Source organism: Streptomyces sp. NPDC056600 (assembly GCF_042792855.1).
Lineage (GTDB): Bacteria > Actinomycetota > Actinomycetes > Streptomycetales > Streptomycetaceae > Streptomyces.
Window position 1 is genome coordinate 96,530 of record NZ_JBHTVQ010000006.1, and the last position, 55,976, is coordinate 152,505.

The 55,976-nt window shown below is 72.1% G+C and carries 52 protein-coding genes (2 of these 52 running past the window's edge); 28 read left to right on the top strand and 24 right to left on the bottom strand.

The window, feature by feature from the left end; genetic code table 11:
• From ACFRAV_RS05250 to def, 7 genes are all read left to right on the top strand, one after another.
• Nucleotides 1-51 carry the final stretch of a multidrug efflux SMR transporter gene (locus ACFRAV_RS05250; RefSeq protein ID WP_351117642.1) on the top strand. Its footprint begins 273 nt before the window's first position, so 51 of the gene's 324 nt are visible here — the last part of the coding sequence; its start codon lies beyond the left edge, outside the window; its stop codon occupies nt 49-51.
• 235 nt (nt 52-286) lie between these two features.
• On the top strand, nt 287-964 hold the full coding sequence (locus tag ACFRAV_RS05255; RefSeq protein WP_170145091.1) for a sigma-70 family RNA polymerase sigma factor: 678 nt from the start codon (nt 287-289) through the stop codon (nt 962-964).
• Nucleotides 961-1,296 (top strand): mycothiol system anti-sigma-R factor, encoded by a 336-nt coding sequence (rsrA, locus tag ACFRAV_RS05260; protein WP_382551777.1) that lies wholly within the window; start codon nt 961-963, stop codon nt 1,294-1,296. The genes ACFRAV_RS05255 and rsrA overlap by 4 nt, the downstream gene beginning before the upstream one ends.
• A 144-nt stretch (nt 1,297-1,440) precedes the next feature.
• Complete coding sequence (locus ACFRAV_RS05265) at nt 1,441-2,964, top strand: HD-GYP domain-containing protein (RefSeq protein ID WP_382551778.1); 1,524 nt, start codon at nt 1,441-1,443, stop codon at nt 2,962-2,964.
• Nucleotides 2,961-4,289 carry an HD-GYP domain-containing protein gene (locus ACFRAV_RS05270; RefSeq protein ID WP_382551780.1) on the top strand — a complete coding sequence of 443 codons (1,329 nt, stop codon included), beginning with the start codon at nt 2,961-2,963 and terminating at the stop codon, nt 4,287-4,289. Before ACFRAV_RS05265 ends, ACFRAV_RS05270 begins: the two co-directional genes overlap by 4 nt.
• A gap of 94 nt (nt 4,290-4,383) precedes the next feature.
• A complete protein-coding gene (locus ACFRAV_RS05275) occupies nt 4,384-5,364 on the top strand; it encodes a hypothetical protein (protein WP_351117638.1) in 981 nt (326 codons plus the stop codon).
• Nucleotides 5,365-5,448: 84 nt separating this feature from the next.
• Complete coding sequence (gene def / locus ACFRAV_RS05280) at nt 5,449-6,099, top strand: peptide deformylase (protein ID WP_382551782.1); 651 nt, start codon at nt 5,449-5,451, stop codon at nt 6,097-6,099.
• An 85-nt stretch (nt 6,100-6,184) separates the two neighbouring features.
• Here the strand turns inward: def and ACFRAV_RS05285 are convergent, their stop codons facing one another.
• The 5 genes from ACFRAV_RS05285 to ACFRAV_RS05305 form a co-directional block, all read right to left on the bottom strand.
• On the bottom strand, nt 6,185-6,880 hold the full coding sequence (locus ACFRAV_RS05285) for a D-Ala-D-Ala carboxypeptidase family metallohydrolase (RefSeq protein WP_382551863.1): 696 nt from the start codon (nt 6,878-6,880) through the stop codon (nt 6,185-6,187).
• A gap of 185 nt (nt 6,881-7,065) precedes the next feature.
• Nucleotides 7,066-7,575 carry a GNAT family N-acetyltransferase gene (locus ACFRAV_RS05290; protein WP_382551784.1) on the bottom strand — a complete coding sequence of 170 codons (510 nt, stop codon included), beginning with the start codon at nt 7,573-7,575 and terminating at the stop codon, nt 7,066-7,068.
• 109 nt (nt 7,576-7,684) lie between these two features.
• Entirely contained in the window at nt 7,685-9,310 is a 1,626-nt protein-coding gene (gene mctP, locus ACFRAV_RS05295; protein WP_382551785.1) for a monocarboxylate uptake permease MctP, read from the bottom strand.
• Entirely contained in the window at nt 9,307-9,588 is a 282-nt protein-coding gene (locus ACFRAV_RS05300) for a DUF3311 domain-containing protein (RefSeq protein WP_382551786.1), read from the bottom strand. The genes mctP and ACFRAV_RS05300 overlap by 4 nt, the downstream gene beginning before the upstream one ends.
• 121 nt (nt 9,589-9,709) lie before the next feature.
• On the bottom strand, nt 9,710-10,474 hold the full coding sequence (locus tag ACFRAV_RS05305; protein ID WP_382551787.1) for a GntR family transcriptional regulator: 765 nt from the start codon (nt 10,472-10,474) through the stop codon (nt 9,710-9,712).
• A gap of 388 nt (nt 10,475-10,862) precedes the next feature.
• Here ACFRAV_RS05305 and ACFRAV_RS05310 point away from each other — a divergent pair, with 388 nt between their 5' ends.
• The 4 genes from ACFRAV_RS05310 (at nt 10,863) to ACFRAV_RS05325 (ending at nt 15,531) form a co-directional block, all read left to right on the top strand.
• Entirely contained in the window at nt 10,863-12,143 is a 1,281-nt protein-coding gene (locus ACFRAV_RS05310) for an extracellular solute-binding protein (RefSeq protein ID WP_382551789.1), read from the top strand.
• A gap of 67 nt (nt 12,144-12,210) precedes the next feature.
• The gene (locus ACFRAV_RS05315) at nt 12,211-13,200 is read left to right on the top strand and encodes a carbohydrate ABC transporter permease (protein WP_382551791.1); all 990 of its coding nucleotides are present in this window, start codon (nt 12,211-12,213) and stop codon (nt 13,198-13,200) included.
• A complete protein-coding gene (locus tag ACFRAV_RS05320) occupies nt 13,197-14,027 on the top strand; it encodes a carbohydrate ABC transporter permease (RefSeq protein ID WP_382551793.1) in 831 nt (276 codons plus the stop codon). Before ACFRAV_RS05315 ends, ACFRAV_RS05320 begins: the two co-directional genes overlap by 4 nt.
• Before the next feature lie 7 nt (nt 14,028-14,034).
• On the top strand, nt 14,035-15,531 hold the full coding sequence (locus ACFRAV_RS05325; protein ID WP_382551795.1) for a glycoside hydrolase family 3 protein: 1,497 nt from the start codon (nt 14,035-14,037) through the stop codon (nt 15,529-15,531).
• 428 nt (nt 15,532-15,959) lie between these two features.
• On the opposite strand, the gene ACFRAV_RS05330 is transcribed toward ACFRAV_RS05325, so the two are convergent.
• Complete coding sequence (locus ACFRAV_RS05330; protein ID WP_382551798.1) at nt 15,960-16,220, bottom strand: UBP-type zinc finger domain-containing protein; 261 nt, start codon at nt 16,218-16,220, stop codon at nt 15,960-15,962.
• Between the two features lie 59 nt (nt 16,221-16,279).
• Between ACFRAV_RS05330 and ACFRAV_RS05335 the strand changes: the two genes are divergently transcribed.
• Nucleotides 16,280-17,884, top strand: a complete 1,605-nt coding sequence (locus ACFRAV_RS05335) for a Na+/H+ antiporter (protein ID WP_382551800.1) — start codon at nt 16,280-16,282, stop codon at nt 17,882-17,884.
• Nucleotides 17,885-17,942: 58 nt separating this feature from the next.
• Here the strand turns inward: ACFRAV_RS05335 and ACFRAV_RS05340 are convergent, their stop codons facing one another.
• Both ACFRAV_RS05340 and ACFRAV_RS05345 read right to left on the bottom strand, forming a co-directional pair.
• Complete coding sequence (locus ACFRAV_RS05340) at nt 17,943-18,842, bottom strand: 1-aminocyclopropane-1-carboxylate deaminase/D-cysteine desulfhydrase (protein WP_382551802.1); 900 nt, start codon at nt 18,840-18,842, stop codon at nt 17,943-17,945.
• Nucleotides 18,843-18,931: 89 nt separating this feature from the next.
• Nucleotides 18,932-19,522, bottom strand: coding sequence for an N-acetylmuramoyl-L-alanine amidase (locus ACFRAV_RS05345; protein ID WP_382551804.1), 591 nt, complete (start codon nt 19,520-19,522; stop codon nt 18,932-18,934).
• A 275-nt stretch (nt 19,523-19,797) separates the two neighbouring features.
• Here ACFRAV_RS05345 and ACFRAV_RS05350 point away from each other — a divergent pair, with 275 nt between their 5' ends.
• From ACFRAV_RS05350 to ACFRAV_RS05370, 5 genes are all read left to right on the top strand, one after another.
• A complete protein-coding gene (locus ACFRAV_RS05350) occupies nt 19,798-21,204 on the top strand; it encodes a family 2B encapsulin nanocompartment shell protein (protein ID WP_382551805.1) in 1,407 nt (468 codons plus the stop codon).
• A 98-nt stretch (nt 21,205-21,302) separates the two neighbouring features.
• A complete protein-coding gene (locus ACFRAV_RS05355) occupies nt 21,303-22,508 on the top strand; it encodes a family 2 encapsulin nanocompartment cargo protein polyprenyl transferase (RefSeq protein WP_382551807.1) in 1,206 nt (401 codons plus the stop codon).
• 117 nt (nt 22,509-22,625) lie between these two features.
• Nucleotides 22,626-22,853: a hypothetical protein gene (locus tag ACFRAV_RS05360; RefSeq protein WP_382551808.1), complete on the top strand. Its 228-nt coding sequence runs from the start codon at nt 22,626-22,628 to the stop codon at nt 22,851-22,853.
• A 358-nt stretch (nt 22,854-23,211) separates the two neighbouring features.
• Nucleotides 23,212-23,625, top strand: coding sequence for an anti-sigma regulatory factor (locus ACFRAV_RS05365; RefSeq protein WP_108954438.1), 414 nt, complete (start codon nt 23,212-23,214; stop codon nt 23,623-23,625).
• Nucleotides 23,622-24,818, top strand: a complete 1,197-nt coding sequence (locus ACFRAV_RS05370) for an RNA polymerase sigma factor SigF (protein ID WP_382551810.1) — start codon at nt 23,622-23,624, stop codon at nt 24,816-24,818. The genes ACFRAV_RS05365 and ACFRAV_RS05370 overlap by 4 nt, the downstream gene beginning before the upstream one ends.
• Before the next feature lie 57 nt (nt 24,819-24,875).
• Here ACFRAV_RS05370 and ACFRAV_RS05375 read toward each other — a convergent pair whose 3' ends face one another.
• On the bottom strand, nt 24,876-25,340 hold the full coding sequence (locus tag ACFRAV_RS05375; protein WP_382551812.1) for a hypothetical protein: 465 nt from the start codon (nt 25,338-25,340) through the stop codon (nt 24,876-24,878).
• A gap of 73 nt (nt 25,341-25,413) precedes the next feature.
• Here ACFRAV_RS05375 and ACFRAV_RS05380 point away from each other — a divergent pair, with 73 nt between their 5' ends.
• Together ACFRAV_RS05380 and ACFRAV_RS05385 are read left to right on the top strand one after the other, a co-directional pair.
• Nucleotides 25,414-26,382: a diacylglycerol/lipid kinase family protein gene (locus tag ACFRAV_RS05380; RefSeq protein WP_382551814.1), complete on the top strand. Its 969-nt coding sequence runs from the start codon at nt 25,414-25,416 to the stop codon at nt 26,380-26,382.
• Between the two features lie 318 nt (nt 26,383-26,700).
• Nucleotides 26,701-26,958: a WhiB family transcriptional regulator gene (locus ACFRAV_RS05385; RefSeq protein WP_351117618.1), complete on the top strand. Its 258-nt coding sequence runs from the start codon at nt 26,701-26,703 to the stop codon at nt 26,956-26,958.
• 204 nt (nt 26,959-27,162) lie between these two features.
• Here the strand turns inward: ACFRAV_RS05385 and ACFRAV_RS05390 are convergent, their stop codons facing one another.
• A complete protein-coding gene (locus tag ACFRAV_RS05390) occupies nt 27,163-28,641 on the bottom strand; it encodes a PAS domain-containing sensor histidine kinase (protein WP_351117617.1) in 1,479 nt (492 codons plus the stop codon).
• 403 nt (nt 28,642-29,044) lie between these two features.
• On the opposite strand from ACFRAV_RS05390, the gene nagB reads away from it, so the two are divergent.
• Nucleotides 29,045-29,830, top strand: coding sequence for a glucosamine-6-phosphate deaminase (gene nagB, locus ACFRAV_RS05395; RefSeq protein WP_382551815.1), 786 nt, complete (start codon nt 29,045-29,047; stop codon nt 29,828-29,830).
• Nucleotides 29,831-29,927: 97 nt separating this feature from the next.
• Here the strand turns inward: nagB and sodN are convergent, their stop codons facing one another.
• On the bottom strand, nt 29,928-30,323 hold the full coding sequence (gene sodN, locus ACFRAV_RS05400) for a superoxide dismutase, Ni (protein WP_108954432.1): 396 nt from the start codon (nt 30,321-30,323) through the stop codon (nt 29,928-29,930).
• Between the two features lie 144 nt (nt 30,324-30,467).
• Here sodN and sodX point away from each other — a divergent pair, with 144 nt between their 5' ends.
• Entirely contained in the window at nt 30,468-30,914 is a 447-nt protein-coding gene (sodX, locus tag ACFRAV_RS05405; RefSeq protein ID WP_382551816.1) for a nickel-type superoxide dismutase maturation protease, read from the top strand.
• Here the strand turns inward: sodX and ACFRAV_RS05410 are convergent.
• The 4 genes from ACFRAV_RS05410 to ACFRAV_RS05425 form a co-directional block, all read right to left on the bottom strand.
• Nucleotides 30,809-31,447 (bottom strand): CGNR zinc finger domain-containing protein, encoded by a 639-nt coding sequence (locus tag ACFRAV_RS05410; RefSeq protein WP_351117614.1) that lies wholly within the window; start codon nt 31,445-31,447, stop codon nt 30,809-30,811. The genes sodX and ACFRAV_RS05410 overlap by 106 nt on opposite strands.
• 168 nt (nt 31,448-31,615) lie before the next feature.
• The gene (locus ACFRAV_RS05415) at nt 31,616-32,377 is read right to left on the bottom strand and encodes an amino acid ABC transporter ATP-binding protein (protein WP_382551817.1); all 762 of its coding nucleotides are present in this window, start codon (nt 32,375-32,377) and stop codon (nt 31,616-31,618) included.
• A complete protein-coding gene (locus ACFRAV_RS05420) occupies nt 32,374-33,330 on the bottom strand; it encodes an amino acid ABC transporter permease (RefSeq protein WP_382551819.1) in 957 nt (318 codons plus the stop codon). The genes ACFRAV_RS05415 and ACFRAV_RS05420 overlap by 4 nt, the downstream gene beginning before the upstream one ends.
• A 53-nt stretch (nt 33,331-33,383) precedes the next feature.
• On the bottom strand, nt 33,384-34,346 hold the full coding sequence (locus tag ACFRAV_RS05425) for an ABC transporter substrate-binding protein (RefSeq protein WP_382551821.1): 963 nt from the start codon (nt 34,344-34,346) through the stop codon (nt 33,384-33,386).
• A gap of 529 nt (nt 34,347-34,875) precedes the next feature.
• Here ACFRAV_RS05425 and ACFRAV_RS05430 point away from each other — a divergent pair.
• From ACFRAV_RS05430 to ACFRAV_RS05445, 4 genes are all read left to right on the top strand, one after another.
• On the top strand, nt 34,876-36,090 hold the full coding sequence (locus ACFRAV_RS05430) for an NADP-dependent malic enzyme (protein WP_382551823.1): 1,215 nt from the start codon (nt 34,876-34,878) through the stop codon (nt 36,088-36,090).
• A gap of 167 nt (nt 36,091-36,257) precedes the next feature.
• Nucleotides 36,258-37,223, top strand: a complete 966-nt coding sequence (locus ACFRAV_RS05435) for a zinc-binding dehydrogenase (RefSeq protein WP_351117610.1) — start codon at nt 36,258-36,260, stop codon at nt 37,221-37,223.
• A gap of 154 nt (nt 37,224-37,377) precedes the next feature.
• Nucleotides 37,378-37,587, top strand: a complete 210-nt coding sequence (locus ACFRAV_RS05440) for a helix-turn-helix domain-containing protein (RefSeq protein WP_108954990.1) — start codon at nt 37,378-37,380, stop codon at nt 37,585-37,587.
• Complete coding sequence (locus tag ACFRAV_RS05445; RefSeq protein ID WP_382551825.1) at nt 37,587-38,156, top strand: Clp protease N-terminal domain-containing protein; 570 nt, start codon at nt 37,587-37,589, stop codon at nt 38,154-38,156. Before ACFRAV_RS05440 ends, ACFRAV_RS05445 begins: the two co-directional genes overlap by 1 nt.
• A gap of 107 nt (nt 38,157-38,263) precedes the next feature.
• Here ACFRAV_RS05445 and ACFRAV_RS05450 read toward each other — a convergent pair whose 3' ends face one another.
• Nucleotides 38,264-39,361 carry a helix-turn-helix transcriptional regulator gene (locus tag ACFRAV_RS05450; protein ID WP_382551826.1) on the bottom strand — a complete coding sequence of 366 codons (1,098 nt, stop codon included), beginning with the start codon at nt 39,359-39,361 and terminating at the stop codon, nt 38,264-38,266.
• A 1-nt stretch (nt 39,362) separates the two neighbouring features.
• On the bottom strand, nt 39,363-40,226 hold the full coding sequence (locus ACFRAV_RS05455; protein ID WP_382551827.1) for a DUF4097 domain-containing protein: 864 nt from the start codon (nt 40,224-40,226) through the stop codon (nt 39,363-39,365).
• 149 nt (nt 40,227-40,375) lie between these two features.
• Here ACFRAV_RS05455 and ACFRAV_RS05460 point away from each other — a divergent pair, with 149 nt between their 5' ends.
• Nucleotides 40,376-41,410: a hypothetical protein gene (locus tag ACFRAV_RS05460; protein WP_382551829.1), complete on the top strand. Its 1,035-nt coding sequence runs from the start codon at nt 40,376-40,378 to the stop codon at nt 41,408-41,410.
• 586 nt (nt 41,411-41,996) lie between these two features.
• On the opposite strand, the gene ACFRAV_RS05465 is transcribed toward ACFRAV_RS05460, so the two are convergent.
• From ACFRAV_RS05465 to ACFRAV_RS05485, 5 genes are all read right to left on the bottom strand, one after another.
• Entirely contained in the window at nt 41,997-42,176 is a 180-nt protein-coding gene (locus ACFRAV_RS05465) for a DUF6104 family protein (RefSeq protein WP_003992906.1), read from the bottom strand.
• A gap of 97 nt (nt 42,177-42,273) precedes the next feature.
• Nucleotides 42,274-46,068, bottom strand: a complete 3,795-nt coding sequence (locus tag ACFRAV_RS05470) for a multifunctional oxoglutarate decarboxylase/oxoglutarate dehydrogenase thiamine pyrophosphate-binding subunit/dihydrolipoyllysine-residue succinyltransferase subunit (RefSeq protein WP_382551831.1) — start codon at nt 46,066-46,068, stop codon at nt 42,274-42,276.
• 304 nt (nt 46,069-46,372) lie between these two features.
• Nucleotides 46,373-47,428: an ATP-binding protein gene (locus ACFRAV_RS05475; RefSeq protein ID WP_382551833.1), complete on the bottom strand. Its 1,056-nt coding sequence runs from the start codon at nt 47,426-47,428 to the stop codon at nt 46,373-46,375.
• A gap of 74 nt (nt 47,429-47,502) precedes the next feature.
• On the bottom strand, nt 47,503-48,264 hold the full coding sequence (locus ACFRAV_RS05480) for a response regulator transcription factor (RefSeq protein ID WP_382551834.1): 762 nt from the start codon (nt 48,262-48,264) through the stop codon (nt 47,503-47,505).
• Nucleotides 48,265-48,361: 97 nt separating this feature from the next.
• Nucleotides 48,362-49,099 (bottom strand): spermidine synthase, encoded by a 738-nt coding sequence (locus tag ACFRAV_RS05485; RefSeq protein ID WP_382551836.1) that lies wholly within the window; start codon nt 49,097-49,099, stop codon nt 48,362-48,364.
• A gap of 173 nt (nt 49,100-49,272) precedes the next feature.
• Between ACFRAV_RS05485 and ACFRAV_RS05490 the strand changes: the two genes are divergently transcribed.
• Nucleotides 49,273-50,115 carry a lysozyme gene (locus ACFRAV_RS05490; protein WP_382551838.1) on the top strand — a complete coding sequence of 281 codons (843 nt, stop codon included), beginning with the start codon at nt 49,273-49,275 and terminating at the stop codon, nt 50,113-50,115.
• Nucleotides 50,116-50,186: 71 nt separating this feature from the next.
• On the opposite strand, the gene ACFRAV_RS05495 is transcribed toward ACFRAV_RS05490, so the two are convergent.
• Both ACFRAV_RS05495 and ACFRAV_RS05500 read right to left on the bottom strand, forming a co-directional pair.
• Entirely contained in the window at nt 50,187-51,815 is a 1,629-nt protein-coding gene (locus ACFRAV_RS05495) for a M28 family metallopeptidase (RefSeq protein WP_382551840.1), read from the bottom strand.
• Between the two features lie 599 nt (nt 51,816-52,414).
• Nucleotides 52,415-53,218: a hypothetical protein gene (locus ACFRAV_RS05500; protein ID WP_382551841.1), complete on the bottom strand. Its 804-nt coding sequence runs from the start codon at nt 53,216-53,218 to the stop codon at nt 52,415-52,417.
• A 405-nt stretch (nt 53,219-53,623) separates the two neighbouring features.
• On the opposite strand from ACFRAV_RS05500, the gene ACFRAV_RS05505 reads away from it, so the two are divergent.
• Nucleotides 53,624-55,976, top strand: the 5' portion of a protein-coding gene (locus ACFRAV_RS05505) for a nitrate- and nitrite sensing domain-containing protein (RefSeq protein ID WP_382551843.1). Its footprint extends 986 nt past the window's final position; the window shows 2,353 of its 3,339 coding nt (coding positions 1-2,353); the start codon lies at nt 53,624-53,626; the stop codon falls past the right edge of the window.

Sequence of the window (55,976 nt, forward strand, 5' to 3'; positions counted from 1 at the left end):
CTGGTCATCATCGGCGTCATCGGCCTCCAGCTCTCGGGTTCGGCCCACTGACTCCGAGGCGGCGGGAATGCCACGGGGGAGTGTGAGGTTGAAGGGGGAGAACAACACGTTCTGACCAGTCGTCCCGGGAGGAATCCGCCGCATGGGATCCGTCGCGTGCCCCAGTCGTCGCGCCACCGACCTCGAATGGTCGGTGCTTCCCTCGACCCGCACCGGCGCAGCCCGGCGGGCGGCCGGGGGGGAACGTCGTCTATTCTCCGATTCGAGTGGTACGACGTTGGAGGAGGTGGGTCCGGTCACCGGGACCGACGCGGAGCAGCCCGCGAGCGCCGAGGGCGCCGAGGGCAGGCGGACGACCGAGACGACCGAGGAGCGCAGCGCCCGGTTCGAGCGGGACGCGCTGGAGTTCCTCGACCAGATGTACTCGGCCGCGCTGCGCATGACGCGCAACCCGGCCGACGCCGAGGACCTGGTGCAGGAGACCTACGCCAAGGCGTACGCGTCCTTCCACCAGTTCCGTGAGGGCACCAACCTCAAGGCCTGGCTGTACCGGATCCTCACCAACACGTTCATCAACTCCTACCGCAAGAAGCAGCGGGAGCCCCAGCGCAGCGCCGCCGAGGACATCGAGGACTGGCAGCTGGCGCGCGCCGAGTCGCACATGTCGACCGGTCTGCGTTCCGCCGAGTCCCAGGCGCTGGACCACCTGCCGGACTCCGACGTGAAGTCGGCCCTGCAGGCGATCCCCGAGGAGTTCCGCATCGCCGTCTACCTGGCGGATGTCGAGGGGTTTGCCTACAAGGAGATCGCGGACATCATGGGGACACCCATCGGTACGGTGATGTCCCGGCTGCACCGGGGCCGTCGCCAGCTGCGCGGCATGCTCGAGGACTACGCCCGCGACCGCGGGCTCGTCCCCGCCGGCGCCGGAGAGTCGAACGAAGCGAAAGGCTCGGGCTCATGAGCTGTGGAGAGCCGCACGAGACGGACTGCGCGGAGATCCTCGACCATCTCTACGAGTTCCTCGACCGTGAGATGCCGGACTCGGCCTGCACGAAGTTCGAGGAGCACTTCGAGGAGTGCTCGCCCTGCCTGGAGAAGTACGGCCTGGAGCAGGCCGTGAAGAAGCTGGTCAAGCGGTGCTGCGGTCATGACGACGTCCCCTCCGACCTGCGCGCGAAGGTGATGGGCCGCATCGAGCTGATCCGCTCGGGCGAGGTGACGCACGGCTCCGCGATGCCGGATGTCGACCAGAAGGGCGCGACGGTGACCCCCGCGTCATCCGGCGACTCCTGACCGTTCACCCGTACGTGCTAATCCGCGGGTCATAGGCCCGCGGATTCACCTATCAGGCCCCCCGCACCCCTTTCGGCCGCTCTACGCTCCGGTGCAGAACGGGCACGAACCGGACCGCCCCGGTCCGGCCGGGGAGGGGACGCCATGGGGTCTGTTCCGGCGGCATCGGTGCCGGCCGGCGCGCGTGTCTACGCGGCTGCCGCCGTACTGGCCGCCGGCGCCTGCCTGGTGTCGCTCCCGCAACTGCGGACGCCGTGGTGGGCGGTGACGCTGCTGGCCGTGGTCTACGCCGGCTGCGGGCAGGCGGGGCGCAGGGCCGGCATCGACGCCTTCTACCCGGTGCTCCTCGCCGCCGCCTTCCTGCTCCCGCCGCCCGCCGCGGCCCTGGTCGCGGTGCCGGGCTCCCTGCTCTCCCCGGTCGCCGACCCGCCCAGACTGCTGAGGCGCCTGTGGCGCGCCGCCGTGCTCTGCCTGTCCGTCCACGCCACCGCCTGGACGTACTGGGTGCTCGGCGGACGCGACGCCGTGGTCGCCTCCCACCTCCCGCGCGCCCTGGCCGCCGCCGCCCTCGCCGTACCGGTCTTCTGCCTGTGCGCGGCGCTGCTGGACGGCGGGATGAAGGCGCTGGCCGACCGGTTCCCGGCCCGCGACCCCTGGTGGCGGCAGTTCGTCCGCTCGCTGCCGCCGATGGCGGTGCACGGACTGGCCGGCGTGCTGATGGCAGTCCTGTGGCGCTCGCCGGACGGCCCCGCCGCCGCCCTGCTGGTGCTGCTGCCGATGTACGTCACCTGGTGGGTGTTCGCCCACTCCGACCAGGAGCGCACCGCCCACCGCTCCACCGTGCGGGCCCTGGTGCGGGCGGTCGACCTCAAGGACAACTACACCCGGGGGCACAGCGAGCGGGTCGGCCAGGCCTCGGTGATGATCGCCCGCGAGCTCGGCATGGCCGACGAACGCGTCGAGGTCATCCGCTTCGCCGGCATCCTGCACGACGTCGGCAAGATCGGCGTTCCCACCCGGCTGCTGCGCAAGGACGGCCCGCTCACACCGCAGGAACGCCGGGCGATCGAGCTGCACCCCGAGTACGGCCACGAGATGACACGCGGCATCGGCTTCCTGGAGGAGGCGCGGGCGGCCATCCTCCACCACCACGAACGGCTCGACGGCAGCGGCTACCCCTACGGGCTGGCGGGCGGTCAGATCCCCGAATGCGCCCGGGTGGTCGCGGTCGCCGACGCATTCGACGCGATGACCTCCACCCGCTCCTACCGCCGCGCCCGGCCGGTGCCGACGGCCCTGGCGGAACTCGCCCGGTGCGCCGGCACCCAGTTCGACCCGCGGATGGTCACCGCCCTCACCCGCGCGCTCGACCGCCACGGCTGGAACCCCGTCGTCACCTCCGACGACCCGGCACCGGCTCCCGCTGCCCGGGAGCCGGTGCCCGCCCCCGACCCCGCGCCGCGGGAGCCGGTGCCCGGCCGAGCCCGCAAGGCGACGGCGCCCGCCCCGGCGCACCCCGCCGCATCGACGGACCCCACCGCACCCGCCGACCCCACACCACCGGCCGAACCCGCCGCACCCGCCGCACCCGCCGCGCGGGCCCAGGCCGGCGTCGCCGGGCGGGGCGCCGGACCGACCGCCCCGCGCGGTGAGGGCGGTCGCCCGTGAAGCAGCCGCGCACCCTCCTCCCGCGCCCCGGGGCCGCGCCGCGCGCCGCGGTCCACCTCGCCGCCGCGCTGCTCGCCGCGGTCTCCCTCGCCGAGGCGCTCTGGCACGGTGTCGCCGGCCGCGAGAGCGCCTGTGTCTTCGTCCTCTTCATCGCCTTCGGCGAGATGCTGCGGCTGCCCGAGTGCCTGCCCGAGGAACGCGATCCCGCCCCGGTCGGGGCCGCGGCGGCGCTGGCCTACGCCCTGCTGGCCCCGCCCTCCGTCACCCAGGCGGTCGCCGTGGTCGCCGTCGCCACCCTCGCGGGGAGGATCGGGCACATCGCCCGGCCCCGGCCCGGCGGACGGCCCACCGCCGACCACCTGGCCCGCCGGGTGCTCACGGTCGGGTTCATCGCCGTCTGCTGCCGCCCGCTCACCGTGCCCGCGCCGGAGGCCCCCGGCCCCGGGCCGTGGCACGTCCTGACGGTGATCGTCGTGCTGCTGCTCGCCGCCCTCGCCGACTCGGTGACCGGCGCGGTCCTCAACCGCTCCCGCACCGGCCGGGCGTTCGGCCCGCTGCTGCGCGAGGAACTGCGCGGGACCACCCGGATGAGTTCGGTCACCGGCTCCTCGGGCATCGTGATCGCCCTCGCCGTGGACGCCGCCGGGCTGTTCGCGCTGCCGGTCTTCTGCGTCCCGCTGCTGCTGGCCCAGCTGGCCTTCCGCCGGTACGCCGCCGTCCGGGCGACCTACCGGCAGACCATCGCCTCCCTGGCCCGCGCCACCGAGGTGGCCGGCTACACCCCCCATGGCCACGCGCACCGGGTCGCCTCGCTGAGCCTGGCCGTCGGCCGGGACATGGGGCTGACCGGCAGCGACCTCACCGTGCTGGAGTACGCGGCGCTGATGCACGACATCGGCCAGCTCGCCCTCGTCGACCCCGTCCCCGACGGTGCCACCACCCGGCTGTCGGCGGCCGAGCAGCGGCGCACGGCCCTCCTCGGCGGCGCCGTCGTCCGCCAGACGGGCGTGGACCCCCGGGTGGCCGCGGTCGTCGAGTCGCAGGCCGAGCCCTGGACCCGACAGCCGCGGGCGGCGCGCATCGTGCGGGCCGCCAACGCCTACGACGAGATGGCCCAGCGCGCCGGAGGCCCGGGGGCGTGCCTGCGCGCCCTGGAGGACCTGCGGCTGGGCACGGCGGGGACCTACGCCCCCGACGTGGTGGAGTCGCTGGCCAAGGTGGTGCTGCGGGACCCGGCGGGTGCGAAGGCGCCGGGTGCGGGCGGTGCGACGGAGCGCGGGGCAATCCGGTCTGAGCCCGCCCCCGGCTGGGTAACCCATGGGTAATGAGCGACCGTCCGACCGTCCGTGGTTGGATGCGGGAGAGCGGGCCCACGGGGGCAGGGACCGGTCCGCTCCACAGAACTGGCAGGCGGGAATCGTGAGGATCTTCGGCAAGGGACGGCACCGGCCCTCCGCCTCCTGGCGGCAGGCCACGGACCGCGCGTTCACGCTGATCGGGGACGGCCGTTACGAGGACGCCGGCGCGCTGCTGACGCGCGCCGCCGACCTCGAGCCCTGGCTGTCCGAGTCCTGGTTCAACCTGGCCCTGCTGCACAAGTTCCGGCACGACTGGGAGCAGGCCCGCGCCGCCGGTCTGCGCGCGGTGGCGCTGCTGGACCGGGACACCGGGGCCCCCGACTGGTGGAACGTCGGCATCGCCGCGACGGCCCTGCAGGACTGGCCGCTGGCCCGCCGCGCCTGGCAGGAGTACGGCCTGCGGGTGCCCGGCGGCGCCGCGGACGCCGGGGCTCCCACCGGGATGGACCTCGGCAGCGCGGCCGTGCGGCTCTCCCCGGAGGGCGAGGCCGAGGTGGTGTGGGGCCGTCGTCTGGACCCGGCGCGCATCGAGGTGCTCTCCATCCCGCTGCCGTCCTCCGGCCGCCGGTGGGGCGAGGTGGTGCTCCACGACGGCGTCCCGCACGGCGAGCGGACCACGGCCGGCGGGCACAGTTTCCCGGTCTTCGACGAGATCGAGCTGTGGGCGCCGTCCCCGGTGCCCACCTGGGTGGTGCTGCTGGAGGCCGCCTCGGAGGAGGACCGGGACGCCCTGGAGGCGCTCGCCTCCGACGCCGGATACGCCGCCGAGGACTGGTCGAGCTCGGTACGGCTGCTGTGCCGGATGTGCTCGGAGTCGCGGATGGCGTCCGTCGAGGGCGACGGCGAGCACCTGGACCCGCACGACCACAGCGAGCCCGGCCAGCCCGGCCCGCTCGGGCACCGCACCGACGGGCAGCTGTGGGTTCCCGAGCGCGAGTGCGGGGTGGCCGCCCCGGCCGGCCTGGTGCGCGGTCTGCTGGACGGCTGGGTCGCCGACAGCCCGGACACCCGGGGCTGGCGGGACCTCGAAGAGGTCTGCTGACGGCCAGGGGGCCGCGGGCGTGCCGGGCCCCGTAGGCTATGCCTCTGTCAGAGGCGGGAACACTGAGGAAGGCGTACGTCGGGCATGGCGCAGCAGGAGACCGATCAGCAGCACGCGGGCGTGCTCCCCGTGGACGACGAGGGTTACGTCATCGACACCCAGGACTGCGAGGAGCGCGAGAGCGCCTACCGCGAGCGCGGCACCTCGCGTCCGATCACGGTCGTCGGCAACCCGGTCCTGCACAGGGAGTGCCAGGACGTCACCGAGTTCGACGACGAGCTGCGCAAGCTGGTCGACGACATGTTCGCCAGCCAGCGCACCGCCGAGGGCGTGGGCCTGGCCGCCAACCAGATCGGTGTGGACCGGAAGGTCTTCGTCTACGACTGCCCGGACGACGAGGGCGTGCGCCACGTCGGCGTGGTGTGCAACCCGAAGCTGGTGGAGCTGCCGGCCGACCGCCGCATCCTCGACGACAGCAACGAGGGCTGCCTGTCGGTGCCGACCGCCTACGCCTCCCTGGCCCGGCCGGACTTCGCCGAGGTCACCGGCCAGGACGAGTACGGCAACCCGGTCAAGGTGCGCGGCACCGGCTACTTCGCCCGCTGCCTCCAGCACGAGACGGACCACCTGTACGGCTACCTGTACATCGACCGTCTCTCCAAGCGTGAGCGGAAGCAGGCGCTGAAGCAGATGGAGGAGAACGAGCCGCGCTACCCCGTGGTGCCGAACGACTGACGCGGGGCGTCCCGCGGCGAGCACGAAGAAGGCCGGGCTGTTGGCAGCCCGGCCTTCTTCGTGCGTGCGGTGCTTCAGCGAGCGGTCAGATGCCGCAGTTCGGCGCGGACCAGTACGGCGACGGGTCCAGCGCCACGTGGGTGTGGTCGTTGTGGTCCGGGTAGCCCGGGCCGAGGATCTCCGAGAAGCCGTGGGTGCGGGCCTGCTGCGCGAGGCGGCAGAAGCTGGGCGAGCCGGTCAGGTCGGCGGCGTCACCGTAGAGGTGCCGGCTGCTGGAGGAGCCGCCTACATTGCTGTTGCAGGTGTAGGAGCGGAATCCGCTGGAGATGGTGATCGACACGTCGCCGAGCGCGTGCCGCATGGCCTCCAGCTTCCACATGGTCTTGAGCGCGTTCTGCTTGGCCGTGGCCGCGCTCACCGCGCCGCCCGACCAGTCCGAGTTGCACTTGTTGAGCTCGGCGTAGGTGAAGTGGGCGGGCGTGCAGTCGGCGTCCTGCAACGCGTAGATCTTGTTGAAGGTGTTCGCGCCGGCGACGCCGTCCGCGGCAAGACCGTACGCGGACTGGAACTTGGCGACGGCGGCCTTGGTGCGGGCGCCGTACACGCCGTCGTAGGAGAGCCGCTCTCCCGAGGTGACCCAGCCGGCGACGCGGATCTGGAGCTGGGTGACGTCGGCGCCGCTGGTGCCCTCCGAGAGCGTGCGGCTCCACGTGTAGCACTCGTCGGCGTGCGCGGTGCCGGCGGTGGCTCCGACGCCTATCACTGCACCTGCCAGGATCATGACAAAGCTGATGAGCGCGCGGGACATGCGTCTGATCATTCCGGCCTCCTGACCGTCGATCGGTGGGGGCGGCGCCGCGCGATCACGTGGCGCCGCTGCAAGGGTGGGGCCGAGGGGCTACGCGCGTCAACACCGCCCGCGCGCACGGCTGTTGAGGTTCCGGTGACGGAACGGGGCGCTCCGGGTCAGATCGGGAGCTCGTACACCAGCAGATCGATGTCGGTGGCCTCGGGGACCGGGTTCCAGTCGCGCAGGGGCGCGCGCACGAAGCCCAGGCGCTCGTAGAGACGGTGGGCGGCGAGCATCTTCGGCTGCGTGGACAGGACCAGTCTCCGCCGCCCGCCGAGGGCGCCGGCGCGGTCGGCGCAGCAGCGCACCAAGGCCTCGCCGACGCCGCGGCCGCGGGCGTGACGGGCGACGGCGAGCATCCGTATCTCGGCCTCGTCCGCGGCGGCGATGTCGGCCAGGGGGCCGCCGGCCACGAAGGTGACGCCGCCCAGGAGGCGGTCGCCCTCCGCCGCGACCAGCACCTCGGCGCCGGGGGCGGCGGCGCGGGCCCGCACGTCGCGCAGGGTGCGCAGGTAGGAGTCGCTCCCGCCGAAGGCGAGCAGCCCGTCGTCCAGGTAGGCGGCTGCGGTGATCGCGCCGAGGGTCTCGTGCTCGCCCTCCAGGACGGGGCGGATGGTGAAGTCCATCCGCTCAGCATGCCCGAGGGGTCCGGCGGGCGGGCGGGTGGCCCCGGGAGTGCCGACGGCCCCGCGCACCGGGGTGCGCGGGGCCGTCGGACAGGACCTGGGCGTCAGGTCAGTGCGTGGCCGCGGTGAGCGGCGGCATCTCGGGGTCGACGCCGGGGTCGCCGGAGTCGGCGGTGTAGTCGGACGGGCTGGTCTCGTCGACGCCGTCCGGGGCCTTGAGGGCGCGGAGGGCGAAGGTGAGGACCACCGCGACGATCAGGTTCAGGACGATGGCGGTGAACCCGATGTAGCCGATCTCGCCGATCAGCGGCATCTCCTTGGCGGAGCCGCCGAAGTGCGCCTGGGTCGGCGAGGAGACCGTGTACGCCTGGTAGGTGCCGTACACCATGCCGACCGCCCAGCCGGCGAGCAGCGCCCAGCGGTGGAACCAGCGGGTGAACAGGCCGCCGACCAGGGCCGGGAAGGTCTGCAGGATCCAGATGCCGCCCAGCAGCTGGAAGTTGATCGCGACCGTCTTGTCCATGGTGAGGACGAAGACCAGCGCGCCGACCTTGACCAGCAGGGAGACGATCTTCGAGACCTTGGTCTCCTGCTCCGGGGTGGCGTCCGGCTTCAGGAAGTCCTTGTAGATGTTGCGGGTGAACAGGTTGGCCGCGGCGATGGACATGATGGCCGCCGGGACCAGCGCGCCGATGCCGATGGCGGCGAAGGCGACGCCCGCGAACCAGCTCGGGAACATGGTCTCGAAGAGCTGCGGGATGGCCAGCTGGCCGTTGGCCACCTTGATGCCGGCCGCGATCGCCATGAAGCCGAGCAGCGCGAGCAGGCCCAGCATCAGGGAGTACAGCGGCAGGATGGTGGTGTTGCGGCGGATGACCTCACGGCTCTTGGAGGACAGCGTCGCGGTGATCGAGTGCGGGTACATGAACAGCGCCAGCGCGGAGCCGAGGGCCAGGGTGGCGTAGGTCCACTGGCCTGGTTCGGCCGGCACGACCGCGCCGGTCGGCTTGCCGGTGGCCTCGTTGATGGTCTCGAACTTGCCGGCCGCCGCGTCGAAGATCGCGTCGAAGCCGCCCAGCTTGATCGGGATGTAGATGATCGCCACGGCGATCACGATGTAGATCAGGGTGTCCTTGACGAACGCGATCAGCGCCGGGGCGCGCAGGCCGGAGGAGTAGGTGTAGGCGGCCAGCACACCGAAGGCGATCAGCAGGGGCAGGTCCTTGATGAACCAGTGCGTGTTCTCGCCGCCGCCGACGCCCATGACGTCCAGCACGGCCTGGATGCCGACGAGCTGGAGCGCGATGTACGGCATGGTGGCGAGGATGCCCGTGATCGCCACCGCGAGGGACAGGCCCTTGGAGCCGTACCGGCCGCGGACGAAGTCCGAGGTGGTGACGTAACCGTGCTTGTGGGACACCGACCACAGGCGCGGCAGGAAGGTGAAGATCAGCGGGTACACCAGGATCGTGTAGGGCACCGCGAAGAAGCCGGCCGCGCCGCCCGCGTAGATGGCCGCCGGGACGGCGACGAAGGTGTACGCGGTGTAGAGGTCACCGCCGAGCAGGAACCAGGTGATCCAGGTGCCGAACGACCGGCCGCCCAGGCCCCATTCGTCCAGCGAGTTCTCGTTGGCGGCCCTGCGCCACTTCGCCGCCAGGAAGCCCATCACCGTGACGGCGACGAAGAAGAGGCAGAAGACGACAAGTGCTACGACGTTCACGCCCTCGTTCACGACGACGCACCCCCGTCCTGGGTGGAGGAGTTACCGGAGGCGGCCCGGGCGCGCTGGTCGCGGCGCCACAGGACGTAGGCGACCATGGTGAGGGCGGTGGATATCAGCACCCACGCCATCTGGTACCAGTAGAAGAACGGGATGCCTATGAAGGTCGGTTCGACCTTCGCGTAGGACCCCACCCACAGCATCGCCACGAAGGGCGCGAGCAGGCACAGGGCGATGACGACCCGCACCGGGGTCACCGCCCCTCTGCCTGCTCCTGATGTTTCGGACATCGACAGCTCCATTGCCTCTGGCTGATTGGCGTCGGCAATGTAAGTGACGAAGAACGCAGGCGGGAAGGCTCCACCGCGTTGCGAATCGGTAAGCGGGCGGTGGAGTGCGACGAACGGTCGCTCAGGCCTCCGGACGCCGCAGCCGCGCCACGAACTTGTAGCGGTCGCCCCGGTAGACCGAACGCACCCATTCCACCGGTTCGCCGCCCATGTCCAGGGAGTGGCGGGAGAGCATCAGCATCGGCAGGCCCACGTCGGTGCCGAGCAGCCCGGCCTCGCGCGGGGTCGCCAGCGAGGTCTCGATGGTCTCCTCCGCCTCGGAGAGCCGGACGTCGTAGACCTCGGCCAGCGCCGTGTAGAGGGACGTGTACTTGGCCAGGCTGCGGCGCAGGGCGGGGAAGCGCTTGGCGGACAGGTGCGTGGTCTCGATGGCCATCGGCTCGGAATCGGCCATGCGCAGCCGCTCGATGCGCAGCACCCGGCCGCCGGGGCTCATGGCCAGCAGCCCGGCCAGGGTGTCGTCGGCGGTGATGTACCCGACGTCCAGCAGTTGCGAGGTGGGCTCGAGGCCCTGGGCCCGCATGTCCTCGGTGTACGAGGTGAGCTGGAGCGACTGCGCGACCTTGGGCTTGGCGACGAAGGTGCCCTTGCCCTGGATGCGCTCCAGCCGCCCTTCCACCACCAGTTCCTGCAGGGCCTGGCGGACCGTGGTGCGGGAGGTGTCGAACTCCGCGGCGAGGGTGCGCTCCGGGGGAACCGGGGTGCCGGGCGGCAGCGTCTCGGTCATCTCCAGCAGATGCTTCTTCAGGCGGTAGTACTTCGGCACACGTGCGGTGCGGACGACGGCTCCGCCCTCGCCGGCCGCGCTGCTGACCTCGGTGCTCATCTTCCGCCTCTCGTCGGGGCCTTCCGTGGGGTGGGAGGAGAGCGCCTACGCTCCGTGATCCCCGCGAAGATCCTGTATACCGCCGGTCGTTCGCTTTGGTCTAGTCCATAGCGTCACCGCGGCGATTGGTCTACCTCGTCGCGCATCCTCGCCTCCCGACCCCGGGAAGGGCCAATCCCGCAGGAACCCTGCATATCTCGGAAGCGTCACGGACGCCCACGGCCTGCTGCGGACTGCTTGACAGCCCTATTGGTCTGGGCCAAGCTCCCCCTACTGGTCTACACCATTGGTCCAGGTCCCGGCCCCACGGGCAGTACACGGCGGCAGCACACATGCGCTTGGCACCGAGGCGGGCAGGGGGGAACGTGGCATCCCTGAGGAGGGTGGCGTGAAGCGCAAGCTTGCAGCCGCGACGGTCGTCGCGGGCATGATGGTCTCCATCGCGGCGTGCGGTGGCTCTGACGGCGGGACCGACGAGGCGAAGTCCGGCAAGGACGGGTTCAAGGGCCAGACCCTGACCGTCTGGGCGATGGACGGATCCACTCCCAAGCAGTGGCAGAAGGACCTGACCGCCGAGTTCGAGAAGAAGACCGGCGCGAAGCTGAAGATCGAAGTCCAGCAGTGGAACGGGATCCAGCAGAAGGTCACCACCGCCCTCTCGGAGAGCACCCCGCCGGACGTCATCGAGATCGGCAACACCCAGACGCCGGCCTACGCGGCCACCGGCGGTCTCGCCGACCTGACGGACCTCAAGGCCGAGATCGGCGGCGAGTGGACCGAGGCCCTCAACAAGTCCTCCGTCTACGACGGCGTCCAGTACGCCGCTCCCTGGTACTTCGCCAACCGCGTGGTGATCTACAACAAGGAGATCTGGGACAAGGCCGGCGTCAAGGAGACGCCCAAGACGCGCGACGAGTTCTTCAAGGCGCTGGACGCCATCGACAAGAAGACCGACGCCGAGCCGATCTACCTGCCCGGCCAGAACTGGTACTTCTTCACCGGCCTGACCATCGGCAAGGGCGCGGAGCTGGTGAAGCAGGACGGGGACAAGTGGGTCTCCAACCTCTCCGACCCGAAGGTCGCCGAGGCGGCGGAGCTCTACAAGAAGTTCCAGGCCTACTCCAAGGCGCCCAAGGACAAGGACGAGGCCACCCCGCAGCAGGGTGAGGTCTTCGGCAAGGGCAAGGTCGGCGCCTTCATCGGCATGGGCTGGGAAGCCGGCATCGCCATCGAGGCCGACAAGTCCATCGAGGACAAGATCGGCTACTTCACCATCCCGGGTGAGACCGCCGACAAGCCCGAGGGCGTCTTCCTCGGCGGCTCCAACCTGGCCGTCGCCGCGGGCAGCAAGAAGCAGGAGCTCGCCAAGGAGTTCCTGAAGCTCGCCCTGTCCGACAAGTACGAGGGCCAGCTGGCCAAGGAGAACGGCGTCCTCCCCAACAAGGAGGCGCTCAACTCCAACCTGACCGGCAACGCCGCCGCCGAGGCCGCCGCCCCGGCCGCCTCCTTCGGTGGCACCACCCCGCTGATCCCGAACTGGGCCCCGGTGGAGAACGACCCCAACCCGATCAAGACGTACCTGACGGCCGTCCTGAACGGGAAGACGCCCGCCGAGGCCGCCAAGCAGGTCGAGGGCGAGATCAACAAGCGTCTCGCGCAGACCAGCTGAGTGATGTGACGCCGGGGGCGGCTGCGGCCGCCCCCGGCCACGTCTCGACGACTTCACGGAGAGTGTTGTGACTGCGCAGACCGAGCGCGTGGACGCGGACCCGGCTGCCGGGTCCCCCGTGTCCGTCAAGATCCCGAACAGCTCGGGCGGGAGCCGCCCGAAGCGGCGCGGCGAGTCGTCCGCCCCCTACCTGCTGCTGATCCCCTCGCTGCTGGTGACGGCGGTGCTGCTGGGCTGGCCGCTGCTGAAGAACCTGGTCATCTCGTTCCAGAACCTCAACCCGCGCCAGCTGATCCTCCACCTGACCGAGTGGACCGGGTTCAGCAACTACCAGGAGGCGCTGGGCAGCGACGTGTTCTGGCGCGTCACGCTGCGGTCGATCGTCTTCACCTCGATCAACGTGGTGCTGATCATGATCCTCGGCACCCTGGTCGGCCTGCTGCTGGCCCGCCTCGGCCGCCGCATGCGGACCCTGCTGCTGCTCGGCCTGGTGCTCGCCTGGGCCATGCCGACCGTCGCCGGCACCACCGTCTTCCAGTGGCTGTTCGCCCAGCGGTTCGGCGTCGTCAACTGGATCCTGGCCGAGCTCGGCTGGACGTCCATGGCCGACTACAACTGGTTCGGCAGCCAGGTCTCCACCTTCTCGGTGGTCATCCTGCTGATCGTCTGGCAGTCGATCCCGTTCGTCGCGATCAACCTCTACGCGGCGACGACCACCATCTCCAAGGAGCTCTACGAGGCGGCCTCGCTGGACGGCGCCGGCGCGTGGAAGAGCTTCACCTCGGTGACCTTCCCGCACCTCAAGCCGTTCCTGTGGGCGACGACCTTCCTGGAGGTCATCTGGGTCTTCAAGGCCCTGACCCAGGTCTACGCCATCAACCGCGGCGGCCCGGACCGGCTCACCGAGATCCTCCCGCTCTACGCCTTCGTCGAGGGTCCCGGCAACCAGCACTACGGCATGGGCGCGGCGATCTCGTTCCTGACCATCGCCATCCTGCTGGTGCTGACCGCCTACTACCTGCGTACCGTGCTCAAGCAAGGGGAGGACGAGCTGTGAACCGCTCGCTGTTCGCCCGCACATGGCCTGGCACCCTTGCCGTGCTGCTCTTCGCCGTCTTCGTCTTCCCCGTCTACTGGATGTTCTCCACCGCGTTCAAGCAGCGCGGGGACATCATCTCGGAGACTCCGGTGTTCCTGCCGCTCGACGGCACGCTGGACAACTTCCGCACCGCGTTCGGCGCGGACCACTTCTGGACGCTGGTCGGCAACTCCGTCACGGTCACCGTGTCGGCCGTGCTGCTGTCCCTGCTCATCGGCCTCGCCGCGGCCTTCGCGCTGGCCAGGATGAAGTTCAAGGGACGCCGCGGCTTCGTGGTCGTCTTCATGATCGCGCAGATGGCCCCCTGGGAGGTCATGGTCATCGCGATCTACCTGATCGTGCGCGACGCCGACCTGCTCAACAGCCTGCTCCCGCTCACCGCGTTCTACATGGTGATGGTGCTGCCCTTCACGATCCTGACGCTGCGCGGCTACGTCGCCGCGGTGCCCAAGGAACTGGAGGAGTCCGCGATGGTGGACGGCTGCAGCCGGCCGCAGGCCTTCGTCAAGGTGATCTTCCCGCTGCTGGCGCCCGGCCTGATGGCGACCTCCCTGTTCGGCTTCATCACCGCGTGGAACGAGTTCCCGATGGTGCTGATCCTCAACAAGGACGTCGAGATGCAGACCCTGCCGCTGTGGCTCACCAGCTTCCAGACCATCTTCGGCGACAACTGGGGCGCCACCATGGCCGCGTCCTCGCTGTTCGCCCTGCCCATCCTGATCGTCTTCGTCTTCCTGCAGCGCAGGGCCGTCGCCGGGCTGACCTCGGGCGCGGTGAAGGGGTGACCCGCCGATGACCACCACGGCACCACGCATGGACACGCTCACCCGGGACGCGCTGACCGTGCTCCAGCCCGGCTTCACCGGGACCACCGCGCCCGACTGGCTGCTGCGCCGGCTCGGCGAGGGCCTCTCCTCGGTCGGCCTCTTCGGACGCAACATCGAATCCCCGGAGCAGCTCGCCGCGCTCACCGCGCAGCTGCGGCAGGAGCGCGAGGACGTCCTCGTCGCCATCGACGAGGAGGGCGGCGACGTCACCCGGCTGGAGGTCCGCACCGGTTCCTCCTTCCCCGGCAACAACGCGCTCGGCGCGGTCGACGACGTCGATCTCACCCGCCGGGTCGCCGCCGAGCTGGGGCGACGGCTCGCCGAGTGCGGCGTCAACCTCAACTGGGCGCCCTCCGCGGACATCAACTCCAACCCCTCCAACCCGGTGATCGGCGTGCGGTCCTTCGGCGACGAGCCCGGACCGGTCGCCCGGCACACCGCGGCCTACGTCGAGGGGCTGCAGTCCGCCGGCGTCGCCGCCTGCACCAAGCACTTCCCCGGGCACGGCGACACCGCGGTCGACTCGCACCACGCGCTGCCGCGGATCGACGCCGACGTGGACCTGCTGCGGGAGCGCGAACTCGCGCCGTTCCGGGCGGCCGTGGCCGCCGGGTCGCGGGCGGTCATGAGCGCGCACATCCTCGTCCCGGCGCTCGACCCGGAGTTCCCGGCCACCTTGTCGCAGCGGATCCTCGGGGGACTGCTGCGCCGAGAACTGGGCTACGACGGGCTGATCGTCACCGACGGCATGGAGATGCGCGCGATCGCCGACACCTACGGCATCGAGCGGGGCAGCGTGCTCGCCGTCGCGGCGGGCGCCGACGCCATCTGCGTGGGCGGCGGCCTCGCCGACGACGACACCGTGCGACGGCTGCGGGACGCCCTGGTGGACGCGGTGCACGCGGGGGAACTGGCGGAGGAACGGCTGGCCGACGCGGCGCGCCGGGTGCGCGAGCTGGCGGCCTGGACGTCGGCCGCCGCGGCCGCCGCCCGCACCCGTGGTCCGGCGCCCGCGCCCGAGGTCGGCCTGGACGCCGCGCGCCGGGCGGTACGGCGCACCGTGGGCGGGCAGGGGTTCGCCCCGCTGACCGGGGAGCCGTACGTCGCCTCGTTCACGCCGGTGGCCAACATCGCGGTGGGCGACGAGACGCCGTGGGGCATCGCGGCGGAGCTGCGACGCCGGCTGCCGGGGGCCGAGGCGGGCAACTTCAGCGGCGACACCGCCGGTGAGGAGGCGCTGGCCGCCGCGGGCGCGCGGCGGATCGTCGCCGTGGTGCGGGACGAGCACCGGCACGGGTGGATGGGGCGGGCGCTGGACGTGCTCCTCGCGGCGCGGCCGGACACGGCCGTGGTCGAGATGGGCCTGCCGCAGGCCCCTGCGCGGGGGGCGGTGCACGTGGCGACGCGGGGAGCCGCCCGCGTCTGCGGCATCGCCGCCGCGGAGTCCCTCCTGACCGCGTGACCCGGTGCCCGCGTGACCTCCATGCCCGCTGCGGGCGGCTGGGCCGCCCAGGGGGCGGCACGGGCGGGCGCAGGGCGGCGCCTCCGCGGCGAGCGGCTCGCTCCACCTGGCCCCGGCCGACGGCACGTACGCACGGAACCATGCCGCAGCGCGGTTCAGGCTGAGCCCCGGTGGACAGCACCCTCGTGTTCCCCCGACCCGCCCCCTTCCCGGAGGGGCTTGCGCGGCGCGGAGCGAACCGCTCGCCGCGGAGGCCATGACCTGCGCCCGCCTCCCCCAGACTTCGTCCGGGGGGACCCCCACCCCCAAGCTCTCGGCTTTGCTCGAGCAGGGGGTACTCCCGCCCCCAGCGGCACGATCGCCCGCAGGGGGGCGGGTGGGAGGGAGAGGCGTTCCGATGCCTCGGGGGTGCCCCGGGGCGGGGGAGGTCAGGCGAGTACGTGGTCGACGAAGCACCAGCGCCAGGACTCGCCCGGCTCGAAGGTCCGCATGACCGGATGCCCGGTCTCCTCGAAGTGCGCCGACGCGTGCTTCAGCGGCGAGGAGTCGCAGCAGCCCACCTTCCCGCACTCCAGGCACAACCGCAGCTGCACCGGATGCGTGCCGGCCGCCAAGCACCCCTCACAGGTGTCCGACCGCGGCGCCGGTTCCGGCCGCGGCAGCGAGTCGACGTGCGCGCAGTGTTTCATGGGTCTCAGGTTACGTCTGGTGCGGTCGGAGCACCCGTACAGAGCGAGGTCGGGACCTGATGCATGTGATGCCCCTGCTCCTGCTGATCGCGGGGAGCACCGCCGTGGCCGGGCTCGCGCGACGGAGCCCCGTGCCCGCGCCGCTGCTGCTGGTCACGACCGGTCTGCTGGTGTCGTACCTGCCGGGGATGCCCGAGTACGAACTGAACCCGGAGATCGTCCTGCCGCTCGTGCTGCCCCCGCTGCTGTACACGGCGGCCACGGACAGCTCCTACCTCGACCTGCGGGCCCAGAAGCGGCCGGTGGCGCTGCTCTCGGTGGGCTACGTGCTCTTCGCGACGCTCCTCGTCGGCCTGATCGTGCACACCTTCGTGCCCGGCCTGTCCGCCGCAGGCGCGCTGGTGCTGGCCGCGGTGATCGCCCCGCCGGACGCCGTCGCCGCCACCGCCATCGCCCGCCGGCTGCACCTGCCCGCCCGCGTCACCACCATCCTCCAGGGCGAGTCCCTGGTGAACGACGCCACCGCGATCACCGCCTACAAGGTGGCGCTGGCCGCCGCCGTCGGCGAGAGCATCGGCTGGCTCGGCGGCGGCCTGGAGTTCCTGGTCGCCTCGGTCGGCGGCGTCGGCGTCGGCCTCGCGCTGATGGTGCCGCTGCACTGGCTGCGCACCCGGATGAACGACCCGCTGCTGCAGAACACGCTCTCCCTGGTGATCCCCTTCTTCGCCTACGCGCTGGCCGAGCAGGTGCACGCCTCCGGCGTGCTGGCCGTGGTGGTGGTCGCCCTGTACCTCGGCCACCGCTCCTGGCAGGTGGACTTCGCCACCCGGCTTCAGGAGGGCGCGGTGTGGCGGATGGTCGCCTTCGTGCTGGAGTCGGCGGTCTTCGCGCTGATCGGCCTGCAGCTGCCGGTGGTGGTGCGGGACCTGGGCGACGAGTACGCCGCCGGTCAGCTCGCCTGGTACGCGCTGGCGCTGTTCGTGACGGTGGTGGTGATCCGCTTCGTCTGGGTCTACCCGGCCGCCTTCGTGCCGCGGCTGCTCTCGAGCAGGGTGCGCGAGCGGGAGGAGAACCCGACCTGGAAGGGCACCTTCATCATCTCCTGGGCCGGCATGCGCGGCGTGGTCTCGCTGGCCATCGCGTTCTCCATCCCGGCCACCGTCCACGACGGCCAGGAGTTCCCCGGCCGCAACCTGATCCTCTTCCTCACCTTCACCACCGTCATCGGCACCCTGGTCGTGCAGGGGCTGACGCTGCCGCCGCTGATCCGGGCGTTCCGACTGCCCGGGCGCGACGTCCAGGCGGAGACCCTCGTCGAGGCCAACGCCCAGGCGCAGGCCTCCCGCGCCGCCGAGGAGCGGCTGGAGGAGCTGATGGCCGACGAGCGCAACGCCCTGCCGCCGCCCCTCGCGGAACGGCTCCGCAGGGTCATGGAGCGCCGCAGGAACTCCGTGTGGGAGCGGCTCGGCTCGCCCAACCCGGTGACCGGGGAGAACACCGACGACACCTACCGCCGGCTCGCCCGGGAGGTCATCGCCTCCGAGCGGGACGTCTTCGTGCGGCTGCGCGACGCCCGGTACATCGACGACGAGATGCTGCGCACGCTGCTGCTGCGGCTGGACCTGGAGGAGGCCGCCGCGTTCCGCGAGGAACAGGGCACCTGAGACAGGGCACCTGAGGACGGGGCACCCTGAGGACGGGGCACCTCGGGGGCGGCGCCCGTCACTCCTCCGGGAACGGGCGCCCGGTGATCACCGCGGCGAGCCGGGTCCCCGGCGGGAAGGCGCCCTCCTCGGTCAGGGCGGTCAGCGCGGACAGCAGCTTGGCGACGTACAGCCGCTCCACCGCGAGGCCGTGACGGTCCTCGAAGTCCCGGGCGAAGGCCTCCAGTCCGGCCGGGACGCGGGCGAAGCCGCCGCCGTGGAAACGGTTCTCCATCTCCCACCGGCCCCGCGGCCCGCCGAATGCCTCCCCCTGGAGCCGCCGCACCTCCTCCGAGAGGAAGCCGCCCTTCAGCACCGCCACGCCCACCGCCCGCTGCCCGGGGTTCAGCCCGGCCGCCAGGCCCGCCAGCGTGCCACCCGTGCCGCAGGCCACCGCGGCGACGTCCGCCCGGCCTCGCAGCTCCTCGCCCAGGGCCACGCACCCGCGCACCGCGAGCGCGTTGCTCCCGCCCTCCGGCACGACGAAGGCGTCCGGCGGCGCGCCCGCCTCCCGCAGCAGCCGCTCCAGCACCGCCGGCTCCGCCTTGCGCCGGTAGGACGCCCGGTCGACGAAGCACAGCCGCATCCCGTCCGCGACGCACCGCGCCAGCGAGGCGTTCAGCTCCCGGTCCGCCAGCTCGTCCCCGCGGACGATCCCCACCGTCCGAGACCCGAGCAGCCGCCCGGCGGCCGCCGTGGCCCGCAGATGGTTCGACCAGGCCCCGCCGAACGTCACCAGCGGCCTGCCCGCGGCGGCCCGCAGGCTGGGCGCCAGCTTGCGCCACTTGTTGCCGACCAGGTCGGGGTGGATCAGGTCGTCCCGCTTCAGCAGCAGCCGCACCCCATGACGGGCGAACCGCCCGTCCGTGACCTCCACCAGCGGCGACGGCACCCGCCCCGGCACCTGGACCTCACTCACCCGCCCATTGTCCCCCCGGCCCCGACGCGGCCCGCACGAGGTCACCCGGGGCGCGTTGCCGACGGTTCACCCAGGGGCCGCCCACCAGGTCACTTGAGGCGTTCCGCCACCCGCTCGCGGAGCGACTTCATGGTGAAGCCCCGCGGGTCGGTCTTGCCCGGCTGCCACTCCAGGTGCCCGATCACCGACCGCGCCGACCACCCGTGGTGCCGGCAGAGCGCGGCGGCCGCCCGGGCGATCGCGTCCAGCTGCTCCTCGGGCCAGTCGTCGTCCCCGTCGCCGCGGTTCTCGCACTCGAAGCCGTAGAAGTGCCGGTTGCCGTCGGCCTGCGCCTCGTTCTCGGGTGGCAGCGCCCGCTCCGCGATCACCGCGCGCAGCACCTCGTCGTCACCGAGGCCCGCGTGGTTGGCGCGGCCGTAGCCGACCAGGTGGACCTTGCCGTCCTTGGTGATCACGCCGTGGCACAGCGGACCCGGCAGGCCGGTCCTGCCCTCCCGGCAGATCTCCACGGTCCGCCGCGCACCCTCGGTGGCCGTGTGGTGGATCATCACTCCGTGGACCGGCCCCCAGGGCCCGGCCGCGTTGCGATGGTGATCCCGCCAGTCGCCCACCTCCTCCACCGACAGGCCCTCGTCCTCCAGCAGTTTCAGGAACGTCCTCGCCGCCATGGGCTTGGCCACGGCCGCCCTCCTTCGCGCTCGGTGACCGCGTGCTTGCGAAGGGTTACTACCGCCGCCGGGTCGAACGGAACCCACTCCCGAGGTGGTTTCCGGAGCGTGCGGGCGTGTTCGGGGCGCATCCGGACCCGAAGGACGAGACCTGCCCCGTCAAGTACGCGATCAGTCCCGCTCTTTCGGGTAATGGTGCGGACACGCTGCGTCGTCGAAAGTGGAGCTCGTCAACAGGCCCCGCCGCGTTCCATCGGCGCGGGGCACAACCGGGAGGGCATTTCTCTATGTCGGTAGGCGAAGAGGTCCGCACCGAGCAGGACCGGCCGCAGCAGAGCCTCGGCACGGCGGCCGCGCGGAACCTGGCCACCACCACCAAGTCCGCTCCGCAGATGCAGGAGATCAGCTCGCGCTGGCTGCTGCGCACCCTGCCCTGGGTGAACGTGCAGGGCGGCACCTACCGGGTGAACCGCAGGCTCACCTACACCGTGGGGGACGGCAGGATCACCTTCGTCAAGACGGGTGACCAGGTCGAGGTGATCCCGGCGGAGCTCGGTGAACTGCCCGCACTGCGCGACTTCGAGGACCTGGAGGTGCTCGAGGAGATCGCCCGGCGCTGCCGGCAGCGGGAGTTCGCGCCCGGCCAGATCATCGCCTCGTTCGGCAGCCAGGTGGACGAGGTCCATCTGCTCGCCCACGGCAAGGTCGAGAAGGTCGGCTCCGGCCCCTACGACGAGGACGCGGTGCTCGGCGTCCTGGCCGACGGCGCCTACTTCGGCGACCAGTCGATCCTGGACCCGGAGTCCATCTGGGACTACACCCTGCGGGCCGTCACCGGCTGCACGGTGCTGACGCTGCCCCGCCGCGACCTGGAGCAGGTCGCCGAGCGCTCCGAGCCGCTGCGCGACCACCTGCAGCGCCAGCGCGCCATCCCCGCCCAGCGGACCAACAAGTACGGCGAGCGGGCCATCGACCTGGCCGCCGGCCACTCCGGCGAGGTGGACATCCCGCGTACCTTCGTCGACTACGAGGCGCGGCCCCGCGAGTACGAACTCAGCGTGGCGCAGACGGTGCTGAGCGTCCACAGCCGGATCGCCGACCTGTACAACCAGCCGATGAACCAGACCGAGCACCAGCTCCGGCTGACGGTGGAGGCGCTCCGCGAGCGCCAGGAGCACGAGCTGGTCAACAACCGCGAGTTCGGCCTGCTCCACAACTGCGAGTACGACCAGCGGCTCCAGCCGCACGACGGCGTCCCCGGCCCCGACGACATGGACGAGCTGCTCAGCCGGCGCCGCGGCACCAAGCTGTTCCTCGCCCACCCGCGTGCCATCGCCGCCTTCGGCCGCGAGCTCAACAAGCGCGGCCTGGTGCCGGAGTCGGTCGACGTCGGCGGCCAGCGCGTGCCGACCTGGCGGGGCGTGCCGATCTACCCGTGCAACAAGATCCCGGTGACCGAGGCGCGCACCACGTCGATCATCGCGATGCGTACCGGCGAGGACGACCAGGGCGTCGTGGGCCTGCACCAGACCGGGATCCCCGACGAGATCGAGCCCGGCCTGTCGGTGCGGTTCATGGGCATCAACGAGCAGGCGGTCATCAACTACCTGGTGACGACCTACTACTCGACGGCCGTCCTGGTCCCGGACGCGCTCGGAGTGCTGGAGAACGTGGAGATCGGGCGATGGAGGTGAGCTGACCCCTGCCGGGCGGTGTCCCCGCCCGGCAGGGTGGGGACATTGCGGGGGGAGACCGCTGTGACAGAAGTGAAGGGAGTTCCCCGAGGGGGGTCATGAGCCACGTGACGACACAGGCACGGGACGGACAGGACGGAGCGCGGGGGGCGCGGGACGGTTTCACCGTGCCGCGGGCGCGCCGGGCCACGGAGGACGAGCAGGCCGCGGACGACGGACGGGCCGCGGAGGAAGGGCGGGCCCGCGACCGTCCGGACCAGGACGAACCGGAGGCGGCGGCCCTGCTGGAGCGGGTCAAGGCGGTCGTGGAGCCGGCGCTGCTGCGCGCGGTGGACGGGCTCCCCGGCCAGATCCGCCGCATCGCCCGCTACCACTTCGGCCGGGAGGACGCCGACGGCGCCCCGACGGCCGCCCCCACCGGCAAGGCGATCCGCCCCGCGCTCGTGCTGACCGCGGCCTCCGCGCTGGGCGGAGGCCGCGGACCGGCCGGCGAGGAGGCGGCTCGGGCGGCGGTCACCGCGGCGGTCGCGGTGGAGCTCACCCACAACTTCACGCTGCTGCACGACGACGTGATGGACGGCGACACCACCCGCCGCCACCGCGCCACGGCCTGGACGGTGTTCGGTGAGAGCGCGGCCATACTGACCGGGGACGCCCTGCAAGCCCTGGCCTCCCGGCTGCTGGTCGAGGACCCGTACCCCGCGGCGCGCGCGGCGGCGGCCCGGCTCGCCGACTGCGTGATCGAGCTCTGCGAGGGCCAGCAGACGGACACCGCCCTCGAGCGGCGCGACCCCGGCGAGGTCACCGTCGAGGAGGTGCTGGTCATGGCGGAGGCCAAGACGGGCGCGCTGCTCGGCTGCGCCTGCGCCGTCGGCGGCCTGTACGCCGGGGCGGACGAGGAACAGGTCCGGGCGCTGGACGCCTTCGGCCGCCATGCCGGGCTGGCGTTCCAGCTGATCGACGACCTGATCGGCCTGTGGGGTGATCCCGAGCGCACCGGAAAGCCGGCCGGAGCCGACCTGACGGTGCGCAAGAAGTCGCTGCCGGTGGTCGCCGCGCTCGCCTCCGGCACCGCGGCGGGGGACCGGCTGGCCCAGCTGTACGCGGCCCCGCCCGGGCCCGGCGACGATCTGGAGGCCGTGCTGCGGGCGGTCGAGGAGGCGGGTGGCCGGGACTGGGCGCACGTCGAGGCGGCCGACCGGATGGCGCGGGCGATGCACGAACTGTCCCGCGCCGTGCCCGACCCGGAGGCGGCCGGCGGCCTGCTCGCCCTGGCCGAGTTCGTCACCCGCCGCACCAGTTGACCGCCGCACCGGCCGACCGACGCGGTCCGGCCCGGCGTCCCGCGCCCTCGGGGTGGGCGGCGAGGGGCGCCGGGCCGGCCGCGTGCGGGGCTCCGCCGGGGGATCTACCCTGGCGGTATGGACGGTGACCGATATGTCTGTCCCTCGTGCGGGCGACCCGTACCGATGGTGGTGCGGCGTCACAAGATGATGGGCACGTTCGTGCCCGTGTGGCGTCCCGGCCGCTGCGAGTCCCAGGGGTGCCCCGCCAAGGGGTTCGCGCCCGACGAGGAGCACCTGCGGGCCCCCGCCGCCGAGGTGCCGCGCGAACGGACCGTCCACCACCACCGCCGCGGCCGTAGCTGATCCCGCCGACCGTTCCGCGTGCCGGCCCGGTCGGCCCCGTCCCGCCATGCCTCGCCCGGCAGTTCGCCGCGCGGGGCGTCGTGCTGCCCGGCACCGATCCGGCACCCCTTGCGCGTGACGCGGTTGACGGGTGTGACGGATGGGTACGTCAACCCGGCACAGAGTGACGACGTGCGACGACGCACCCTCTGGACACGCTCCGTGAACAGGTGTTCACTGGGAGTGAGTTCAAGCGACGGGGTCCCGGGGACAGGAATGTCCCGCGCGCGGTAGCGTCACCGCTGAACCATGTATCGCGTTACCCCGGAGGGGCGACTCCCGGGGACCTGAAAACGCTTGTACCACCTTGGAGGTGAGGGTGTCCCAGATCGCAGGCGAGCCCGCGACCCAGGACTTCGTGGAAGTCCGGCTGCCGGCCGCGGGTGCCTACCTGTCGGTGCTGCGGACGGCCACGGCCGGTCTCGCCGCCCGCTTGGACTTCACCCTCGACGAGATCGAGGACCTGCGCATCGCGGTGGACGAGGCCTGCGCGATCCTGCTCCAGCAGGCCGTGCCGGGTTCGGTCCTCAGCTGTGTGTTCCGGCTGGTCGACGATTCGCTCGAGGTCACGGTCTCGGCGCCGACCACGGACGGGAACGCCCCGTCGCGCGACACCTTCGCGTGGACGGTCCTGTCGGCCCTGGCGGGCAAGGTCTCGTCCGCCGTGGACGAGGACCGCACCGTGTCGATCAGCCTCTACAAACAGCGCGGCGCGGGGCCCGGGACGACGTGAGGAACGGGGAGGGGCCGGTGCGGGACGACGAACGCGGCGCCCTCGGGGCCGCGGCCGGAGCGGGCGGACGGGCGGACGGAGCCGACGGGATTCCCGGGCAGGCCCGGCCGCATCCGGACGAGGCGACGGAGCCGAGCGGCGTGCCCGGCAGGCCTCGCACGACGGGGGAGACCGGGCGTCGGGGGGCTCGGGGAAGGGCTACGGGCAGGGCGATGAGCGAGCAGGACCGGGATGCCGGACAGGGCGCGGGCACCGCGCCCCGGGCCGAGCGCGGCCACGAGCCGGCCGCGGACGCGGCGGTCTCCGCCACGTCCGCCGGGGCGGAGGACGGCCACGAGGCGGCGTCGGACCACGAGCGGCCCGCCGGGCAGTCGCACCACGAGGCCGTCGGGGCGTCCCGCGACCCGGGCCGTCGGCAGACCCGTGAGGAGCGGGTGGCGCAGGACCGGAGCGCCGCGCGGGCGCTGTTCGTCCGGCTGCGCTCGCTGGAGCCCGGCACGCCCGAGTACGGAGAGCTGCGCGACCGCCTGGTGCGCATGCACCTGCCGCTGGTCGAACACCTGGCCCGCCGGTTCCGCAACCGCGGCGAGCCCCTGGACGACCTGACGCAGGTCGCCACCATCGGGCTCATCAAGTCCGTGGACCGCTTCGACCCCGACCGGGGCGTGGAGTTCTCCACCTACGCCACGCCCACCGTGGTCGGCGAGATCAAGCGGCACTTCCGCGACAAGGGCTGGGCGGTGCGGGTGCCGCGGCGCCTCCAGGAGCTGCGGCTGTCGCTGACCACGGCGACCGCCGAGCTCTCCCAGACGCACGGCCGGTCGCCGACGGTCCACGAACTCGCCGAGCGGCTGGGGATCTCCGAGGAGGAGGTGCTGGAAGGGCTGGAGTCGGCCAACGCCTACTCGACCCTCTCGCTGGACGTGCCCGACACCGACGACGAGTCGCCGGCCGTCGCCGACACGCTGGGCGCGGAGGACGAGGCGCTGGAGGGCGTCGAGTACCGCGAGTCGCTCAAGCCGCTGCTCGAGGATCTGCCGCCGCGCGAGAAGCGCATCCTGCTGCTGCGGTTCTTCGGGAACATGACGCAGTCGCAGATCGCGCAGGAGGTCGGCATCTCCCAGATGCACGTCTCCCGGCTGCTGGCCCGCACGCTCGCCCAGCTCCGGGAGAAGCTCCTCGTCGAGGAGTGAGCCAGGAGTGGGCCGAGCAGCGGAGCCAGCGGTGGGCCGAGGAGCGGGAAGCCCGGCCTACTCGCCGCCGGGCCCTCGCACCCCGAGGGCCTGGGCCGTCGCCGGGTGGACCAGCAGGACCAGGCCCACCACGGCGGCGGCGCCGAGCAGGATGCCGGCCCAGATGGCCACGCTGTCGACCTGGAGCAGGCTGTAGGCCACCGGGAGCGCCAGCAGCTGGGTGATCACCGCGGGGCCGCGGCTCCAGCTGCGCCGGGCCAGCAGGCCGCGCGCCGCCGTGAGCGGCAGCAGGGCCAGCACCAGCAGCGTCAGCCCTCCGGTGACGCTGGACCGGACGTCGCCGTCGCCCGCCCCGAGGGCGATCATCGCGATGCCTCCGGCCAGCAGGGCGAGGCCCTCCAGCCCGGAGATCACCGCGGCGGCGGTCAGCCGTCCGGGCCGCGGGCCCTCGGACTTCTCCGGGGCGACGGGCGGGCCGGCGGGGGAGGGGGAAGCAGGGGTGGGTTTCCGCTGAGCGCTCACGACGGCCAGGGTAGTCCGTACGTCCGGACCGTCCGTATGGGCCGGGTACCGATCAGTAGGTAACCTGCACACCATGCGCGCACTCCTCGTGGTCAACCCGGCGGCAACCACCACCAGCGCCCGGACGCGTGACGTCCTCATCCACGCGCTGGCGAGCGAGGTGAAGCTGGAGGCCGTCACCACGGAGTACCGCGGCCACGCCCACGACCTCGCCCGGGCCGCCGCCCGCAGCAAGGACATCGACCTGGTGGTCGCCCTCGGCGGCGACGGCACCGTCAACGAGGTGGCCAACGGACTGCTGCACGACGGACCCGACCCGGAGCGCCTGCCCGGCCTCGCGGTGGTCCCCGGCGGCTCCACCAACGTCTTCGCCCGCGCCCTCGGTCTGCCCAACAACGCGGTGGAGGCCACCGGCGCCCTCCTGGACGCCCTGCGCGAGGGACGGGAACGCACCGTGGGTCTCGGTTTGGCCGAGCCCGCCCCGGGTACCGGGGACGACGGCGCTCCGGTGCGCTGGTTCACCTTCTGCGCCGGCCTCGGCTTCGACGCGGGGGTCGTCGGGAGAGTGGAGCAGCAGCGGGAGCGCGGCAGGCGGTCCACACACCCCCTGTACGTACGCCAGGTGCTCCGCCAGTTCCTGGGAGACCCGCACCGCACCCGCGGGACGATCTCCCTCCAGCGGGACGGCGAGGATCCGGTGGACGGACTCGTGGTGACCCTTATTTCGAACACCGCCCCGTGGTCGTACCTCGGCAACAAGCCGCTGTACCCCTCGCCCGGAGCGTCGTTCGACAAAGGGCTGGACGTCCTGGGTCTGAGCAGCATGTCGACGGTTTCGGCGATGCGCTACGGCAGCCAGCTGGTGGCGTCGACGCCGGACCGGGGGCCGCGCGGGAAGCACGCGATGTCGCTCCACGATCTCAGTGCGTTCACCTTGGTTTCCAAGGTCCCGTTGCCCTTCCAGGTGGACGGTGACCACCTGGGGCTGCGGACGGGCGTGAAGTTCACAGGCGTACGCCGTGCACTGCGTGTGATTGTGTGAGTGGATCCTGCCTTAAACCTTTCACTCGAACGTATTGAGCAGGGTCCACCCCATGGAAGTACGGCTGTGACCTAGCAGACACCGAAGAATCAAAAAAAACTTTCCGGAAGGGGTTGTATCCGCCGCTGAGGTTTGCGAGTCTCTACGTGGCGCTCGGGACGGCCCGACAGACGGCCTCCCGCCAGAGCCCCGAACCCCTCTCCAAGCCAAGGATGGCCTCCCCGGGAAACCGGACTGTGGCCCTTCACTTGTTGGGGGTTTCGTGAAAGCGTTCACATTCACAAGCACTTGCACGAATACACAGGAGAGGTAGCAGCCATGGACTGGCGTCACCACGCCGTTTGCCGCGAAGAAGACCCCGAGCTCTTCTTCCCCATCGGCAACACCGGTCCTGCGCTGCTGCAGATCGAGGAAGCCAAGGCCGTCTGCCGCCGCTGCCCGGTGATGGAGCAGTGTCTGCAGTGGGCGCTCGAGTCCGGTCAGGACTCCGGCGTCTGGGGTGGTCTCAGCGAGGACGAGCGCCGCGCCATGAAGCGCCGCGCCGCCCGCAACCGGGCCCGTCAGGCCTCCGCCTGACAACCCACCCCGCGACAGCCTGAGCTTGGCGGCGCGTACAGCGTGTACGCATCTCCCGCCCCCGAGCCGCAGCGCGCAGTAACCGGGATCTGATCTCGAGCCCCGGACCGTTCTCGGTCCGGGGCTCGAGCCATGTCCCGCCCCGCTCGGCCCCGCCCGTTCGCGCCCGCCGTCCCGACCCGCAGGACGGGAGCGGGCGTCACGTCACTTCGGGGTGCGGACCGGGATGTCCAGCAGCACCCGGGTGCCGCCCTCGGGGCCGACCCGGACCATGTCGAAGGCGCCGCCGAGTTCGCCCTCGACCAGCGTCCGCACGATCTGCAGGCCGAGGTTGCCGGAGCTGTGCGGGTCGAAGTCCTCCGGCAGGCCCACTCCGTCGTCCAGCACCGTCACCAGCAGCCGCTCGTCGCGGGGCGTTCCGCCGCGCACCGCGGACACCTCGACGGCGCCGGTGTCGCCGGGACGGAAACCGTGCTCGAGGGCGTTCTGCAGCACCTCGGTGAGGACCATCGACAGTGGGGTGGCCACCTCGGCGTCCAGGATGCCGAAGCGCCCGCTGCGCCGGCCGGTGACCTTGCCCGGCGAGATCTCGGCGACCATCGCGAGCACCCGGTCGGCGATCTCGTCGAACTCGACCCGCTCGTCGAGGGTCTGCGAGAGCGTCTCGTGCACGATGGCGATCGAGCCGACCCGGCGCACGGCCTCCTGGAGCGCCTCGCGGCCTTGGTCGGAGTCCATCCGGCGGGCCTGCAGCCGCAGCAGCGCGGCGACCGTCTGGAGGTTGTTCTTCACCCGGTGGTGGATCTCCCGGATGGTGGCGTCCTTGGTGATCAACTCACGCTCGCGCCGCCGCAGTTCGGTGACGTCCCGGAGCAGCACCAGCGAACCGATGCGGGTGCCCTTGGGCTTGAGCGGGATGGCCCGGAACTGGATGACGCCCTCGCTGGCCTCGATCTCGAACTCCCGGGGCGCCCAGCCGCTCGCCACCTTCGCCAGCGCCTCGTCCACCGGGCCCCGCGACGGCGCGAGTTCGGCCGTGGTGCGGCCGAGGTGGCAGCCGACCAGGTCGGCCGCCAGACCCATCCGGTGGTACGCGGACAGGGCGTTGGGCGAGGCGTAGGTGACGACGCCCTCGGCGTCCAGCCGGATCAGCCCGTCGCCGACCCGCGGGGCCGCGTCCATGTCGACCTGCTGGTCGGGGAAGGGGAACGCGCCGGCGGCGATCATCTGCGCCAGGTCGGACGCCGACTGCAGGTAGGTGAGCTCCAGCCGGCTGGGCGTGCGCACGGTCAGCAGGTTGGTGTTGCGGGCGATGACGCCCAGCACCCGGCCGTCGCGGCGCACCGGGATCGACTCCACGCGGACGGGGACCTCCTCACGCCACTCCGGGTCGCCCTCGCGCACGATGCGCCCCTCGTCCAGCGCCGCGTCCAGCAGCGGACGGCGGCCGCGGGGGACCAGGTGGCCCACCATGTCGTCGTGATACGAGGTCGGCCCGGTGTTCGGACGCATCTGCGCGACCGAGACGTACTTGGCGCCGTCGCGGGTGGGCAGCCACAGGACCAGGTCGGCGAAGGAGAGGTCGGAGAGCAGCTGCCACTCGGAGACCAGCAGGTGGAGCCACTCGAGATCGGTGTCGTCGAGATCGGTGTGCTGGCGTACGAGTTCGTTCATGGAGGGCACGACTGCGAGCGTACCCGGGCCGCGCGCGGGCGCCGCACCCACGGGCCGCGGCGCAGGAAGGGACCCTCAACCCTCCCGGCACCGCAGCCCGGAGCAGCGTTCGGCCCTCGGGTGTGCGGCCCGGAACCGACCGGTGAGGACCCGGGCGCAGTCAGGGCAGAGAGGCCCGGTTCCTCGGTCCGCCTTCCTGTGCGGGGAAGGCGGCGTCTGTGCGTCCCTGCCTCTCACCCGATTGTGGACCGGCCGCCGGGCCGTGTCCATGGGCAGAGGCGTGGGCTCCCGCACGGTGAAGCCTAGCCCGCCCGGGCCGGACGTGGGACCGCTCCCGGACGGTTCCGCCGGGCGGCCGTTCTTGCTAGATTGGTCTAAACCATAGGTCTATACCAGGATGGTGGTCCTCGGCGTGGAAGTCGTCATCGTTCCCGACGCGCGGGCGGGCGGCGAGCTCGTCGCCGGCGCCATGGCGTCCCTGCTGCGCGAGAAGCCCGACGCCGTGCTGGGCGTCGCCACCGGCTCGACACCGCTCCCGGTGTACGAGGCGTTGGCCGCGCTGGTGCGGGCCTGCCGGGCGGACGCCTCCCGGGCCCGGATCGCGCAGCTCGACGAGTACGTGGGTCTGCCGGCCGGTCACCCGGAGTCCTACCGCTCGGTGCTGGCGCGCGAGGTGCTGGAGCCGCTGGGCCTCAAGGAGGACGCCTTCCTCGGCCCCGACGGCGGCGCCGCCGACCTGACCGCCGCCTGCGCCGCCTACGAGCGGGCGCTGGCCGAGGCCGGCGGAGTGGACCTCCAACTGCTCGGCATCGGCACCGACGGCCACATCGGCTTCAACGAGCCGTGCAGCTCCCTGGCCTCCCGGACCCGCCTCAAGACGCTCACCGAGCGGACCCGCGCCGACAACGCCCGCTTCTTCGACGGCGACGTCGCCCAGGTGCCGCGGCACGTCATCACCCAGGGCATCGGCACCATCCTGGACGCCCGGCACCTGGTCCTGCTGGCGACCGGCGAGGGCAAGGCGGACGCCGTGGCCGCCGCCGTGGAGGGCCCGCTGGCGGCCGTCTGCCCCGCCTCGGCGCTCCAGCTCCACCCGCACGCCACCGTCGTCGTCGACGAGGCCGCCGCCTCACGGCTGCGGCTGGCGGACTACTTCCGCCACACCTGGTCCCACAAGCCGGAGTGGCAAGGGCTGTGACCCGGCCGCCGCGGCCCGGGGGAACGGGCGCGGCGGTACGCACGCGAAGGGGCCCGGCTCGTGACGAGCCGGGCCCCTTCCCGTGGAACCGTGAAGGTCAGGCCTTCTTGGTCTCCCAGAAAATCTTGTCGATCTCGGCGATCAGGTCCAGAGCCTTCTGACCGGTCGCCGGGTCCGTCGACGCCTTGGCGGCCGAGAGGGCCTTCAGCGCGTCGTTGACCAGCTGGTGCAGCTGCGGGTACTTCTCGAAGTGCGGAGCCTTGAAGTAGTCGCTCCACAGCACCGAGACGTGGTGCTTGGCAATCTCGGCGCGCTGCTCCTTGATGATGGTGGCGCGCGTCTGGAAGTGCGGGTCGTCGTTGGCCTGCATCTTCTCCTGCGTGGCCTTGACCGACTCGGCCTCGATACGGGCCTGGGCCGGGTCGTACACACCGCAGGGGAGGTCGCAGTGGGCGCTGACCTTCACGCTACGGGCAAACAGGCGGGAAAGCATGAAGCAATCCTTCCTCGTGATCGTCTTCTCAGGTGGGACATTACTCCGTAGGCCCCGGGAAATCGCGGGTGCCCCCAGGGGCGTACGGCAAAAGTACGGGGTGGGACCGGGACTCCCGGAGGAGTCGAGCTAGGAGGAACGGGCATGACGGAGCAGTCGCCGGGCGAGGGCGGGCAGGAGCGGCCCCTGCTGCCCTTCGGCACGGCCGAGGTCACCGGGCCGTCGATGGTGCCGACGCTGCGCCACGGGGACCGTCTGGTGGTGCGCTACGGGGCACGCGTGCGGCCCGGGGACGTCGTGGTGCTGCGTCATCCGTTCCAGCAGGACCTGCTGGTGGTGAAGCGGGCCGCGGAGCGCCGCGACGGCGGTTGGTGGGTGCTCGGGGACAACGCGTTCGCGGGCGGCGACAGCACCGACTACGGCGTCGTCCCGCCCGACCTCGTGCTGGCCCGGGTGCTGCTGCGGGTGCGTCCGCGCCCGGCCGGTCAGCGGTCGGTGCCCGCGCTGCTGGGCTGGGCGCTCTCCTCGGTGCGGCCGGTGCTCGGCGCCCGGCCCGGCGAGGCCGCCTCCAGGCGCTTGCGGGCCCGGTAGGCCGCCACGTTGGCCCGGGTGGCGCAGCGGTCGGAGCAGTAGCGGCGGGAGCGGTTGGTGGAGGTGTCCAGGAAGGCGTTGCGGCACGGCGCCGCCTCGCACAGGCCCAGCCGGTTCACCCCGTACTCGGTGAGGTGGAAGGCCAGCCCCATGGCGGCGATGGCCGCGTAGCCGGCCGTCGCGTTGGACGGATGGTCGGCCAGGTGCAGGTGCCACAGCGGGCGGCCGTCCTCGTCGCGGTGGTCGTGGCCGGAGATCTGCGGGCTCACCGGGAACTCCAGCAGCAGCGAGTTCAGCAGGTCGACCGCGAGCGTCTCGTCGCCCGAGGCGGCCGCCTCGAAGACCGACCGCAGCCGGCCGCGCACCGACCTCAGCCGGGTGACGTCCGCGTCGGTGGCCCGCCGGGCCGCGGAACGGTTCGCGCCGAACAGGTCCCGGACGGCGTCCACCGACGTCAGCTCGTCCTTGCCCCGGGCCGGCTCCTCGCTGTTGACCAGCCGGACGGCGTAATCCGAGTAATAGGCCAGTTCCACTTGTCGTCCTTACGCGGGGCTCCGTGGTCTCGCGCGCCCGGCGGTAATGGCCGATCGCGAGTACAAGGTATTACCTCGCGGGAGGGAAAAGCGAAGGGGCGGTGCGGGTCGCCCCGCACCGCCCCCTCGGACGTGCTCAACCGGTGCCGGCGCCTGGGCCGGGCGGCGTCACAGCACCTTCGACAGGAAGGACTGCGTCCGCTCGTGCCGCGGGTTGGTCAGCACCTCGCGCGGGTCGCCGGACTCCACGACCACGCCGCCGTCCATGAAGACCAGGTTGTCGCCCACCTCGCGGGCGAAGCCCATCTCGTGGGTGACGACCACCATCGTCATGCCGGACTCGGCCAGGTCCCGCATGACGTCCAGGACGTCGCCGACCAGCTCGGGGTCGAGCGCCGAGGTCGGCTCGTCGAAGAGCATCAGCTTGGGGCCCATGGCGAGCGCGCGGGCGATCGCCACGCGCTGCTGCTGGCCGCCGGAGAGCTGCGCGGGGTAGTTCCCGGCCTTGTCGCCCAGGCCCACGCGCTCCAGCAGGTGGTGCGCCCGCTCCCGGGCGGCCGCCTTGCTGACGCCCTTGACCTGGATCGGCGCCTCCATCACGTTCTCCGCCGCGGTCATGTGCGGGAAGAGGTTGAAGCGCTGGAAGACCATGCCGATGTCCCGGCGCTGGAGGGCGACCTCGCTGTCCTTGAGCTCGTAGAGCTTGTCGCCCTTCTGCCGGTACCCGACCAGTTCGCCGTCGACGTACAGCCGGCCGGCGTTGACCTTCTCGAGGTGGTTGATGCACCGCAGGAAGGTCGACTTGCCGGAGCCGGAAGGGCCGATGAGGCAGAACACCTCGCCCTTCCTCACCTCCAGGTCGATGCCCTTGAGGACCTCGATCTGACCGTACGACTTGTGGACGTTCTCGGCCTTCACCATGGCGGTCATGCGGAGACACCTCCGGTCCTGGGGCTACCGAAGAGGTTCGCCTTGAGCTTCTGGAAGACAGTGGGCGGCAGGGTCCGGCTGGATCCCTTCGCGAAGTGCCGCTCCAGGTAGTACTGGAACACGCTGAACACGCTGGTCAGGACCAGATACCAGATGGAGGCCACGAAGAGCAGCTCCATCACCGCGTAACTGCGGGAACCGATCGACGAGGTCGCGCGCAGCAACTCCGTGTAGGTCACCGCGTACGCAAGGGACGAGGTCTTCAGCATGTTGATGAACTCGTTGCCGGTCGGCGGAACGATGACCCGCATGGCCTGCGGGATCACGATCCGCCGCAGCGTCCTGCTGTGGCTCATGCCCAGCGCGTGGGCGGCCTCGGTCTGGCCCTCGTCCACCGAGAGCAGACCCGCCCGGCAGATCTCCGCCATGTACGCCGCCTCGTTCAGACCGAGACCGAGAAGGGCGCACATGAACGGCGTCATCACGTCCGTCATCTCGTCCTTGTAGAAAGGACCGAGGTTCAGGTACTCGAAGATCAGCGCGAGGTTGAACCACATCAGCAGCTGGACGTAGACCGGCGTGCCGCGGAAGAACCAGATGTACAGCCAGGACACCCCGTTGACCACGGGGTTCTTGGACATGCGCATCACGGCGAGGATCACGCCGAGCACGACACCCATGACCATGGCCAGGACGCTGATCAGCAGGGTGGCGCCGGCGCCCTCGACCACGCTCGGGTCGAAGATCGTCTGCGGGATCGCCTCCCAGTGGATGTTGCCCTGGGAGAAGGCGTAGACCAGCCCCACGAGCAGGGCCACCACGACCACACCGCTGACCCACCGGCCGTAGTGTCTGACCGGGATGGCCCGGATCGCCTCCGGTCCGGCCTGAGGGCTCGGTGAGCCCGGCACGGCTGCGGGTGCCGTGTCCTTCTTGACTGGATTGTCAGTCATGGGTGACTGCCCTTCGGTGGAGCTGTTCGTGCCTGCGCGGTCCGGACGGTGAACTACTTGCCGCTGTTGATGGCGGCGGCGTCGATCGCGCCCGTCTCGGCGCCCCACTTCTCGAGCACCTTCTGGTAGCTGCCGTCCTCGATGATCGCGTCGACGGCGGCCTTGAGGGCGTCCCGGAGCTGGGTGTTGTCCTTGTCGACGGCGATGCCGAACGGGCCGGCGTCGTACTGGTCGCCGACGATCTCGAAGTCCTTGCCGTTGTTGGCCTTGCGGACCAGCTCCAGCGCGACCGGGTAGTCGTTGACGCCGGCCGCGGCGCCACCGGACTTCACGCGGGTCTGGGCCTCGGTGTCGTTCTCGAACGACTCGATCTTGATGGCCTTCTTGCCGTCGTCCTTGCACTTCTTGGACTGGGCCTTCAGGGCGTCCTCGTACGTGGTGCCGCGCTGCACGGCGGCCGTCTTGCCGCAGAGGGCCTCGATGGAGTCGACGCCCTCCGGGTTGCCCTTCTTCACGTAGACGGCGGTGCCGGCGATGAAGTAGTCGACGAAGTCGACGCCGTCACCGAGCTTCTTGCCCTTGTCGTCCAGGCCCTCCTGGCGCTGCTTGTTGTCCGTGATGGACGACATGGCGATGTCGTAGCGGCCGGAGTTCAGCGAGGTGATCAGGCCGTCGAAGGAGCCGGAGGTGAACTTGAACTCGACACCGAGCTGCTTGCTCAGGGCCTCGGCCAGATCCGGGTCGACGCCGACGACCTTGCCGCCCTCCATGAACTCCATCGGGGCGTACTCGGCGTTGGTGCCGACCTCGATGACGCCCTTCTTCTGGATCTCCGCGGGGAGCTTGTCGAAGAGCGGCGCCTTGGACGAGTTGGAGGACTTCTCGCCCGCCGGGGCGGCGCTCTCCGTCTGGTCGCCGCAGGCGGAGAGCAGCAGGGCGCCCGCGACCGCGATCGCGCCGATCGCGGCGGGACGCAGCGACACGCGGGACGGACGACGGGTGGGGCGTGCGGTCATGGTGGGATCCTCCGGCGGGTGGATGGAGTGCGAGCCACCGCCGCGAACACACGGCTTTGGGTGTCGCGCGGGGTAATGACCGCATCCTGCCATTCGGACTCACCCGTTCAGGTGAACTCCCAGGTCAAAATCGCATAACGGACACGCCCGAAAGGCCAAGAACAGGCAGGAGATGGGCGGCACTTCTGCGGTCATATCCGGAACGGACCGAAAGATCTCCCGTCCGTCTCGGGATGCGGACGGACCTGGAAGGCGGCTCGGGCGGTCGTGGGTGGAGTGGGGCGACTTGTCCATCTTTTCGGGCATGAGTCATGTCACTGGCGTGTGAGGTTCCCGGTATGGACTCGTCCCCGGGATCGTCGTCGGGTAAGAAAGTTCTTTACACCCCACATCGGGGGCTGGGGCGCGTGTGCGGCGCGCCCGTCGCGCGCGGCCGGTCATGGCATCCCTCCATGGTCGTGCGCGGTGCCCGCCCGCTCCTCACAAGGAGCGGTCACCCTCAACCAAGAAGCCTTAAGGGGTACGACACGTGTCAGCGGAGATCGTCAATCCTCGCACCGACCACACCACCGAGGGCCACGACGGCCTCGACCACATCGACCCGGCGTTCGCCCTGCACCGGGGCGGCAAGATGGCCGTGCAGGCCACCGTGCCGGTCCGGGACAAGGACGACCTGTCCCTCGCCTACACGCCGGGCGTCGCCCGGGTGTGCAGCGCCATCGCCGAGCAGCCCGAGCTGGTCAACGACTACACCTGGAAGTCCTCGGTGGTCGCGGTGGTCACCGACGGCACCGCCGTCCTGGGTCTCGGCGACATCGGGCCCGAGGCCTCCCTCCCCGTGATGGAGGGCAAGGCCATCCTGTTCAAGCAGTTCGGCGGCGTCGACGCGGTGCCGATCGCCCTCGCCTGCACCGGCGTCGACGAGATCGTCGAGACCGTCGCCCGGCTCGCCCCGTCCTTCGGCGGCATCAACCTGGAGGACATCTCGGCGCCCCGCTGCTTCGAGATCGAGGACCGGCTCCGCGAGCGCCTCGACATCCCCGTCTTCCACGACGACCAGCACGGCACCGCCATCGTCACCCTGGCCGCGATGCGCAACGCGGCGCGGCTGACCGGCCGGACCCTCGGCCAGCTGCGTGCGGTGATCTCCGGCGCGGGCGCAGCGGGCATCGCCATCGCGAAGATGCTGCTCGAGGCGGGCATCGGGGACGTGGCGGTCGCCGACCGCAAGGGCGTCGTCTCCAGCGACCGGACCGACCTCACCCCGGTCAAGGCCGAGATCGCCGCGATGACCAACAAGTCCGGGATCAGCGGCTCCCTGGAGGAGGCACTGGCAGGCGCCGACGTCTTCATCGGCGTCTCCGGCGGCACCGTGCCCGAGCCGGCCGTGGCCTCCATGGCGGACAACGCCTTCGTCTTCGCGATGGCCAATCCGAACCCGGAGGTCCACCCCGAGATCGCGCACAAGTACGCGGCCGTGGTGGCGACCGGACGGTCCGACTTCCCCAACCAGATCAACAACGTGCTGGCCTTCCCCGGCATCTTCGCGGGCGCCCTCCAGGTGCGGGCCTCCCGGATCACCGAGGGCATGAAGCTGGCCGCCGCGGAGGCGCTGGCCGCGGTGGTCGGCGACGACCTGGCGGCGGACTACGTGATCCCCTCGCCCTTCGACGAGCGGGTCGCCCCCGCCGTCACCGCGGCCGTGGCGGCGGCCGCGCGGGCCGAGGGCGTCGCCCGGGCCTGACCGGACAGCACCCCGTGCGCGTACCCACGCGGCCCCCGGCGCTCCTCGCGGCGCCGGGGGCCGCGGCGCGGCGTCAGGGACGGTGGGCAGCCTCACGCGGGCCGTGACGGCCACGTCACAGTGCCGGATGGTTCCCCGAGGCCCGCGGGCGACCTAGGGTCGAGGTCATGTTCGCTGCCTACGCCGCACGTATCGACCGTGACCAGCCGCTGAACGGACTCGAGTTGGGGGAGCGCCCCGCGCCCGAGGCGCGCCCCGGCTGGACCACCGTCAACGTGAAGGCCGCCTCGCTCAACCACCACGACCTGTGGTCCCTCAAGGGCGTCGGCCTCGCCGAGGACAAGCTGCCGATGATCCTCGGCTGCGACGCCGCGGGCGTCGACGAGGACGGCAACGAGGTCGTCCTGCACTCCGTCATCGGGCAGACCGGCCACGGCGTCGGCCCGCGGGAGCCGCGCTCCATCCTCACCGAGCGCTACCAGGGCACCTTCGCCGAGCAGGTCTCCGTGCCCACCTGGAACGTGCTGCCCAAGCCCAAGGAGCTCTCCTTCGAGGAGGCCGCCTGCCTGCCCACCGCCTGGCTGACCGCCTACCGGATGCTCTTCACCAACGCCGGCGTCCGCCCCGGCGACTCGGTGCTGGTCCAGGGCGCCGGCGGCGGCGTCGCCACCGCCGCGATCGTGCTCGGTAAGGCCGCCGGGCTCAAGGTCTTCGCCACCAGCCGCGACGAGGCCAAGCGCAAGCGCGCCCTGGAGCTCGGGGCCGTCGAGGCGGTCGAGAGCGGGGCCCGGCTGCCGCAGCGGGTCGACGCCGTCATCGAGACCGTCGGCGCCGCGACCTGGTCCCACTCGGTCAAGTCGCTGCGGCCCGGTGGCACGCTCGTCATCTCCGGCGCCACCAGCGGTGACGCGCCCTCCAAGGCCGAGCTGACCCGGATCTTCTTCCTGGAGCTCAAGGTGGTCGGCTCCACCATGGGCACCAAGGACGAGCTGGAGGACCTGCTCTCCTTCTGCGCCGCCACCGGCGTGCGGCCCGTGATCGACGAGGTGCTGCCGCTGGACCGCGCCCGCGAGGGCTTCGAGCGGATGGCCTCCGGGGAGCTCTTCGGCAAGATCGTGCTCACCGCGGGCTGACCCACGGCCCCGCGCTCACCTCAACCTCCGCCGCCCGGTGCAGGACCGGGCGGCGGAGGTTTTGTCGTGCGGGCGTCGGTGTCGGTGCCGGTGCGGGTGCGGGTTTGTCAATCAGGGTTGACAAGAGGTCGGCATGTCAACCATGGTTGACAGCATGACGGAAGCAACGGACCTCGCCGAGCGGGCCGGGGACCGCGATCCCCGCGTGGGACTGCGTGCGGTCACCGCACTGCGGAAGCTGCTGGAGCAACTGGAGGCCGTCCAGGTGCGCAACGCGCGCAACCAGGGCTGGTCATGGCAGGAGATCGCCGCCGAGCTCGGTGTGAGCAGGCAGGCCGTGCACAAGAAGTACGGGAGGCAGTGATGTTCGAACGGTTCACCAAGGACGCCCGGGATGTGGTCACCGGTGCCGTCGAGCACGCGGAGCGGGCCGGGGACGAGCGGGTGGACGAGGGGCACCTGCTGCTCGCCCTGCTGGACCGTGACGGCAGCCGGGGCTCCTTCGGCCTGGCGGCCCTGGGGCTGGCCGAGCGGCGGGAAGCGGTCGCCGAGTCGCTCGCCGCGGCGCGACGTCGCGGCGGGCTCACCGGCGCCGACGTCGAGGCGCTGTCGGGTCTGGGCATCGACCTGGACGAGATCGTCTCGCGGGTGGAGGCCACCCATGGCGCGGGAGCGCTCGGCAGCCGGAAGGGGCTCGGAGGCCGCCGCAAACTGCGCGGGCACCGGCCGTTCACCCGGGGAGCGAAGAACGTCCTCGAACAGTCCCTGCGCGGGGCCCTCGCCCACCGCGAGCGGCACATCGGCGACGAGCACCTGCTGCTCGCCCTCGCCGGCGGCCCCGGCATCGCCTCCGGCGTCCTCGCCGAGCACGGAGTGACCCCGGAGGCGCTGGAACGGGTGCTCTGGGGCGGGGGAGAGGCCGCCGCGAGCTGAGAGGACCACGCCCCGGCTCCGACCGGGCGGGAGGCGCCGACCGGCGGCGCCCGCCCGGTCAGGCGCCTCCGGGGCCAGGCAACCGGTTCGGTCAGGGGCGGGGTCGGTCAGGGCCGCGGGGCGTGGAGTATCGCGGCGATGCGGGCGGCTGCCGTGGCCAGGTGCGTGCGGGCCTCGGAGACCTGCTCCGAGGTGACCCCGTGGTCGCGGGCGGCGTCGCGGACGTCGTCCCGGAAGCGGTCCAGCAGCCGCTCCAGGTCACGGGACGGGTCACCCGTGCCGCTCTCGTGGGCCCACTGCGGTGCGTAGCCGACCTCCAGCCCGTCGGCCACCGGAGCGAAGACGGGGCCCGGTGCGTCGGGCACGGGGGCGGGAGCGGGCTTCGTGGTGAAGTCCGCGGCGGCGGGCGTCGCGTCCTCCTCCGCGGGGACGGGCCTGCCGAAGGGGCCGTTCTTGCCGAACGGAGCGAACTGGCCGAACTCCTTGGTGAGCTCGGACAGACCCTCACGCAGGCCGGTGGGCCAGTCGCCACGGGCGAAGTGGTCCTGCACCTGCTCCTGGACCTTGCGGGCGATCCGCTCCACCTCCTGCTGGGCCTCCCGGGCCTGCCGGCGGGCCCGGTCGGCCTCCTCGCGGGCGCGACGGCTCTCGTCCTTCGCCCGGCGAGCCTGCTCCTTCCACTCGTGGCGGGCCCGGCGCATCTCCTCCTTGGCGGCCTGCCAGGCGTCCTTGTCGCCGAACCCGCCGCCCTCGGTGAACGGGCCGAACGGGCCGCCCTTCGGGCCGGCGCCCCGCGCCGCCCGCGGACCCGCGCCCTGGTTCGTGCGGCCCGCGGCGGCGCGCATCTCCCGGCGCAGGTCGCCGGCCGCGTTGCTCACGTCGGTACGGATCTCGGCGGCGAGCTCGGCGACCGACTCGAGGATCTCCACCTCCAGGTCGGCCAGCTCGGCGCTGCGGTCGGCGAGCTCCTGGCGGCCCGCGTCGGTGATCGAGTAGACCTTGCGCCCGCCCTCCGTGGTGTGCGTGACCAGACCCTCGGCCTCCAGCTTGGCCAGGCGCGGGTAGACCGTCCCGGCCGAGGGGGCGTAGAGGCCCTGGAAACGCTCCTCGAGGAGGCGGATCACCTCGTAGCCGTGCCGGGGCGCCTCGTCGAGGAGCTTGAGGAGGTAGAGGCGCAGACGGCCGTGGGCGAAGACGGGGGGCATGTCAGAGCACCTTCCCGGTAGGGGCGTCACTCGAGCTGTTGTCGGGGGCCTCGGGGTCCTGTGCGGCGGGCCGCCGGAGCAGGGCGATCGAACCGGAGACGGTGGTCGCCCGGATGCGGCCCTTGCCCGCGCCGAGACGGCCGGTCACCCGGCGCGTGCCGGGCCTGCCGCCCACTCTCAGGTCCTCGAAGGCGTTGGAGATGGAACCGGCGGCGGTGTCCGCGTGCACCTCCGCGTCGGTGGGCTCCGGGAGGCGGACGGCGATCTCGCCCGAGACGTTCGTCAGTTTGAGGTCGGCGGGGCCGGTGCGGCCCAGGTCGATCATCACCGAACCGGTGACGGACTCGGCCCGGACGGAAGGGCTGGAGCCCTCGACGACGGTGAGGTCGCCGCCGACGGAGCTGAAGTGCAGGTCTCCGGTGAGGGCCTGCGCCTCGACGGCGCCGTTGACCGTCGCCGCGGTCACCGGGCCGGCCAGGCCCACGAGGGTGGTGTCGCCGTTGACGCCCTGGACCTCGGTGCGGGCCTTGATGCCCGACACCACGGTGGAGGCGCCGACCGTGCCGATCCGTACGGCCGTGCCGGCCGGGACCGCCAGGGACACCACGGCGCGGCGGCGCCAGGAGCTGCGGTTGAACAGCCGGTGGAAGTCCTTCCAGGCGAGGTCGCGGTAGGACACCGTCAGCGTCCCGCCCTCGAAGGAGACGTCCAAGGGCTCGCCCTCGACCTCCGACACCTCCAGGCGGGCGCCGGGCTCCTCCGTGCCGACCACGTTCACGGCGCCGTTGACCAGGCGGATGTGCAAGGACGTGACGGGCTCGTCGAACGCGAGCTTGAGCGGCTCGGTCACGGACCACTCGGGCATGCGGACCTCCTCGACAGGACGCGGTGTATCGCGTCTTCTGTAAAACACGATATATCGCGGTGAGGGGAAGTCAAGGTGCTCTATCGAGTGAGGTTGGGGCGGGTGAACAAAGGGGGAGGAATCGGCTGGGCGCATCTAGCGTGGCGATCATGGTGAGTGAGCGTGCGGATGGGGCGAGCGGGGCCGGTGTGGCTGCTGGGACGGGCGGAGCCGGTGAGGCGGGGGCGTTGCTGCTCTGTCGGGCCGCGCCGCGGGTGGTGGCTCCCGTCGCGCGGCTGCTGCGGGAGCGGATGCTGCTCGGCGGGGCCGGCACGGGGTGGAGCGTGCTGGTGCCGGAGCGGACGCCGTGGACGGGGACGGGGACGGAGGACAGGGTGTCCGCGGGACGGGTCGTCGGCGGCTGGACGTCGGCGCTCGCCGTGGCGGCGACCTGGCCGGTGCTGGGGATGTGGTGGGACGCGGAGGGCAGCGGGTTCGTGCTGGCCTCCGGGTTCCGCCGGGCGGTGGGACTCGCGTGGCGGGAGGACGGGGCGGTGGTGGGGGCGGAGGCGGCCACGGGCGGGTGGTGGGTCGGCGGGGACGGAGCGGCTGGGGTGGGTGGAGGCGGGGCGGGTGACGGCGGTGCCGGGAGCGGGGACGGGTTCGCGGCCGACGGGGCCGATGCGGGCGGTGGCGGGGCCTGGGCCGGGGAGGGGGAGGCGTTGGTGCTGGCGCTGGTGGGGCGGCTCGGGCTGGACCCGGTGCTGGACGCGGAGCTGTTGGAGGGCCTGAGGACGCCGGACCCGGAGGCCGACGCGGGGGCGCGGCTGCGGGGGCTGCTGGCGGTGCTGACGCGGACGGGGGTCGCGTTGCCGGCGGGGGTGGAGCCGGGGAGCTCCGCCGGGGCGTTGTGCGAGGCCCTGCGCGGGCATGCAGGCACTCGGCGGGTGGAGTGGCCGGGCTGGCGGGAGGCGGTCCTCGGGGAGCTCGACGTCGCGGTGGGTGGCCGGCTGGGGGCGTGGATGCCGTGGAGCGGGGGGTGGCGGGCGATGGGGCTCGCGGTGGGGCAGGTGGGGGTGGGTGTGCCGACGGTGGTGACCGGGGTGCGGAGGGGGAGGGCGGGGGTGGTGGGGGTCGGGGCGGTGCTTGTTGCGCAGGGGGTGGTGGGGGTGGCGTACGGGGCGCTGCGCCGTGCCCGGGCGTGACGTCGGCCTTCACCGGGCGTGGAGGGTCGTCCGCCGTGCGGGGCTGCGCCTTGCCGTTCCCCTGTGGCCTGCACCGGCCGTCCTGGCTCCTCTGCGCAGCGTGCGTCGCGTCCTGCCGGCGTCCGCGGCTTGCCTCCCGCAGGGCCCGAGCCTCCGTGGCGAGCGGCGAGCGGCTCCCTCACCACGCGCAAGCCGACGGCACCGTACGCACGTGAGCCAGCCGCAGCGCGACTCGGGGCTGAGCCCCGGTGGTCAGCACCGTTTGATCCCCCGACCCGCCCCCTTCCCAGGAGGGACTGAGGTTTCATGGAGCGAGCCGTGTCGCGAGGACGTGGGCCCCTGCGCCCACCTCCCCCAAGGACTTCGTCCAGGGGGTACCCCCACCCCCAAGCTCTCGGCTTAGCTCGAGCAGGTGGGGGTACCCCCGGACGAAGTCTGGGGGAGGACCCCCATCGCCCCAGCGGCACGATTGCCCGCAGGGGGCGGGTGGGAGCGGGTGACGGGCGGGTCGGCACTCCCGGTATCGGCCTCGCCCACAGGGGGCGGGCGGAGGGACGGGACGTGCCGCGCGGTCGGGCGGGAGGGACTACTCGTCGTCCTCGTCGTCGAGGCGGGCGAGCCAGGTGGCGAGGCGTTCGACCGGGACCTCGAAGTCCGGGTTGAGGTCCACGAACGTGCGGAGCTGCTCGGCGAGCCACTCGAAGGTGACCTCCTCCTCGCCGCGTCGCTTCTCCAGCTCCTCGATGCCGCGGTCGGTGAAGTACATGGGGTGGTGTCTCCTGCGCATTGGACGGCTACGGAAGAAAGGGTAAGGCCCGGACCGGGAACCCCGGGCCGGGCCTTACCTGGAGGGCTGGGAGGGCTTACGCCTCGAAGACCTGGTTGAGCAGCTGCTCCTGCTCGGCCTGGTGCCGCTTCGCGGAGCCGACCGCCGGCGAGGAGCCGTGCGGACGCGAGATGCGGCGCAGGCGCTCGGCGGCGGGGACGTCCGCGCCGACCTTCAGGTCGAGGTGGTCGATCAGGTTCAGCGCGATGAACGGCCAGGCGCCCTGGTTCGCCGGCTCCTCCTGCACCCAGAGGTACTTCTCGGCGTTGGGGAACTTGGCGATCTCGGCCTGGATCTCCTCGCCGGCGAGCGGGTACAGCCGCTCCAGGCGGATGATCGCCGTCTCGGTGTCACCACGCTTCTTCCGCTCCGCGTCGAGGTCGTAGTAGACCTTGCCGGCGCAGAAGACGACCTTGCGGACCGCGGCCGGGTCCACCGACTCGTCGCCGATGACCGGACGGAACCCGCCCGTGGTGAACTCCTCCGCCTTCGACGCGGCGGCCTTCAGGCGCAGCATCGACTTCGGGGTGAAGACCACCAGCGGCTTGTGGTGCGGGTTGTGCACCTGCCACCGCAGGAGGTGGAAGTAGTTCGCCGGCGAGGTCGGCATGGCGACCGTCATGTTGTTCTGCGCGCACAGCTGCAGGAAGCGCTCCGGGCGGGCGGACGAGTGGTCCGGGCCCTGGCCCTCGTAGCCGTGCGGCAGGAGCAGCGTGACGCCGGAGGTCTGGCCCCACTTCTGCTCGGCGGAGGAGATGAACTCGTCCACGACCGTCTGCGCGCCGTTGACGAAGTCGCCGAACTGCGCCTCCCACATGACCAGAGCCTCGGGGCGGGCCAGCGAGTAGCCGTACTCGAAGCCCATCGCCGCGTACTCCGACAGCAGGGAGTTGTAGACGTTCAGGCGGGCCTGTTCGTCCGCCAGGTACAGCAGCGGCGTGAACTCCTCGCCGGTCGCGCGGTCGATGAGCACCGCGTGACGCTGACCGAAGGTGCCGCGCTGCGAGTCCTGGCCCGCCAGACGGACCGGGACGCCCTCGAGGAGCAGCGAGCCGACCGCGAGGGTCTCGCCCATGCCCCAGTCGATGGTGCCGTCCTCGACCATCGCCGCACGGCGCTGCAGCTGCGGCAGCAGACGCGGGTGCACGGTGATGTGGTCGGGGATGTTGACCTGCGACTCGGCGATCCGCTTGACGACCTCGCTGGAGATCGCGGTGGTCACCGGGACGGGGAAGCCGGCCTGCGGGTCGTAGGCCTCGGAGGGGACGGGCTGCGCGGTGGCCTCGCGGACCTCCGTGAAGACCTTCTCCAGCTGGCCCTGGTAGTCCTGGAGCGCCTGCTCGGCCTCTTCCAGGGTGATGTCGCCGCGACCGATGAGGGACTCGGTGTAGAGCTTGCGCACCGAGCGCTTCTTGTCGATCAGGTCGTACATCAGCGGCTGGGTGAAGGCCGGGTTGTCCGACTCGTTGTGACCGCGGCGGCGGTAGCAGATGAGGTCGATGACCACGTCCTTGTTGAACGCCTGGCGGAACTCGAAGGCGAGCCGGCCGACGCGGACGACGGCCTCGGGGTCGTCGCCGTTGACGTGGAAGATCGGGGCCTCGATCATGCGGGCCACGTCCGTCGCGTACATCGAGGAACGCGAGGACTCGGGGGCCGCGGTGAAGCCGACCTGGTTGTTGATGACGACGTGGACCGTGCCGCCGGTGCGGTAGCCGCGCAGCTGCGACATGTTCAGGGTCTCGGCCACCACGCCCTGGCCCGCGAAGGCCGCGTCACCGTGTATGGCGATCGGCAGGACCGTGAAGTCCGTGCCGCCCTTGTTGATGATGTCCTGCTTGGCGCGGGCGACGCCCTCCAGGACCGGGTCCACCGCCTCCAGGTGCGAGGGGTTGGCGACCAGCGAGACGGCGATCTGCTCGCCGTCCAGGCCGGTGAAGGTGCCCTCGGCGCCCAGGTGGTACTTCACGTCGCCGGAGCCGTGCATCGACTTCGGGTCGAGGTTGCCCTCGAACTCGCGGAAGATCTGCGCGTAGGACTTGCCGACGACGTTGGCGAGGACGTTCAGGCGGCCGCGGTGGGCCATGCCGATGACGACCTCGTCCAGACGGGACTCGGCGGCCGAGTCGATCACCGCGTCGAGCAGCGGGATGACGGACTCGCCGCCCTCCAGCGAGAAGCGCTTCTGGCCGACGTACTTGGTCTGCAGGAACGTCTCGAAGGCCTCGGCGGCGTTCAGACGGCGCAGGATCCGCAGCTGCTCCTCGCGCTCCGGCTTGGAGTGCGGGCGCTCGATGCGGTCCTGGAGCCACTTGCGCTGCTTCGGGTCCTGGATGTGCATGTACTCGACGCCGGTGGTGCGGCAGTACGAGTCACGGAGCACGCCGAGGATGTCGCGCAGCTTCATCATCGACTTGCCGGCGAAGCCGCCGACGGCGAACTCGCGCTCCAGGTCCCACAGGGTGAGGCCGTGCTCGGTGATGTCCAGGTCGGGGTGCTTGCGCTGCTGGTACTCCAGCGGGTCGGTGTCGGCCATGACGTGGCCGCGGACCCGGTAGGAGTGGATCAGCTCGAAGACGCGGGCGGCCTTGGTGACGTCGTCGTCGTGCGAGGCGTCGATGTCCTTGAGCCAGCGGACCGGCTCGTAGGGGATCCGCAGCGCCTCGAAGATCTCGTCGTAGAAGCCGTTCTCGCCGAGCAGCAGGTTCGACACGATCCGCAGGAACTCACCCGAGGCGGCGCCCTGGATGGTGCGGTGGTCGTAGGTCGAGGTGAGGGTCATCACCTTGGAGATGCCCAGCTTGTTCAGGGTGTCCTGGGAGGTGCCCTGGAACTCGGCGGGGTACTCCATGGCGCCGACGCCCATGATCACCGACTGGCCGGGCATCAGGCGCGGCACGGAGTGCACGGTGCCGATGCCGCCGGGGTTGGTGAGGGAGACCGTCACGCCGGTGAAGTCGTCCATCGTCAGCTTGTTGTCGCGGGCGCGACGGACGATGTCCTCGTAGGCCTGCCAGAACTCGAAGAAGTTCAGGGTCTCGGCCTTCTTGATGGCCGCGACGACGAGCTGGCGGTCGCCGTTGGGCTTGACCAGGTCGATGGCCAGGCCCAGGTTGACGTGCTCGGGCTTGACCAGCGTCGGCTTGCCGTCCTTCTCCGCGAAGGACCAGTTCATCGACGGCATGGCCTTGACGGCCTGCACCATCGCGTACCCGATGAGGTGCGTGAAGGAGATCTTCCCGCCGCGGGCGCGCTTGAGGTGGTTGTTGATGACGATGCGGTTGTCGAACAGCAGCTTCACCGGGACCGCGCGGACCGACGTGGCGGTCGGCAGCTCCAGGGAGGCGTTCATGTTCTTCGCGACGGCGGCGCCGGGGCCACGGAGCGTGACGTACTCGGGTCCCGTCTTCGCCTCGGCCTCGGGCTCGGCCTTCGCCTTGGCGGGGGCCTTCGCCGCGGGCGCGGCCGGAGCCGGGGCGGCGGCGGGCTTCGCCGGGGCGGGCTTGGCGGGCGCTGCCGGAGCGGCTGCCTGCTGCGGGGCGGCGGGAGCGGCGGCCTGCGCCGGAGCCGCGGCCTGCCGCGGGGCGGCGGGTGCGGCGGGCTGGGCCGGGGCGGCCGGGGCCGGCGCGGCGGACTGCTGGGCGGAGGAGCCCGGCTTGTAGTCGGCGAAGAAGTCCCACCAGGCGCGGTCTACCGAATTCGGGTCCTGGAGGTACTGCTGATAGATCTCGTCGACGAGCCACTCGTTGGCACCGAACGCGGCCGCGGGGTTCTTACCCGCCGAACCTGCGTCGGTCGAGACACTCGAGTTACTGGGGGACTGTGGCGACACGGCGGCAACCGCCCTCTTCCGCTTCACAAGGTTATGGACAGCGGGAACAAAGCTACGCCTCCCCGGCAGTGATGGTCAGGCCGGGCCCGGTCATCGTCACGCACATCACATCCGCGAGCGTGTTTCGGCGGCGGAAATGGCGGGAAACAACCGGGGTTCCCCTATGAAACAGGTGTGTACGGGTGCGACGGCGGAAGCCGCGCACGGCCTCCGCACGAGCCTGTTCCCCCCTTCCACGTGCTCACACGCCCCCACCGGCGCGAACGCCGATGGATCTTGAAGGGGTCTTGGTCCGAACTTTACGTCAACCCTCTTCCGGGATGCTTCCCGGAAGGGTGACGAGCATGCGACAGCCGCGCTCGGATTCGGCCACCCTGATGCGTCCGCCGTGCAGTTCCACGGCCCAGCGGGCGATCGCGAGACCCAGACCGGTGCCGCCGTCGCTGCCGGGGCCGTGCGAAGGGGCGGCCGATCCCCGGTTGAAACGCTCGAAGACGCGGTGCCACTCGGCGCGCGGGATGCCCGGACCCTCGTCCTGGACCTCCAGCGTCAGCGAGCCCGGATACGGGCCGGGGCGGGCCCGTACGGTCACCCGGCCGCGCGGCGGGCTGTGCTTCATCGCGTTGTCGATGAGGTTGGCGAGCACCTGGTGCAGCCGCTCGGGGTCGGCGTGCGCGCTCAGGTGCGTGGGCTGCACGTCCAGGTGCAGGTGGACGTCGCTGCGGGTGTGGGTGCCGGAGCCGGAGGCGAGGCCCGGACGGGCCGCGGCGACCATCCCGGCCTCCTTGATGATCCCGGAGAGGTACGGCCAGACCTCGAAGGTGCGGGCCTTGAGCGGCACCACGCCGTTGTCCAGCCGGGAGAGGTCGAGCAGGGTGTCCACCAGGCGCCCCAGCCGCTCGGTCTGCCGCAGCGCGGTCCGCATGGTCTCCGGGTCCGCCTCGCAGACGCCGTCCACCACGTTCTCCAGCACCGCCCGCAGACCGGCGATCGGGGTGCGCAGCTCGTGCGAGACGTTTGCCACAAGCTCCTTGCGCTGACGGTCCTGCGCGTCCAGCTCGTCGGCCATCCGATTGATGGCCCGGGACAGGTCGCCCAGCTCGTCACGCCGGCCCTCGGACACCCGGCGGCCGTAGTCGCCGTGCGCGATGGCCCGGGCGACACCCGTCATGGCGTCCAGCGGCGCGGTCAGCGACTGCGCCACGAACTGGGTGATCAGCAGCGTCGCGATCATGGAGAAGACCATGACGAACCGGAGTTCGGTGGCCGTCCGCACCGCTATCAGCAGGAAGCCCGTGGTGATCAGCACCGAGGCCACGACCAGGACGCACAGCTTGGTCTTGATCGAGAACGGCCGCATGGCCGCCCGCCGGGGGCAGGGCGGCCCGTGAGGTCTGCGCCGGCCCGTCGGTCGCCCGGCCACCGGGTCGCTGGTCATGGCGTCGGCGTCTCCAGGGCGTAGCCCACGCCGTGCACCGTACGGATGCGCTCCGCGCCGATCTTCCGGCGCAGCGCCTTGATGTGGCTGTCGACGGTCCGGGTGCCGGACGCGTCGGCCCAGTCCCACACCTCGGCGAGCAGCTGCTCCCGGGAGAGCACCGCCCGCGGGGTGTTGGCCAGGCACACCAGCAGGTCGAACTCGGTGGGCGTCAGGTGGACGTCCTCGGAGCGGACCCGCACCCGGCGCTGGGCGTGGTCGATCTCCAGTTCGCCCAGGCGCAGCACGCCGGAACGCGGCGTGGCGGCGGCCAGGGCGGCGCGTTCCATGCGGCGCAGCAGCACGTGGACGCGCGCCGCCAGCTCCCGCATGGAGAACGGCTTGGTCATGTAGTCGTCGGCGCCGACGCCGAGACCCACCAGCATGTCGGTCTCGTCGTCGCGCGCGGTGAGCATCAGCACCGGCACCGGGCGCTGGGCCTGCACGCGGCGGCAGACCTCCAGGCCGTCGAAGCCGGGCAGCATGACGTCGAGGATCAGGAGGTCCGGCTGCCAGGCCTCCGCGGTGTCCACCGCGGCCGGTCCGTCGCCCGCCGTTTGCACCAGGAACCCCTCGGCGCGCAGACGGGCCGCGATGGCGTCGACGATCGTCGGGTCGTCCTCGACCACCAGGACTCTGCGCTGAGCGCCCTGGGTCGCCGTGCTTCCGCTCTGTGAGGTCGCCGTGCTTCCGCTGTGCGAGGTGTGTGTCTGCTCCATCGCCCGCCCCTGGTGTGCTTTCCGGAATCCGTGGGGTGATTCCCATGCCTGCGGTCCTGGCGCCGATGATCGGCGCCAAGGGGCAGCGTATGCGGATTCACCCGGCAAGAGCCATCCCGGGCCGCAGAGCCAGGTGCACCACGTCCGGAACTCCCCGGGCAACCGGGACCTCATCGGTACGCACCTGCCGGAACCCGGCATTCCGCAAGGTACCTTCGAATTCCGGGGAGGGCTGCGCCGACCAGACCGCCAGCACCCCGTCGGGCCGCAAAACCCGTGCGCAGGCCGCGAGTCCGGCCGGCGAGTAGAGGCTGTCGTTGCCCTCGTCGACGGTCCATCCGGGGCCGTTGTCGATGTCGAGACAGAGTGCGTCCCACGTGTGGGAAGTCACATCCAGATAACGAATCAGGTCCGCCTCGACGATCTCCGTCCGGGGGTCCGCGAGGGCGTCCGCGGTGAGGTGTCGCAGCGGCCCGGAGTGGTGCCAGTCGATCACCGCCGGCTCGCGCTCGATCACCGTGATCCGGTCCCAGCGGGCGTCCGCGGTGGCGTGTGCGAGCGAAAATCCGACGCCCAGCCCGCCGATCAGCAGGCGCCGCGACCCGCGTGCTCCCGTCCCGTCGAGTCCGCGGGCGGCCGCGTCGACAAGGAGACGCTCGGAGCGTCCGTCCGAGGTGTCCATCAGGAAGCAGCCGTTCGCGATGATCTGCAGCAGCGCGCCGTGACGGCGCAGCACGACCTCGCCGTGCGGGCCGGTGCGGCGGTCCACGACGACCGGTGTCTGGTCAGAGGTCTCGTTCTCCCCGTCCGGTACGGGGGCGTGCGTGGTGGACATGACGTCCATCCTGCCAAGGGCGGTGGCCGGATATCGGCGAACGGCTGATCCACGGGCGCGGAGCGGGGGCAGGCGCTCTTTCCGGGGGACGTCTACGGGCGTAGCTTCGAGACGGCACCACTGACATGTCCGCGCCAAGCGGCGTTTTTCCGTTCCCCTCACCGGAGGTTCGCATGTCCGTGCTCAGACCCGCGCGCGCCGTTCTCGCCGGCGTGCTTCTCGCGGCCCTCGCCGCGCTCACCGTCACCCCCGCCCACGCCGCCGGCGACGGCGATGGCGGCGGCGACGGCAGGACCAAGTACCCGGCCCGCGGCACCGCCCATCTGGGCATGGGCGTCCTCTCCCACGACGGGCAGCAGGGCGACCCCTCCAACGGCCGGGCGGACGCCGTCCAGACCGAGGGCGTCGACGTCTCCGGCCACCAGGGCAACGTGGACTGGGGCTCGCTCTGGAACAGCGGCGTGAAGTGGGCCTACGTGAAGGCCACCGAGGGGACGTACTACAAGAACACCTCGTTCACGCAGCAGTACAACGGCTCGTACAACATCGGGATGATCCGCGGGACGTACCACTTCGCCACCCCGGACACCACGTCGGGCGCCACGCAGGCCAACTACTTCGTCGACAACGGGGGCGGCTGGTCCCGCGACGGCAGGACCCTGCCGGGGGTGCTGGACATCGAGTGGAACCCGTACGGGGCGTCCTGCTACGGCAAGACGCAGAGCCAGATGGTGGCCTGGATCCGGGACTTCGTGAACACCTACAAGGCGCGCACCGGGCGGGACGCGGTGATCTACACCGCCACGAGCTGGTGGACCGAGTGCACCGGCAACAACAGCGGCTTCGGCGCGACCAACCCGCTGTGGGTCGCGCGGTACGCCACCGCGGTGGGGACGCTGCCGGCCGGGTGGTCGTACTACACGATGTGGCAGTACACCTCGACCGGGCCGATCGTCGGCGACCACAACCGGTTCAACGGGGCGTACGACCGGGTGCAGGCGCTGGCGCTGGGCTGACGTCGGCGGGGGTGGGGCGGGCCGGTGTCGGCGGTTCGGCGCCGGCCCGCTGTCAGATTGTGAGGCGTGGTTCAGCGCGCGACGCCCGTGTGTCCCGGGTGGGGGCCCTCGGCGGGGCGGCCGGTGGTCGCCGTGGTGGCGGCGGGGGCCGGGGCGGCCGCCGGGACGGGAGCGGTCAGGGGCGACAGGTCCTGGGCGTAGGAGCCGACGGCGTGGGCGATGACGTCGATGTTGACGTCGAAGGCCTTCATCGAGATGTTGCCCAGGTCGTCGCACGCCTGGTGGTAGCAGGGGTCGAAGGGCTTGCCCGCCGTGCCGCCGAAGAGGGCGGCCATCTCCTCGGTCTTCACGCCCTCCGCGCCGGTGAACGTCCCCCCGGCGGGGATGCCCGCCTCGATGAACGGGCCGTAGTCCGACCGGCCGTCGAAGTCCGCGCCGAGGTGGCGCAGGCCGCGGCGGTCGAGGAAATCGTTGATCCCGCGCTCCAGCTGGGCGGAACCGGCGGGGCCGGGGCCCTCGCCCGCCCCGTCCGAGTCGTCGCCGTCGTAGACGAACTGGGCGGCGTTGGGCGAGGCGATCATGTCGAAGTTCAGGTACAGGCGGATCTGCTCGCGTTCCCCGGGCGACAGCTGGGAGACGTAGTCCGTGGAGCCGAGCAGGCCGAACTCCTCGGCGTCCCACCAGGCGAAACGCACCCGGTCGGCCGGGCGGTGCTCGGTCCGCGCGAGTTCCAGGGCCACCTCCAGGAGGCCCGCGGAGCCGGAGCCGTTGTCGTTGACGCCGGGGCCCTCGACGACGGAGTCCAGGTGGGCGCCCGCCATCACCGTGCGGGAGGGGTCGCCGCCGCGGGTCTCGGCGATCACGTTGTGGGCGGTGCGCTGCTCGCGGCGCTCACGCAGGTCGAGGCTGACGGTGGTCCCCGCCTTCGCGGCGGCGGCGGTGAGGGCCGCGCCGTCCTCGCGGGTGACGCCGCCGGTGGGGATCACGGCGGCGGAGGGGTCGCCGAGGGTGCCGCGCAGCGGGCCGTCCGCGTTGTTCACGATCAGCGCGGCGACGGCGCCGGCGGTGGCGGCGGCCTTCTGCTTCTCGGCGAACGAGCAGGCGCCGCGGGGGATCAGCACGGCCTTGCCCCTGACGTCGTGCGGCGTGTAGTCGGACGGCTCGCAGCCGGGGGTCGCGTCCGCCGTTCCGTCGCCTCCGGTCCTGGGGGGCAGCGCGGCGAGGGGGGCGGTGAGGCCGCCCTCGGGGGTGGAGACGGTGTACGTCATCAGCGCCACGTCGACGTCCCGCGGGGGCGTTCCGGGGGTGGTGACGCTCAGCTTCTCGGCGAGGGCCTCGGCGTAGGTGAAGGCGAACGGGACGGTGGTGACGAGGTAGCCCGCCCGCTGGAGGGCCTTGCGGAGGTACGCGGCGGTGGCCTCGCCGCCGGGGGTGCCGGCGGCGCGGTTGCCGCCGTGGGCGTCGGCGATGCGTTGGAAGGCGGCGAGGTGGGCGTGCGCGTCCCTCGCGTCCGCGGCGCGCACGAGGCGGGCGGCGAGGGTGGTCGCGGCGGCCGCGGGGTCCTTGGGTTCCCCGGGTCCTCCGGGTCCTCCGGGTCCTCCGGGTCCTCCGGGGTCCGGCGCGGGGGAGGCCGCGAGGAGCAGGGGGGCGGTGAGGGCGGCGGCCGCGGTCACTGCGGCGGCGGCTCTGCGTCTGCGCACGCGGGGTCCTTCCGGCGGCGGGGCTACCTTTCGCCATGCTCGCCCCGGCGGGGGGCGGCTGCAACGTGGGGGTGGCGGGGGCGGTACGGGACTGCCCGCGGCGCTGACCGTGCCTGGGCCTCGCGGGGCGGGGGGCGGGTGCGTGCGCGGTGCGTGCGGCGGTGCGTGCGCCCGGGCTTCGCGGGCGTGAGGACGGGTGCGTACGTGCTGCCTGCGGCGGTGACCGCGGCTTGGCCCTTGTGGCCGTGGGTCGGGTGCGTGCGTGCCGGCTGCGCCCACCCGTGCCGCCCAGCGGCACGATTGCCCGCAGCGGGTGGGGCGGGTGGCCCCGCCAGGTCGCCCGCGGTTTCCGCGCCTGGGCCTTGTGGCGGTGGGGTCGGGTGCGTGCGTGCCGGCTGCGCCCACCCGTGCCGCCCAGCGGCACGATTGCCTGCAGCGGGTGGGCTGCGTGACCCCGCCAGGTCGCCCGCGGTTCCCGCGCCTGGGCCTTGTTGCGGTGGGGTCGGGTGCGTGCGTGCCGGCTGCGCCGACGCCGCCCCAGCGGCACGATTGCCCGCAGCGGGGCGGGGTGGGGCCTCCCGCCGGGGATGGTCCCGGGTTCAGAAGGCGATGTGGGCGACCGTGGCGTCGTCGTGGGTCTTGGAGGGGCCCAGCAGGCGGCGGGTCCGCGCGTCGGCGCGTTCCAGTTCGCGGACCTCCGCGACGAGTGCCGCCGCCCCGCGGGCGTGGACGAGGGAGACCACGTCGGCCCACCCGCCCCGGCCGAAGACCTCGACCCACCGCGTCGCCCCGTCGGTGAGCGCGGTGAGGGACCGCACCCCCTCCCGCGGCACGGAACCCGTGACGGCGCGCTCCGCGACCGAGGGGTCCGCCGCCGCGGTCCAGAAGCCGCCCTCCTTGTTCCGCAGCGTCGCGTCGACCACCGCCGCCGACCGCAGCCGCTCCCGGGGGATCCGGGCGAGCCGGTCGTCGGTCAGGGCGGTCACCTCGGGGTCTTCACCGTCTCCCCCCGAGCGCTCCACCAGCAGCACCGAGTCGGCCAGCACCAGGTGTTCCAGCGTCCCGGCGTCCCAACGGGCGAGCGCCACCGTGGCTTGCGGCGTGCGCGGGTGAGAAAGGTCACAGCGGTCCGCGTGGGCCGCGGCCGTACGCGCGACAGCGGCAGCCAGCACCTCCGGCAGGGTGAGATCCCGCCGGGAAAGGGACAGTTCGGTCAGTGCCCCGCCGAGCCGGGCGGTGAACCACGGCACGGAGTGCGCACAGCCGGTCTCGCCCCGTGGGGGAGTGACCCCGTCGAGCACCACCACCACGCCGCCGAGACCGGAAGCGGGTAGTCCGACGGAGACGAAGTCCTCGTTGGGAAAGCCGAGTTCGGAGGGCTCGGAGGCAAGTTCGGCGCGCATCCGCCCAGTCTGCACCCGCACGCCCCGGAGGTGGCTCTCGGAACAGGGGGAACACCCGCACCTCCACCGTCACCCGGCGGAACTCCGCGTCGATGCCCGGTTGGTGGGGATTGCGGTGCGATTGTGAAGGCGTGGCGGCGAATCCTGCCAAAGTCCGTGACGGTCGTCCACCTGGGGCTCCGGACGCCCGTCCGGACGACCCTGCGGGTGGGAGGCTGGAACTTGCCCCTCAACTACCCTCCGATGTTCACTCCTTCGGGTGGCGGGGCGGTTGATGACCGGTCACCGCCCACCGGCACTGGGAGGGTCGGACACCGAAAACCGGAACCGTACCGGGTGAGTGTCGCCCCAGTTGACGGCAGGTCACCCGGGCCTTGGGTACACGAGTCAGGAATGCGAGCACCGGTGCAGAAGACGCGGCCTCGGCGTACGGGCAAGAAGAAGGCCTCCCGCGAGGGCACGGAGAACTCGCCCACCCCCACCGGCACCCCGGGCGCGTCCGCCCCGGCCGGCGGCGAGGTGGGCCGGGGCCGGCCCACGCATGTACGCAACCGGCTCATCGTCGCGGTGGCCGTGGTGGCCGCCGCCGTCGCGGGAGCCGGCGCCCCCTCCCTCCTCTCCTCCGCGGGGCGGCTGGACGAGAGCAAGGACCTGGTCACGCTCACCGCGCAGACCCAGGACGCGCTGACCCTCGCCCACGCCCTCGCCGACGAGCGGGACGAGGTCACCCCGTACATCGCGGCGGGACGCCCCGAGTCGCGGGCGCCCTCCGAGCAGCGCGGCGCCCGGGTGGACCGGGAGATAGAGGATCTGCGTGAGGACGCGGACCTCCCGGCCGCGCTCAGGGCCGACCTCGACGAGATCGCGAGCATCCGGAGAGCGGCGCTCTCCGGCAAGAGCAGCGCTCTCGAAGCGCACGAGGCGTACTCCAGGGCCATCGCGGAACTGCACCGCCTGGCCGGCGAGCTGGCCGACCGCATGCCGCCGCGCGCCGGGGCGGGCGCGCACGCGCTGGCCGACCTGGACACCGCCGTCCAGCAGGCGGCGGCCGCCCGCGGCCTGCTGCTGGCCGCACTGGCGGTGCCGAGCACCTCCACCCAGGTCTACGACCCGGTCACCGGCACCACCTCGACCTCCCGGGTGTTCGCCCCGGCCGACGCCTCCCGGCGCGACGCGCTGACCTCGGCCGCCCAGCAGGCCCGGGTCCGCTCGGACGCCGCGCTGGCCGAGTTCCGCGCCAACGCCCCCGAGGAGTCGGCGGACGCCTTCGACTCCACGGTCACCGGCCGCGAGTCCGAGACCGCGGGCAAGTACCTGCGCAACCTCACCGACCGGCCGGTGCTGAACGACAAGGAACTGGCCACCGACCCGAAGAAGCTCTCCGCCGCGCTGTCCGCCCGCCTCGACCTGATGCGCGGCGCCGAGTCCTCGCTCTACGAGGGCCGGGTGAAGGCCCTGGAGGAGCTGCGCGCCGACGACGTCACCGAGCTGGAGATCCGCATCGCCGCGCTGGTCGCGCTGCTGCTGCTCGCGGTCGGCATCGCCACCGGGCTGGCCCGCTCGCTGACCAGGCCGCTGGCCGTGTTGCGCCTCGGCTCGGCGCGTCTCGCGGACAAGCCGGAGGACGAGGAGCCCATCCGGTTCACCGGCCGCAAGGACGAGTTCGCCCAGGTCGTGCGCTCCGTCAACACGCTGCACGGTCACGCGCTGGCGCTCCAGGAGCGGATCAGCACGCTGGAGGCCGACCGCAAGCACCTGATCGGCGAGCGGCAGCGGATGGCCGACGCACGCGAGGAGCTGCGCGCCGAGCTGAAGTCCGCGCAGGAGGAGCTTGACCGGTCGCAGAACTCGGACGAGGGCCCCTACGTCAGCCTGGCGCTGCGCATCCTCGGGCTGGTCGAGCGTCAGCTCACCGTCATCGAGGGCCTGGAGGCCCGCGAGGAGGACCCCGAGGGTCTGTCCACGCTCTTCAAGGTGGACCACTTCGCCACCGTGATGCGCCGTCACAGCGAGAACCTGCTGGTGCTGGCGGGCGTCGAGCACGGACAGCAGCACGCCGGGCCGGTTCCGCTGGTCGACGTGGTGCGGGCCGCGGTCAGCGAGATCGAGCGGTACGAGCGGGTGCGGATCGGCGCGCTGCCGCCGGCCGCGCACCTGGCCGGCTTCGCCGCCGACGACCTGAGCCACCTGCTGGCCGAGCTGCTGGAGAACGCCACCGCGTTCTCGCCGCCGGAGCTGCCGGTGGAGGTCTCCGGGTGGCTGCTGGAGAGCGGTGAGGTGATGCTCTCCGTGCAGGACGAGGGCATCGGCGTCACCGAGGAGCGCCTGGAGCGCCTCAACAGCCGTCTGGCCGACTTCGACCCCGAGCAGCCGCACGCCCCGGACGGCGACGACGGTCTGGGCCTCGGCCTCTACGTCGTGTCCCGCCTCGCGCACCGGCACGGGGTGCGGGTGCGGCTGCGGGAGCAGAAGCAGGGCGGGGTCACCGCGGTCGCGGTGCTGCCCACGTCGCTGCTGGCGGCGGCCCCGGCCGCCGCTCCGGTCACCACCGCTCCGGTCGGCCGGCAGGGGGCTCCGACCTCGCTGCCGGGCGCCGACGCGGAGGCCAACTCCAACGTGCTGCGCGGCCGTACCGAGGCGAAGGCGGCGAAGGCGGCCCTGCCGGGCGGCGCGGAGCCGGCCGCGGGGGAGGACCTGCTCGCCGCCGAGGCGGTGGAGGCGGGTCCCGCTCCGGCGCCCCGGCCCCAGGCGGGGACCG

Coding starts and splice junctions, on each gene's coding strand:
- rsrA (WP_382551777.1), top strand. CDS start 961: ATGAGCTGTGGAGAGCCGCACGAGACGGACTGCGCGGAGATCCTCGAC.
- ACFRAV_RS05265 (WP_382551778.1), top strand. CDS start 1,441: ATGGGGTCTGTTCCGGCGGCATCGGTGCCGGCCGGCGCGCGTGTCTAC.
- def (WP_382551782.1), top strand. CDS start 5,449: ATGGCGCAGCAGGAGACCGATCAGCAGCACGCGGGCGTGCTCCCCGTG.
- ACFRAV_RS05285 (WP_382551863.1), bottom strand. CDS start 6,880: ATGATCCTGGCAGGTGCAGTGATAGGCGTCGGAGCCACCGCCGGCACC.
- ACFRAV_RS05290 (WP_382551784.1), bottom strand. CDS start 7,575: ATGGACTTCACCATCCGCCCCGTCCTGGAGGGCGAGCACGAGACCCTC.
- ACFRAV_RS05300 (WP_382551786.1), bottom strand. CDS start 9,588: ATGTCCGAAACATCAGGAGCAGGCAGAGGGGCGGTGACCCCGGTGCGG.
- ACFRAV_RS05305 (WP_382551787.1), bottom strand. CDS start 10,474: ATGAGCACCGAGGTCAGCAGCGCGGCCGGCGAGGGCGGAGCCGTCGTC.
- ACFRAV_RS05325 (WP_382551795.1), top strand. CDS start 14,035: ATGACCACCACGGCACCACGCATGGACACGCTCACCCGGGACGCGCTG.
- ACFRAV_RS05330 (WP_382551798.1), bottom strand. CDS start 16,220: ATGAAACACTGCGCGCACGTCGACTCGCTGCCGCGGCCGGAACCGGCG.
- ACFRAV_RS05335 (WP_382551800.1), top strand. CDS start 16,280: ATGCATGTGATGCCCCTGCTCCTGCTGATCGCGGGGAGCACCGCCGTG.
- ACFRAV_RS05350 (WP_382551805.1), top strand. CDS start 19,798: ATGTCGGTAGGCGAAGAGGTCCGCACCGAGCAGGACCGGCCGCAGCAG.
- ACFRAV_RS05355 (WP_382551807.1), top strand. CDS start 21,303: ATGAGCCACGTGACGACACAGGCACGGGACGGACAGGACGGAGCGCGG.
- ACFRAV_RS05360 (WP_382551808.1), top strand. CDS start 22,626: ATGGACGGTGACCGATATGTCTGTCCCTCGTGCGGGCGACCCGTACCG.
- ACFRAV_RS05380 (WP_382551814.1), top strand. CDS start 25,414: ATGCGCGCACTCCTCGTGGTCAACCCGGCGGCAACCACCACCAGCGCC.
- ACFRAV_RS05385 (WP_351117618.1), top strand. CDS start 26,701: ATGGACTGGCGTCACCACGCCGTTTGCCGCGAAGAAGACCCCGAGCTC.
- sodN (WP_108954432.1), bottom strand. CDS start 30,323: ATGCTTTCCCGCCTGTTTGCCCGTAGCGTGAAGGTCAGCGCCCACTGC.
- sodX (WP_382551816.1), top strand. CDS start 30,468: ATGACGGAGCAGTCGCCGGGCGAGGGCGGGCAGGAGCGGCCCCTGCTG.
- ACFRAV_RS05415 (WP_382551817.1), bottom strand. CDS start 32,377: ATGACCGCCATGGTGAAGGCCGAGAACGTCCACAAGTCGTACGGTCAG.
- ACFRAV_RS05420 (WP_382551819.1), bottom strand. CDS start 33,330: ATGACTGACAATCCAGTCAAGAAGGACACGGCACCCGCAGCCGTGCCG.
- ACFRAV_RS05425 (WP_382551821.1), bottom strand. CDS start 34,346: ATGACCGCACGCCCCACCCGTCGTCCGTCCCGCGTGTCGCTGCGTCCC.
- ACFRAV_RS05435 (WP_351117610.1), top strand. CDS start 36,258: ATGTTCGCTGCCTACGCCGCACGTATCGACCGTGACCAGCCGCTGAAC.
- ACFRAV_RS05440 (WP_108954990.1), top strand. CDS start 37,378: ATGACGGAAGCAACGGACCTCGCCGAGCGGGCCGGGGACCGCGATCCC.
- ACFRAV_RS05445 (WP_382551825.1), top strand. CDS start 37,587: ATGTTCGAACGGTTCACCAAGGACGCCCGGGATGTGGTCACCGGTGCC.
- ACFRAV_RS05450 (WP_382551826.1), bottom strand. CDS start 39,361: ATGCCCCCCGTCTTCGCCCACGGCCGTCTGCGCCTCTACCTCCTCAAG.
- ACFRAV_RS05455 (WP_382551827.1), bottom strand. CDS start 40,226: ATGCCCGAGTGGTCCGTGACCGAGCCGCTCAAGCTCGCGTTCGACGAG.
- ACFRAV_RS05460 (WP_382551829.1), top strand. CDS start 40,376: ATGGTGAGTGAGCGTGCGGATGGGGCGAGCGGGGCCGGTGTGGCTGCT.
- ACFRAV_RS05465 (WP_003992906.1), bottom strand. CDS start 42,176: ATGTACTTCACCGACCGCGGCATCGAGGAGCTGGAGAAGCGACGCGGC.
- ACFRAV_RS05475 (WP_382551833.1), bottom strand. CDS start 47,428: ATGCGGCCGTTCTCGATCAAGACCAAGCTGTGCGTCCTGGTCGTGGCC.
- ACFRAV_RS05480 (WP_382551834.1), bottom strand. CDS start 48,264: ATGGAGCAGACACACACCTCGCACAGCGGAAGCACGGCGACCTCACAG.
- ACFRAV_RS05485 (WP_382551836.1), bottom strand. CDS start 49,099: ATGTCCACCACGCACGCCCCCGTACCGGACGGGGAGAACGAGACCTCT.
- ACFRAV_RS05490 (WP_382551838.1), top strand. CDS start 49,273: ATGTCCGTGCTCAGACCCGCGCGCGCCGTTCTCGCCGGCGTGCTTCTC.
- ACFRAV_RS05500 (WP_382551841.1), bottom strand. CDS start 53,218: ATGCGCGCCGAACTTGCCTCCGAGCCCTCCGAACTCGGCTTTCCCAAC.